Origin of the sequence: Bradyrhizobium sp. NP1 (genome assembly GCF_030378205.1) — a bacterium.
GTDB lineage: Bacteria > Pseudomonadota > Alphaproteobacteria > Rhizobiales > Xanthobacteraceae > Bradyrhizobium.
Genome location: NZ_CP127385.1, coordinates 6575268 through 6632288 on the forward strand (window position 1 = coordinate 6575268; position 57021 = coordinate 6632288).

Annotated in this window: 53 protein-coding genes (2 of these 53 running past the window's edge); 19 read left to right on the forward strand and 34 right to left on the reverse strand. The window is 64.5% G+C overall.

Annotation, left to right across the window (positions count from 1 at the left end; translation table 11 throughout):
* The 3 genes in view from QOU61_RS31815 to QOU61_RS31825 are tightly spaced (at most 29 nt apart) and all read right to left on the reverse strand, a layout consistent with a single transcriptional unit that may run on beyond the window.
* Positions 1 to 639 carry the 5' portion of an ABC transporter substrate-binding protein gene (locus QOU61_RS31815; RefSeq protein WP_289655139.1) on the reverse strand. The gene continues 453 nt to the left of window position 1, outside the view, so the window shows 639 of its 1092 coding nt (coding positions 1-639); the start codon lies at positions 637 to 639; its stop codon lies beyond the left edge, outside the window.
* A 29-nt stretch (positions 640 to 668) separates the two neighbouring features.
* On the reverse strand, positions 669 to 1532 hold the full coding sequence (locus QOU61_RS31820) for an ABC transporter permease (RefSeq protein ID WP_289655140.1): 864 nt from the start codon (positions 1530 to 1532) through the stop codon (positions 669 to 671).
* Positions 1529 to 2425, reverse strand: a complete 897-nt coding sequence (locus QOU61_RS31825) for an ABC transporter permease (RefSeq protein WP_289655141.1) — start codon at positions 2423 to 2425, stop codon at positions 1529 to 1531. Before QOU61_RS31825 ends, QOU61_RS31820 begins: the two co-directional genes overlap by 4 nt.
* A gap of 240 nt (positions 2426 to 2665) precedes the next feature.
* Here QOU61_RS31825 and QOU61_RS31830 point away from each other — a divergent pair, with 240 nt between their 5' ends.
* Together QOU61_RS31830 and QOU61_RS31835 are read left to right on the forward strand one after the other, a co-directional pair.
* Positions 2666 to 3424 carry a GntR family transcriptional regulator gene (locus tag QOU61_RS31830; protein WP_289655142.1) on the forward strand — a complete coding sequence of 253 codons (759 nt, stop codon included), beginning with the start codon at positions 2666 to 2668 and terminating at the stop codon, positions 3422 to 3424.
* A gap of 222 nt (positions 3425 to 3646) precedes the next feature.
* On the forward strand, positions 3647 to 4180 hold the full coding sequence (locus tag QOU61_RS31835; RefSeq protein WP_289655143.1) for a PPC domain-containing DNA-binding protein: 534 nt from the start codon (positions 3647 to 3649) through the stop codon (positions 4178 to 4180).
* A gap of 39 nt (positions 4181 to 4219) precedes the next feature.
* Here QOU61_RS31835 and QOU61_RS31840 read toward each other — a convergent pair whose 3' ends face one another.
* From QOU61_RS31840 to QOU61_RS31890, 11 genes are all read right to left on the reverse strand, one after another.
* A complete protein-coding gene (locus QOU61_RS31840) occupies positions 4220 to 5878 on the reverse strand; it encodes a hydantoinase B/oxoprolinase family protein (RefSeq protein ID WP_289655144.1) in 1659 nt (552 codons plus the stop codon).
* Positions 5879 to 5880: 2 nt separating this feature from the next.
* A complete protein-coding gene (locus tag QOU61_RS31845; RefSeq protein ID WP_289655145.1) occupies positions 5881 to 7896 on the reverse strand; it encodes a hydantoinase/oxoprolinase family protein in 2016 nt (671 codons plus the stop codon).
* 45 nt (positions 7897 to 7941) lie between these two features.
* Positions 7942 to 9045 carry an ABC transporter ATP-binding protein gene (locus QOU61_RS31850; protein ID WP_289655146.1) on the reverse strand — a complete coding sequence of 368 codons (1104 nt, stop codon included), beginning with the start codon at positions 9043 to 9045 and terminating at the stop codon, positions 7942 to 7944.
* A gap of 238 nt (positions 9046 to 9283) precedes the next feature.
* Positions 9284 to 10435 (reverse strand): alpha-hydroxy acid oxidase, encoded by a 1152-nt coding sequence (locus tag QOU61_RS31855; RefSeq protein WP_289655147.1) that lies wholly within the window; start codon positions 10433 to 10435, stop codon positions 9284 to 9286.
* A gap of 168 nt (positions 10436 to 10603) precedes the next feature.
* On the reverse strand, positions 10604 to 11455 hold the full coding sequence (locus QOU61_RS31860) for an ABC transporter permease (protein ID WP_502876845.1): 852 nt from the start codon (positions 11453 to 11455) through the stop codon (positions 10604 to 10606).
* Positions 11456 to 11457: 2 nt separating this feature from the next.
* Positions 11458 to 12273: an ABC transporter ATP-binding protein gene (locus QOU61_RS31865; protein ID WP_289661977.1), complete on the reverse strand. Its 816-nt coding sequence runs from the start codon at positions 12271 to 12273 to the stop codon at positions 11458 to 11460.
* A 7-nt stretch (positions 12274 to 12280) separates the two neighbouring features.
* Positions 12281 to 13282, reverse strand: coding sequence for an ABC transporter substrate-binding protein (locus tag QOU61_RS31870; RefSeq protein WP_289655148.1), 1002 nt, complete (start codon positions 13280 to 13282; stop codon positions 12281 to 12283).
* 119 nt (positions 13283 to 13401) lie between these two features.
* The gene (locus QOU61_RS31875; protein WP_289655149.1) at positions 13402 to 14613 is read right to left on the reverse strand and encodes a hydroxymethylglutaryl-CoA lyase-like TIM-barrel protein; all 1212 of its coding nucleotides are present in this window, start codon (positions 14611 to 14613) and stop codon (positions 13402 to 13404) included.
* Between the two features lie 151 nt (positions 14614 to 14764).
* A complete protein-coding gene (locus QOU61_RS31880; protein ID WP_289655150.1) occupies positions 14765 to 15403 on the reverse strand; it encodes a carboxymuconolactone decarboxylase family protein in 639 nt (212 codons plus the stop codon).
* A gap of 69 nt (positions 15404 to 15472) precedes the next feature.
* A complete protein-coding gene (locus QOU61_RS31885; protein WP_289655151.1) occupies positions 15473 to 16471 on the reverse strand; it encodes a tripartite tricarboxylate transporter substrate binding protein in 999 nt (332 codons plus the stop codon).
* Positions 16472 to 16604: 133 nt separating this feature from the next.
* On the reverse strand, positions 16605 to 17513 hold the full coding sequence (locus tag QOU61_RS31890; protein ID WP_289655152.1) for a LysR family transcriptional regulator: 909 nt from the start codon (positions 17511 to 17513) through the stop codon (positions 16605 to 16607).
* Between the two features lie 99 nt (positions 17514 to 17612).
* Between QOU61_RS31890 and QOU61_RS31895 the strand changes: the two genes are divergently transcribed.
* Positions 17613 to 18542, forward strand: a complete 930-nt coding sequence (locus QOU61_RS31895) for a LysR family transcriptional regulator (RefSeq protein ID WP_289655153.1) — start codon at positions 17613 to 17615, stop codon at positions 18540 to 18542.
* Positions 18543 to 18651: 109 nt separating this feature from the next.
* Positions 18652 to 19551 (forward strand): TauD/TfdA dioxygenase family protein, encoded by a 900-nt coding sequence (locus QOU61_RS31900; RefSeq protein ID WP_289655154.1) that lies wholly within the window; start codon positions 18652 to 18654, stop codon positions 19549 to 19551.
* A 92-nt stretch (positions 19552 to 19643) separates the two neighbouring features.
* Here the strand turns inward: QOU61_RS31900 and QOU61_RS31905 are convergent, their stop codons facing one another.
* Genes QOU61_RS31905 through QOU61_RS31930 form a run of 6 tightly spaced genes read right to left on the reverse strand, consistent with a single transcriptional unit; the run spans position 19644 to position 24791 of the window.
* A complete protein-coding gene (locus tag QOU61_RS31905; protein WP_289655155.1) occupies positions 19644 to 20081 on the reverse strand; it encodes a DUF3830 family protein in 438 nt (145 codons plus the stop codon).
* A 27-nt stretch (positions 20082 to 20108) separates the two neighbouring features.
* On the reverse strand, positions 20109 to 20858 hold the full coding sequence (locus QOU61_RS31910; protein WP_289655156.1) for an ABC transporter ATP-binding protein: 750 nt from the start codon (positions 20856 to 20858) through the stop codon (positions 20109 to 20111).
* Positions 20845 to 21573 carry an ABC transporter ATP-binding protein gene (locus tag QOU61_RS31915; RefSeq protein ID WP_289655157.1) on the reverse strand — a complete coding sequence of 243 codons (729 nt, stop codon included), beginning with the start codon at positions 21571 to 21573 and terminating at the stop codon, positions 20845 to 20847. Before QOU61_RS31915 ends, QOU61_RS31910 begins: the two co-directional genes overlap by 14 nt.
* 1 nt (position 21574) lies before the next feature.
* Positions 21575 to 22588: a branched-chain amino acid ABC transporter permease gene (locus QOU61_RS31920; RefSeq protein WP_289655158.1), complete on the reverse strand. Its 1014-nt coding sequence runs from the start codon at positions 22586 to 22588 to the stop codon at positions 21575 to 21577.
* Positions 22585 to 23451 carry a branched-chain amino acid ABC transporter permease gene (locus tag QOU61_RS31925; RefSeq protein ID WP_289655159.1) on the reverse strand — a complete coding sequence of 289 codons (867 nt, stop codon included), beginning with the start codon at positions 23449 to 23451 and terminating at the stop codon, positions 22585 to 22587. The genes QOU61_RS31920 and QOU61_RS31925 overlap by 4 nt, the downstream gene beginning before the upstream one ends.
* Positions 23452 to 23489: 38 nt before the next feature.
* The gene (locus tag QOU61_RS31930) at positions 23490 to 24791 is read right to left on the reverse strand and encodes an ABC transporter substrate-binding protein (RefSeq protein ID WP_289655160.1); all 1302 of its coding nucleotides are present in this window, start codon (positions 24789 to 24791) and stop codon (positions 23490 to 23492) included.
* 232 nt (positions 24792 to 25023) lie between these two features.
* Between QOU61_RS31930 and QOU61_RS31935 the strand changes: the two genes are divergently transcribed.
* Entirely contained in the window at positions 25024 to 25932 is a 909-nt protein-coding gene (locus tag QOU61_RS31935) for a LysR family transcriptional regulator (RefSeq protein ID WP_289655161.1), read from the forward strand.
* Between the two features lie 7 nt (positions 25933 to 25939).
* Here QOU61_RS31935 and QOU61_RS31940 read toward each other — a convergent pair whose 3' ends face one another.
* The 6 genes from QOU61_RS31940 to QOU61_RS31965 are packed head-to-tail and all read right to left on the reverse strand — an operon-like array spanning position 25940 to position 31618.
* Positions 25940 to 26686: an SDR family NAD(P)-dependent oxidoreductase gene (locus tag QOU61_RS31940; protein WP_289655162.1), complete on the reverse strand. Its 747-nt coding sequence runs from the start codon at positions 26684 to 26686 to the stop codon at positions 25940 to 25942.
* A 21-nt stretch (positions 26687 to 26707) separates the two neighbouring features.
* Entirely contained in the window at positions 26708 to 27898 is a 1191-nt protein-coding gene (locus QOU61_RS31945) for a Rid family hydrolase (RefSeq protein ID WP_289655163.1), read from the reverse strand.
* A 41-nt stretch (positions 27899 to 27939) separates the two neighbouring features.
* Positions 27940 to 28692 carry a 2-amino-5-chloromuconate deaminase CnbZ gene (cnbZ, locus tag QOU61_RS31950; protein WP_289655164.1) on the reverse strand — a complete coding sequence of 251 codons (753 nt, stop codon included), beginning with the start codon at positions 28690 to 28692 and terminating at the stop codon, positions 27940 to 27942.
* Between the two features lie 55 nt (positions 28693 to 28747).
* Entirely contained in the window at positions 28748 to 29779 is a 1032-nt protein-coding gene (locus QOU61_RS31955) for a TRAP transporter substrate-binding protein (protein WP_289655165.1), read from the reverse strand.
* A 22-nt stretch (positions 29780 to 29801) separates the two neighbouring features.
* Positions 29802 to 31082, reverse strand: coding sequence for a TRAP transporter large permease (locus QOU61_RS31960; RefSeq protein WP_289655166.1), 1281 nt, complete (start codon positions 31080 to 31082; stop codon positions 29802 to 29804).
* A complete protein-coding gene (locus QOU61_RS31965; protein ID WP_289655167.1) occupies positions 31073 to 31618 on the reverse strand; it encodes a TRAP transporter small permease in 546 nt (181 codons plus the stop codon). The genes QOU61_RS31960 and QOU61_RS31965 overlap by 10 nt, the downstream gene beginning before the upstream one ends.
* Before the next feature lie 330 nt (positions 31619 to 31948).
* Between QOU61_RS31965 and QOU61_RS31970 the strand changes: the two genes are divergently transcribed.
* From QOU61_RS31970 to QOU61_RS31990, 5 genes are read left to right on the forward strand one after another with little or no spacing between them, the layout of a single operon-like run.
* Positions 31949 to 33139 (forward strand): amino acid ABC transporter substrate-binding protein, encoded by a 1191-nt coding sequence (locus tag QOU61_RS31970; RefSeq protein ID WP_354142550.1) that lies wholly within the window; start codon positions 31949 to 31951, stop codon positions 33137 to 33139.
* Between the two features lie 16 nt (positions 33140 to 33155).
* Positions 33156 to 34022, forward strand: coding sequence for a branched-chain amino acid ABC transporter permease (locus tag QOU61_RS31975; protein WP_289655169.1), 867 nt, complete (start codon positions 33156 to 33158; stop codon positions 34020 to 34022).
* Positions 34019 to 34963, forward strand: coding sequence for a branched-chain amino acid ABC transporter permease (locus QOU61_RS31980; RefSeq protein WP_289655170.1), 945 nt, complete (start codon positions 34019 to 34021; stop codon positions 34961 to 34963). The genes QOU61_RS31975 and QOU61_RS31980 overlap by 4 nt, the downstream gene beginning before the upstream one ends.
* On the forward strand, positions 34956 to 35717 hold the full coding sequence (locus tag QOU61_RS31985; RefSeq protein WP_289655171.1) for an ABC transporter ATP-binding protein: 762 nt from the start codon (positions 34956 to 34958) through the stop codon (positions 35715 to 35717). Before QOU61_RS31980 ends, QOU61_RS31985 begins: the two co-directional genes overlap by 8 nt.
* Positions 35714 to 36442, forward strand: coding sequence for an ABC transporter ATP-binding protein (locus QOU61_RS31990; RefSeq protein ID WP_289655172.1), 729 nt, complete (start codon positions 35714 to 35716; stop codon positions 36440 to 36442). The genes QOU61_RS31985 and QOU61_RS31990 overlap by 4 nt, the downstream gene beginning before the upstream one ends.
* A 46-nt stretch (positions 36443 to 36488) precedes the next feature.
* On the opposite strand, the gene hutU is transcribed toward QOU61_RS31990, so the two are convergent.
* From hutU to hutI, 3 genes are read right to left on the reverse strand one after another with little or no spacing between them, the layout of a single operon-like run.
* Positions 36489 to 38159 (reverse strand): urocanate hydratase, encoded by a 1671-nt coding sequence (gene hutU, locus QOU61_RS31995; protein ID WP_289655173.1) that lies wholly within the window; start codon positions 38157 to 38159, stop codon positions 36489 to 36491.
* Between the two features lie 13 nt (positions 38160 to 38172).
* Positions 38173 to 39744, reverse strand: a complete 1572-nt coding sequence (hutH, locus tag QOU61_RS32000) for a histidine ammonia-lyase (RefSeq protein WP_502876846.1) — start codon at positions 39742 to 39744, stop codon at positions 38173 to 38175.
* A complete protein-coding gene (gene hutI / locus QOU61_RS32005; RefSeq protein WP_289655175.1) occupies positions 39729 to 40943 on the reverse strand; it encodes an imidazolonepropionase in 1215 nt (404 codons plus the stop codon). Before hutI ends, hutH begins: the two co-directional genes overlap by 16 nt.
* 85 nt (positions 40944 to 41028) lie before the next feature.
* Between hutI and QOU61_RS32010 the strand changes: the two genes are divergently transcribed.
* From QOU61_RS32010 to QOU61_RS32030, 5 genes are all read left to right on the forward strand, one after another.
* On the forward strand, positions 41029 to 42387 hold the full coding sequence (locus tag QOU61_RS32010; RefSeq protein ID WP_289655176.1) for a formimidoylglutamate deiminase: 1359 nt from the start codon (positions 41029 to 41031) through the stop codon (positions 42385 to 42387).
* A complete protein-coding gene (hutC, locus tag QOU61_RS32015; RefSeq protein ID WP_289655177.1) occupies positions 42384 to 43145 on the forward strand; it encodes a histidine utilization transcriptional repressor HutC in 762 nt (253 codons plus the stop codon). The genes QOU61_RS32010 and hutC overlap by 4 nt, the downstream gene beginning before the upstream one ends.
* Before the next feature lie 89 nt (positions 43146 to 43234).
* On the forward strand, positions 43235 to 44179 hold the full coding sequence (locus QOU61_RS32020) for an ABC transporter substrate-binding protein (protein ID WP_289655178.1): 945 nt from the start codon (positions 43235 to 43237) through the stop codon (positions 44177 to 44179).
* Positions 44180 to 44269: 90 nt separating this feature from the next.
* Positions 44270 to 45043 carry an ABC transporter permease gene (locus QOU61_RS32025; protein WP_289661979.1) on the forward strand — a complete coding sequence of 258 codons (774 nt, stop codon included), beginning with the start codon at positions 44270 to 44272 and terminating at the stop codon, positions 45041 to 45043.
* On the forward strand, positions 45040 to 45825 hold the full coding sequence (locus tag QOU61_RS32030) for an ABC transporter ATP-binding protein (protein ID WP_289655179.1): 786 nt from the start codon (positions 45040 to 45042) through the stop codon (positions 45823 to 45825). The genes QOU61_RS32025 and QOU61_RS32030 overlap by 4 nt, the downstream gene beginning before the upstream one ends.
* Positions 45826 to 45870: 45 nt before the next feature.
* On the opposite strand, the gene QOU61_RS32035 is transcribed toward QOU61_RS32030, so the two are convergent.
* Positions 45871 to 46545 carry a LuxR C-terminal-related transcriptional regulator gene (locus QOU61_RS32035; protein ID WP_289655180.1) on the reverse strand — a complete coding sequence of 225 codons (675 nt, stop codon included), beginning with the start codon at positions 46543 to 46545 and terminating at the stop codon, positions 45871 to 45873.
* A gap of 558 nt (positions 46546 to 47103) precedes the next feature.
* Here QOU61_RS32035 and QOU61_RS32040 point away from each other — a divergent pair.
* Positions 47104 to 48006 carry a LuxR C-terminal-related transcriptional regulator gene (locus QOU61_RS32040; protein ID WP_289655181.1) on the forward strand — a complete coding sequence of 301 codons (903 nt, stop codon included), beginning with the start codon at positions 47104 to 47106 and terminating at the stop codon, positions 48004 to 48006.
* 119 nt (positions 48007 to 48125) lie between these two features.
* Here QOU61_RS32040 and QOU61_RS32045 read toward each other — a convergent pair whose 3' ends face one another.
* Positions 48126 to 50987, reverse strand: a complete 2862-nt coding sequence (locus QOU61_RS32045) for an HAD hydrolase family protein (RefSeq protein WP_289655182.1) — start codon at positions 50985 to 50987, stop codon at positions 48126 to 48128.
* 85 nt (positions 50988 to 51072) lie between these two features.
* On the reverse strand, positions 51073 to 52281 hold the full coding sequence (locus QOU61_RS32050; RefSeq protein WP_289655183.1) for a glycosyltransferase family 4 protein: 1209 nt from the start codon (positions 52279 to 52281) through the stop codon (positions 51073 to 51075).
* A gap of 383 nt (positions 52282 to 52664) precedes the next feature.
* On the opposite strand from QOU61_RS32050, the gene QOU61_RS32055 reads away from it, so the two are divergent.
* Positions 52665 to 54026, forward strand: coding sequence for an O-antigen ligase family protein (locus QOU61_RS32055; RefSeq protein WP_289655184.1), 1362 nt, complete (start codon positions 52665 to 52667; stop codon positions 54024 to 54026).
* Positions 54027 to 54065: 39 nt separating this feature from the next.
* Here QOU61_RS32055 and QOU61_RS32060 read toward each other — a convergent pair whose 3' ends face one another.
* Entirely contained in the window at positions 54066 to 54200 is a 135-nt protein-coding gene (locus tag QOU61_RS32060; protein ID WP_289655185.1) for a hypothetical protein, read from the reverse strand.
* Between the two features lie 94 nt (positions 54201 to 54294).
* Between QOU61_RS32060 and QOU61_RS32065 the strand changes: the two genes are divergently transcribed.
* Together QOU61_RS32065 and QOU61_RS32070 are read left to right on the forward strand one after the other, a co-directional pair.
* Complete coding sequence (locus QOU61_RS32065) at positions 54295 to 55008, forward strand: class I SAM-dependent methyltransferase (RefSeq protein WP_289655186.1); 714 nt, start codon at positions 54295 to 54297, stop codon at positions 55006 to 55008.
* Between the two features lie 196 nt (positions 55009 to 55204).
* Positions 55205 to 56671, forward strand: coding sequence for a right-handed parallel beta-helix repeat-containing protein (locus QOU61_RS32070; protein ID WP_289655187.1), 1467 nt, complete (start codon positions 55205 to 55207; stop codon positions 56669 to 56671).
* Positions 56672 to 56752: 81 nt separating this feature from the next.
* Here the strand turns inward: QOU61_RS32070 and QOU61_RS32075 are convergent, their stop codons facing one another.
* Positions 56753 to 57021: the 3' end of a Wzz/FepE/Etk N-terminal domain-containing protein gene (locus tag QOU61_RS32075; RefSeq protein WP_289655188.1), read on the reverse strand. 748 nt of this gene lie beyond the right edge of the window; the window shows 269 of its 1017 coding nt (coding positions 749-1017); its start codon lies beyond the right edge, outside the window; it ends in the stop codon at positions 56753 to 56755.

A 57021-nucleotide genomic window follows, 5' to 3' on the forward strand; every position in this document is an offset into this window, starting at 1 on the left:
GTTCGTGACCTCGTCGAGATCCTTGCCCTTGATCTTCTCGGGTTCGGCGTGGCCAAGATAAAGCCCGGCGGCAAAGATCATCTGCTGAGCTGTGTCCATCCAGGCGATGCGGCCGGCATATTTGTCCTCGAAGATCGCTCCCCAGGACTGGATGTCGTCATCCTGCACTTCCTTGCGGTTGTAGATGACCGTGTCGAAGCCGAGGAAGACCGGGATCATGAAGGTCTGGCCGTCGCGGGTGACGACATCCTTCTTGAGAAAGGTTTCGAGCTGCGCCGCGTTCGGCACCTTCGACAGATCGAAAGCACGCACACGCTCCATCCCCGATTTCGGCCCGAGCGCGCCGGCCTTCGACAGGCTGGTGGTCCCGATCATGACGTCGAACAGGTTCGCCCCGCCCGGCGTCGCCAGCCGCGTGACATTGTCGGTCGTGGAGACGAACGGGCCGTCCTTGATCTCCCGGCCGACGCTCTGCTGCAGGATGTCGCGCAACGGGCCCGCGAGCAGCGCATTGACGCCCATGAAGCCGACTGGCTCGGCCGCAGACAGTTGCGGCATCATCGCCAGCATGCCGGCGGCGCCCGCGCCGGCGAGCAGCTCCCGCCGCGAAATGGCGTTCAATTTGCGATTTGCACCCATGGCCCCCAACCTCCTTCAAGCGGAAAGCATCATTCCGCAGCGACGCCCGCGTTGCTGTCGCGCCCCGCAACCCAGAACCCCGCGAGCGAAACCGCGATCGAGATCAGCGTGATGGTCATGCCGACCGCCGGCATGAATGGCGACATTTCCTGCACGACCAGAGTCCACAGATGGGTCGGCACCGTCCGCTCGGTGCCGATCAGGAACAGCGTGCGGATAAACTCGTCGAACGACAGTGTGAATGCGAACAGGAAGGTCGCGATCACGGCGGGCCGGATCAGCGGGAACACGATGCGGCGGAACGTCACGAGCGGCGTCGCGCCGAGATCCATGGCCGCCTCCTCCAGCGAACGGTCGAACATGTGGAGGCGTGGATACAGCGTCATGAATGCGAACGGCAGCGCCCAGCTGACATGCGCAACCAGCGCGGTCGTCCAGACGCCGAACGGCACCCCCAGGTAGCCGAAGAACATCAGGAGCACGACGCCGCTGACCACGCCCGGCACCACGATCGGAATCAGCACGATCTGCAGCAGCACGGACTTGAGGAAGACGCGGCGGCGGAAACCCATCGCCATCAGCAGCGCGAGAACAGTTGCGATGGCTCCGCTTGTGATCCCGAGCAGCACACTGTTAGCGAGCGCGTGGTGAAGCGCGGGATCATGGGCGATCACCGCATACCAGCGCAGCGTAAGCCCCTTGATCGGCAGCCCGACAAAGACCGAATCGTTGACCGACAGCAGCGCCAGCGTGCAAATCGGGGCATAGAGCAGCAGGAAGAAGATCGCGAGGTAGATCCGTGTTCCCACGACCCATGGCGACAGCGATCGCCGGACCCGGCGCGCAGGAGCCGACATCCCCTCGATGGGATTTCTTGTGGCCGCCGTGCTCATGCCTCACCACCTGAAAGCAGTTGCCGCAAGCCGACCTTTCGTCCGGAAAACAGCAGCACGGTCATCACCACCGAGATCAGCGCGACCGATAACGCGCTGCCCAGCGCCCAGTTGTTGGCACCAAGAAACTGGCTTGCAATGACGTTGCCGAACATCTGGCCCGACGTGCCGCCAAGCAGCTGCGGCGTGACATAGGCCCCGCAACTCAGCAGGAAGACCATCGTGCAGCCCGACAGCACGCCGGTCATGCTGAGCGGAAGAACGACACGAATGAAGGTCTTGACCGGGCCCGCGCCGAGGTCGGCAGACGCCTCGAGGATGGCGGGATCGAGCTTGCTCAAGGAGATATAGATCGGCAGGATCATGAACAACGCGTAGACATAGATCAGGCCGACATAAACCGCGCCCTCGTTGTAGAGCAAACCGTCGACGGAGATATCGGCCAATCCGATCGACTGCAGGCCGTAGCTGACCAGGCCGTTGCGGCCGAGCATCGGCACCCAGACGAAGGTACGAATGACGTAGCTCGTCCAGAACGGAAGGAAGACGGCGAGCGTCAACAGCGATTTCGCGCGGCCGGTCGCGCGCGCCATCGTCCAGGCCACCGGATAGGACAGCACGAGCGACAACAGCGTCGTGATCGCCGCGATCCGTACGGTGCGCAGCATGGTGTAGGCGTAGGTCGGATCGGCGATCACCGCGAGGTAGTTGTCGAGGTTCCAGTCCGGCTCGGTGGAGAAGATCGTCGATCGCCAAAACGACATGACCAGCATCAGCACGATCGGAAGAATGCTGAAGGCGAGCAGCCACAGTGCTGCCGGCGCGACCATCAGCGTGCCGGCGATCGCCGGCGCGCGCAGCCGCGGTCGTGTCGTGGCCCCGACCTGACGCATGTCTCCTCCGGATTGAGCCGGCTCGCCGTTGCGGCGAACGGCCGTCGTTCTGATCCTGCCGGATGCTAGACCCAATTGACCGAACAAATCAATCGGATTTTGCAGATTGCGATTTCGTATGCTGGCCGGCGCCACGCAGTGCTTGCGCAAGCCGCGAGATCGGCTACACATTTCCTGGTATTTTGGTCCGCCGACAAGCCGGCCTTCGAAACAGAACAACCACCGCTGAGAGCGCACGCAATGAAACGGGACAACGCCGACGGGACCGACGGCAAACGCCAACCGCTTTATCGGCAGATTGCGGAAGCACTCGAAAGCAGGATCACCGCCGGCAAATATCCCATCGGTTCAAAACTGCCCACCGAGCACCAGCTCGTCGCCAAGCACCGGATCAGCCGCGCCACCGCGATCGCCGCGCTCGACTATCTGGAGGCCCAGGGCTTCGTCTATCGGCGACCCCGGCTCGGGACCGAGGTTGTCTCGCGTTATCCGATCAAGCAGCAGGTGACGGAAGGCGACGTGTTTCATGATTGGGCGCGGATGGGCACCGAATACAAGCTTGAGATCGTCGATCGCGAGATCGTCAAGATCCCGCCGCAGCTGCGCGAAGGCCGCACCCAGATGGGCGGCAACTGGCTGCATCTGATCGGCGTGCGCCGCGCCGGGCGGTCCGAAAAACCGATCTGTGTCGCCGAGATCTACGTTCACCCCGATTATGCGGGAATCTCGGACGATATCGATCGCTTTCCCCCGCGCGTCTTCGCCATGATCGAGGAGAAGTTCAACCTGGCCATCCGCACCGTGCAGCAGGAGCTCCGTGCGGTCATCGTCACGCCGGAGCGCGCCGATCTGCTCCAGATCTCGAGGAAATCGCCCGCGCTCGAAATCGTCCGCTGGTACTGCGGACCGAACTCGAAGCCGATCGAGGTCACCGTGGATACCCATCCCGGCGATATCTTCACCTACAAGAGCGAAGTGCACCGCGGGCAGTTCCGCTAAGCCGCCAGCGGCCGCAGCAGGCTGCACGTCCCTCCGCAGGGCCCTCGCTTTCACGATCGGTGATGCGCATCTTCATCGCCGCTGATCCGGCACGCGCAGCCGCGAGCATGCGACCGCCTTGACGGGCCCAAGCCGCGGTGAGACATATGACCGGTCAATTGCAAGAGCGTGCCGGTCGGATCTCGCGCCAGCGGCACCAGCGAACAACGAAAGCAAAGAGCCATGGTCGACGTCATCGCCAAAGCACGGGTCACCGACATCATCTACGCGCAACTGTCCAAGGATGCCGATCTCTACAACGAGATCATGGAAATCTGCCGGCGCGAGAACATCTCCACCGGCTACGTTCTCAACGTCATCGGCGGCTTGCGCAAGGCCCGGCTCAGCATGCCGGTAAAGGCCGACTCCAACGATGCACCGCCCGGCGTGCGCGAATGGGAAGGCGGCCTGATTGAATGCCAGGCGCTCGGCATCATCGGCCGGACGGTCGCGACGTATGATTCGGAAAAGGTATCCGGAATCATCAATCGCGCCGGCGAGCCTTATCTGCACGTGCACGCGACCATCACGGTCGCCGGCGAGACCTTCATGGGCCATTTGATCGAGGGCTGCATCGTGCGCTCGCTCGACAAGCAGTCGCACTTCACCATCACGCTGGCAAAGACCGAGGGCGCCACGCTGAATTTTGACGTGACCAAGACTGTCACGGCAAAATACCCGACGGGCATTCCGATCCACGAGCTGGTGCAGAACTAGAACCGTAACGGGCTCCGGCAATGCCGGAGCCCGCTTTGCTCACGGATAATGCCGGGCCGCGAACGCTTCCGAGATATAGCCATTGGCAAGGTCGTGGCTGATCAACGCGCGGCTGCGCGAGGCCGGATCGCCATAACCGCCGCCGCCCGGCGTCTCGACCCTGATGACGTCTCCGGCCGCGAAAGGAACGTTCTCGTCCTTGGTGCCCATTTCCGGAACGTAGTCTTGCGCGTTGACGCGCATCGACACCCTGGTCGGCGCACCGTTTCTGCCACCGAGGACGCCGAACGGGCCGCGCTGGCCGCGATCGCCCAGAACCGACATGCGTCCCTCGCCACTGAGCAGCCGCAGGCTGTACTGCACGCCGAGCCCGCCCCTGAACGCGCCGGCACCACCGGAATCCTGGCGCAACGCATATTCCTCGAACAGGACCGGCGCATACTGCTCGACCACCTCCAGCGGCGGCGTCTTGGCGAGCCCCACCGAAGTGCAGGCGTTCGAGATGCCGTCGCCGGCGACGAAACCGCCATGGCCTCCGCCGGTGTAGAAATAGAGGATGTAGCGATCCTCGCCCTGCTCGTTGTGGCCGCCGAGCGCCACATTGGCCGATGTTCCGACCGGCGCGCCATGCAGACGCTCCGGCACCACCTGCGCCAAGGCGCCAAAGCAGGTGTCGACGATGCGCTGCGACACTTCCGCCGCGCATCCTGATACGGGACGGGGATACTGCGCGTTCAGGAAGGTGCTGGTCGGTGCGATTACCTCGATCGGCTCGAAACAGCCGGCATTCATCGGGATTTCGGGAAAGGCGTGCTTGAACGAGATGTAGACGGCGGAGGCCGTCGTCGCGATCACTGAATTCAGCGGGCCGCGGCAGGGCTTTGAGCTGCGGCTGAAGTCGAACACGATCCGGTCCGGCTTGATCTCCATGTCGAGGCGAATGTGCAGCGGCTCATTCTGGACGCCGTCATTGTCCATCATGTCCTCGAAACTGTACTTGCCCGGCTTGAGCTGGGCGATCTTCTCGCGCACCAGGCGCGCGGCGCGGCGTTCGAGCTGCTCAATCGCCGCATCGAGGCGGTCGGCCCCGTAGGCCGCGATCAGGCGATGCACTTCCGCTTCGCCCGCCTTCAGCGAGGCCACCTGCGCATGGAGATCGCCGAGCCGCTGCGTGGGCACGCGGACATTGTCCAGAATGAGCCGCAGCAGGTCCGGCTCGACCTCGCCGTCGCGGTAGAGCTTGATGCCCGCGACGCGCAAGCCTTCCTGCTGCACCTCGGTCGCCTTGGTCACGTAGCCGCCCGGCGCGGCGCCGCCGATGTCGGGCCAATGCCCGCTGGACCCCAGGAAGCAGAACAGCTTGCCGTCATGAAAGACCGGCATCACCAGCTTCACGTCCATCAGGTGCGTGCCGCCAAGATAGGGGCAATTGGTCATGTAGATGTCGCCCGGCCGGTGTTCCCTGCGGTTTTCGACGATGGAGGAGACCGCGAACTGCATGGCGCCGATATGGATCGGCATCCCGGTCGACCCTTGCGCGATCAGCCGGCCGCTCTCGCGGCGATAGATTCCGCATGCCCGGTCTCGGCCCTCGGAAATGATCGGCGAGAACGCGGCGCGATCGAAGATGATGTCCATCTCCTCCGCAATCTGCCGGAAGCGGTTCTGCAGGACGGTCAGCGTGATGGCGTCGATCATGACTAGTTTGCTCCCCGAACGATCGAGATGTTGCCGAGCTTGTCCAGCCGGGCGGTCCAGCCCGGCGGCACGATGGTGGTGGTATCGGCCTGGTCGATCCGCGCCGGCCCCGCAACCACGGTTGCTGCCGTCATCGCCTCGCGACGCCAGACCGGCACCTCGTAGCCTTCGCCATCGAAAACGATCCGCGACGTGCGCGGTGCGCCTTCCTTGGTGGGCAGCGCCGGATGGTCAATATCGAAGGTAAGTGGCGCCGCCGCCGACGCGCGGAGCCGCAGATTGATCAGGCGCACCGGAACATCCACCGTGACTCCATAGCGCTTGTGATGCTCGGCTTCGAACATGCGCGCCAGCGCATCGCCGTCGACGTCGTCGTTCGGCAAATGAACCGTCAGCCGGTGGGTCTGGCCGTCATATTGCAGGGCCGCCTCGTATCGCAATTCGACCTGATCAGGCGCGATGCCGTCGGCCTCGAACACGCCGAGCACACGTGCGCGCATCCGCGTAAACAGCGATGCGGTCTGGCCCGGCTCGAGCTGCGAGGTCAGGCGATGGACCGTCCAGGTGTCGTCATGCCGGACGTCGGCCATCAGGCATCCGAGCGCCGACGTCACGCCGGGCCAGGTCGGCACCAGCACCTTGGGAATGTGCAGGTGATCGGCGATGCTGCAGGCATGCAGCGGCCCGGCCCCTCCGAACGGCACCAGCGTGAATTCGCGGGTATCAAAGCCCTTCTCCAGCGAAATCCTGCGGATCGCTCCGGCCATGTTGATGTCGATGACACGCAGCGCGGCCTCGGCGGCGCCCAGCGCCGTCGTCCCGAGGTCGCGGCCGAGCGCTTCGAAGGCGGTCCAGACCTGGGCCCTCAGGTCGACAGGCTTGGCGAGGAAATTTGCAGTTTCGAGCCGGCCCAGCAGGAAATTGGCATCCGCCACAGTCGGCCGAGTACCGCCGCGGCCATAGCAGATCGGGCCAGGCTCCGACCCGGCGCTCTCCGGGCCGACGTGGAGGATGCCGCTTTCGTCGAGATAGATGATGCTGCCGCCACCCGCCCCGATGGTCTCGATGTCGATCATCGGAATCCGCGACGGGATGCCGTAGTCGAACTCCTTCTGATCGGCCAGCGCCGGCTCGCCGTTGACGATCAAGGATACGTCGAAGCTGGTGCCGCCCATATCGGCCGACACGATGTGCTTCTCGCCCGCCTCGCGCCCGATCCAGGCGGCCGCGATGGCGCCGCCGGCCGGCCCCGAAAGCACGCTACGGCAGGCCTGGCGGATCGTGTTCTCGACCGACAATGCTCCGCCGTTGGACTGCATCACGCGGAACGATTTGCGGTAGCCCGACGACTTGAGCCCGCCATCGACGCTGTTCAGATACTTGTCCAGCAGGGGCTGCAGATAGGCGTTGATCGCGGTCGTCGAGACCCGCTCGAACTCGCCGACTTCCGGCAGGATCTCGTGGCTCAGGCTGATGAAGTCGTTTGGCCACAGTTCCCTGATGATCGCGTGGGCAGCCTGCTCCTGCGCCGGATTGGCGTAGCTGTGCATGAACATCACCGCGAGCGATTCGACGCCCGCGGCTTTCAGGGCAAGCGCGGCCTCCTTCAGTCCTTCCTTGTCCAGCGCGACGACGACGTCGCCCCGCGCCGTGACGCGCTCGGCCACCTCGGCACGGGCGTAACGCGGAATCAGCGGCGCAAAGCTTCCGGTCATGCCGTATTCCATCGGCCGCGTCCGCCGGCCGAGCTCAAGGATGTCGCGAAATCCCTTCGAGGTGATCAGGCCGGCCTTGGCGCCGCGGCGCTCGAGCAGCGCATTGGTGCCGACCGTGGTGCCGTGCACGATCGACTGAATGGCTTCCAGCGGCGCTGCCTGCTTCAGGCCGGCGACAAAGGCGATGGCCTGGTTGTGCACCGATGTCGGCACTTTTCGGATGACGACCTCGCGCGTTTCGAGACTGACCAACACAATGTCGGTGAACGTGCCGCCAACGTCGACACCCGCAATCCAGGACATTCCCTTACCCTTCTGTTGAAACCTCGTGTCCGGTGCCGTCCTGCATCAATCCGCCAGCACCACGACGTTGCTCGGCTCGATCGAGACAGTGACGCGCGCACCCTGCCGGATCGCTGACGACTCGAAATCAGGCGGCAGATCCGCCTGCAACTGCTGGCCTTGCGACAAAGCGAGCTTCAGGCGCAACGCCGAACCCAGATATTTGACGTCGACCACGTCGGCATCGAACGCATTGCTGCAGTTTTTTGGCAGCGATCGCGCAACCCGAATCTTTTCGTAGCGGATCGCGACGGTTACATCCTGGCCGCGCGTGACGGTCGCCCGGCACAGGCCGGTCAGACGGATGTCGCCCACCGAGACGACACAGTGCTCGCCACCGGGCTCTTGCGCCACGACACCCTTGAGCAGGTTGGAATGTCCGATGAAATCCGCGACGAAGCGACATGACGGCGTTTCATAGATGTCGTGCGGCGTTCCGACCTGGATGATACGGCCTGCCTGCATGACCGCGATCCGGTCCGACATCGCGATCGCCTCGGCCTGGTCGTGCGTGACGAAAATGAAGGTGCTGCCGACCGCCTTCTGCAGCCGCCGCAGCTCTTCCTGCATCTGCAGGCGAAGCTTGAGGTCAAGCGCACCGAGCGGCTCGTCCAGCAGGACGACCTCCGGATCGCCCACCAGTGCCCGGGCAATCGCGACGCGCTGACGCTGGCCGCCAGAAAGCTCGTGGATCTTTCGATCCTGCATCCCCGACAGCCTCACCATCTCAAGCACGTCCATCGCCTTCTTGCGCGCAAGCGCGGCCGGCGTCCGCTTCATCTCAAGCGGAAAAAGGATGTTCTCCACGACGCTCAGATGCGGAAACAGCGCCAGATGCTGGAAAACCATGTTGGTCTTCCTGCGATAGGGCGGCAGATCCACGACGCTCTCGCCGTGGATCCGGACTTCGCCGCCGGTCGGCGCCTCGAAACCGCCGATGATCCGCAACAGCGTGGTCTTCCCGCAGCCGCTCGGCCCGAGCAGCGAAAAGAACTCGTTGCGGCGAATGTCGACCGACACGCCGTGCAGCGCGATGAAGTTCGCGAACTCCTTGCGCACGTCGACGACCTCGACGGCAGGCGCTTCATGCACGGTCAATCGGTCCATCATCCACCGCATGCCGGCTAGGCCGGCCCTCAGAACGGAGCCATCAAAGCATTTCTCAATTGACCGGTCAAATCATATTTGCGGCCAAGAGCGTCGCGCCCGGCGGGGCGCGACGAAATGCGGGCAGCTGCAATGAGCGAGCAAAAGCCTTTTCGAATATTGGATGAAGCGCGATTTACGTCGGACGCCGCATTGGCGAGCCGCACAAAGTATCGGTCGCGATCGCAGCCCGCGGGGGCGATCAAGCCTGGCGGCGAACCATGTCCGGCTGCAGCGCGGAGAGCGCGTTAGCTCCGAGCAAGGCCAAGTCGCGGTCGATCTCCTGGGCCAGCAGACGCGCGGCATGCGTAATGCCGGCTTCTCCGGCAACGGCCGCGGCATACATGAACGGCCGGCCCAGAAAGACAAAGTGCGCTCCCAGCGCGAGCGCCTTCAGCACGTCGGTGCCGCGGCGAATTCCGCCATCGATCATGATGGCGAGACCGCGCGCGACTTGCGCGATTTCCGGCAGCACGTCGAGCGGGGCCGCTGCGCCGTCGAGCTGCCGGCCGCCGTGATTGGATATGATAATGCCGTCCGCGCCGCTGTCGCGGGCAATCACCGCATCCTGCGCCGACAAGATGCCCTTCACGACGAGCAGGCCGCGCCATCGCCGCCTGATCAGTTCGAGGTGCTGCCATGCGAGCTGATCGCGCAGTCCGATCGCGCGCACCAGATCGCGCGACAGAACCGGCGGGCCACGCGTCGCATCCATGTTCTCGAAATGCGGCATGCCGTGCGCGGAAAGGGTGCGCAGCGCCGTTCCGAGGAGCCAGCGCGGATGCGTCAGCCCGTCGAGCGCCAGGCGCAGGCTCGGGCGCAACGGCACCGAAAAGCCGTTGCGCTCATTGTTCTCGCGATTGGCCGCGACCGGCACGTCCGCCGTCAGCACCAGCGTATCGAAGCCGGCGGCAGCCACGCGGTCGACGAGCGCTTCGATCCGTGCGGGTTCGCCGGGGAGATAGGCCTGATACCACGTGGTCGGGCCAACGGCGCGCACCGCCTCGAGCGGAATGAGCGAGGAGGCGCTCAAGATGAAGGGGATTTGCGCCTTCCCCGCCGCACGCGCTGCCACGACGTCATAGCGATAGGCGCTGAGCGCACCGACCCCCATCGGGGCGATGCCGAATGGCGAAGCATAGGGAACGCCGAATAGCGTGGCGGCCTGCGCGCGGCGAGAGACGTCGACCAGCACGCGCGGCACGAATGCCCAGCGGCCGAACGCGGCTTCGTTTGCGCGCAGCGCGCTCTCCGTCTCGGCGCCGCCGGCGATGAAGCTATAGAGCAGGTGCGGCAGCCTGCGCCGCGCGGCCTTGCGGTAGTCTTCGAGGGACAGGATCTTGCGCAATGTCATTATCTAGCGTTCCGAATCCGAAGTTCGCAGCATCTTGCGGCATCCTCCTTTTTGCGTGCTTCTGATTCGCAAGGACACTGGAAACGGGATGATTCCAGCACCGCTTTCGATTTGAAGTCCGCGTATCTGATTTTTGGAAGCCCGTGCGCGGACTTCAAATCGGCGGTACTAGCTGCGCATGCCCCAGCGGTCCAGTGTCGCGCGCTCGATGGTGCGGAAGACGATGCTGTCCATCAGCAGGCCGATGATGATGACCGTCAACAGGCCGGCAAAGACGCCGGGAATATCGAGCGTATTGCGGCTTTCGAAAATGAACCAGCCGAGGCCACCCTGCCCTGACGCGGCGCCGAAGACGAGCTCCGCGGCGATCAGCGTGCGCCAGGCAAAGGCCCAGCCGATCTTCAAGCCGGTCAGGATCGAGGGGAACGCCGCAGGAATCAGGATCTTGCTGACGAAAGCCAGGCCGCCGAGCCCGTAATTGCGGCCCACCATCCGCAGCGTCTGCGACACGCCGCGGAACCCGCTCAGCGTGTTCAATGCGACCACCCAGAGCACGGAATGGATCAGCACGAAGATGAGGCTGCCGTCGCCGAGGCCGAACCAGATCAGCGCCAGCGGCAGCAGCGCGATCGCCGGCAGCGGATTGAGCATCGCGGTGACGGTCTCGAGGAAATCGGTTCCAATCCGGCTCGTGATGGCGAAGATCGTCAGCGCAAACGCGATCGCGACGCCGAGCGCATAGCCGATCAGCAGCACCGAAAGCGAGGAAACGGCGCGCGCCGGAAGACGGCCGGATGCGACATTTTCGAACAGCGAGAGCACGGTGTCGGACAGCGACGGAAACAACAGGGGATTGTTGAGCTGCCCTGCATAGATCTCCCAGGCAAGCGCCAGCAGGATCAGGACGATCGACTTCCTGAAGATCGCGCTGTCCCACAATAGCGCAAGGGTGCTGCGCTCCTGCCTCGCCGCGGACGCGGCTTGCGGATCAGGGCTTCGGATGACGAATTCAACCGCCACGTTCAGCTTCCTCCGGCAAAAAGAATATCGTGAATGCGCTGCTCGACCTGCGCGGTGCTGCCGTCGGCGGCCGCACTGTCGACGTTACGAACGTCAGCCCGAACCTGGCCGGGATTGGGCGACAGCAGCAGCACGCGTGTCCCGATGCGAATGGCTTCGGGAATCGAGTGAGTGACGAACAGCACGGTGAACTTCGTATCTTCCCACAGGCGCAACAGCTCGTCCTGGCAGGTCCGGCGCGTCAGCGCGTCGAGCGCCGCGAACGGCTCGTCCATCAGCAGGATATCCGGCTCCATCGCCATGCCACGCGCGATCGCCACGCGCTGCTTCATGCCGCCCGACAGGGTATGCGGATAACTGTGCATGGCCGAAGCGAGCCCGACCTTCTCGATGTAGTGCCGGGCGCGTTTCCCGGCGTCCCCAGCGGCCATCTTGCGGGCGTTGACCAGCGGAAACATCACGTTTCCCAGCACGGTCTTCCACGGCAGCAGCTGGTCGAACTCCTGGAACACCATCATCCGGTCGGTGCCGGGCTTCGTGACCAGGCGACCGTTGAGACGGATCGTGCCCTCGGCCGGTTTGATGTAGCCGCCGACGGCCTTGAGCAGGCTGGACTTGCCGCAACCGGACGGACCGAGCAGCACCATGCGGTCCGAACGGTGGACGTCAAAATGAACCGCCCGGGTTGCAGTGACGACCTCGCGTGGAGTCGTATAGCGCAGGGTCAGATTCTCGACCTCGAGCAGGGGCGATACGGCCTGCCCATCGCGCGGCGCGGCAGGCGCCGTTCCTGCCGCGGCTACCGGCGCTTCGGTCATCGCCATGTCAGCTACCGGGGAGGTCATGGATTTCCGGAAAATAGAGGTCCTTCCAGCTTTCCGGATCGGCCTTGATCGAGCCGACCCGGTGCATGAATTTCGCGAACGAAAGGTTCGCCTGCGGCACCCGCGTCCAGGTCACATCCTTGCCCGCGATGATCTCGGCAACGAAATCCGTCTTCAGGTTCGAATTGGTGTCCTTGATCCAGGTCTCGGCCGCGAGCTTCGGGTCGGCGTTGATGGTCCTGGTCGCCTCATCGACCGCGTCCAGGAAGGCCCCATAGAGCTCCGGATTGTCTTTTCGAAAGCGCGCCGTCGTCCAGGCGACGGAGAATGTATGCGGCCCCAGCACATCGAACGACGAGAGCACCGTATGGATGTTGGGCTGCTTCACCTGCTGGAACTGGAACGGCGGGACGCTGAACACGGCGGTGATGCCTCCCGCGCCTCCCATCAGCGCAAGCGTCGAGTCGGGCGGCGTCATCGATACCGTCAGCGGATCGAGCTTGGCGAAATCCTTGTCGCCGAAGGTCTTGGCGGCCGCCATCTGCAGCATCACCGCCTGGACCGACACTTTCACCGACGGCATCGCGATGCGGTCCTTGTCGGTGAAGTCTGCGATCGTCTTGACGTTCTCCCTGCTGGTATTGAGCAGGAAGGGCTGCGAGCTCAGCGCGCAGATACCCTTCACTTCCAGCGCAGTTCCCCTGGTCTTGTCCCAGAGCGTCACAAGGCCGGGAACGCCGCCCGCCACGACGTCGGCTGAATTCGACAGCAGCGCCTCGTTCATCGTCGAAGGACCATTGAAGCGCATCCATGTGACCTTGGGGTCCTTGATGCCGCGCTTCTCCGCATACTTCTCGATCAAGCGGTCGCGCTTCATGATGATGAATTCCAGATATCCGAGCGAGAACTGCTCCGCGATGCGGATTTCCGCCGCCTGCAATCCGGACGGATGCGCAACGGCGGCCGCAATCAGCAGCGAGGCTACCCAGGATCTTCTTGTCATTTTACCACTCCGCCTTGCTTCGTCGGACGACCATCGCGATCGCTCGGGGAGCGAGACCTCGCGTCGTCGCAAGCTCCCAGGCCCGCCCTTGCGCGGGGCGGCGCCAAAACGTCGACCGCTCAGGAAGGCACTGCCGGGGTCGACAGCGCTTCGCTCGCGATGACGCTGAAGCGATCGTCGCTGACCGGCGATTTGGTACGGATCGCCTCTTCCTTGACCCGCTTCAGGAGCTCCTGCCGCTGCGCGTCCGTCGCCGAAAAGCCGAACTGCGACAGCTTCAGATCGATCGAGGCCGCCCCGCTCTTCTTGCCGAGCACGATCTCCCTGATCTGTCCGACGAGCTGCGGCGCATAGGCCTCCGCCGTGAAGGGCTGCTTGAGGACGCCGGCGACCACCGTCCCGGATTCGTGAGCGAACGAATTCCTCCCCACCACCGCCTTGTGACGCTGCAACGGAACTTTCGACATGTCCTCGACCAGCCGTGAAATCGCCGTCAGCCGCGAGGTGTCGAGGCCGACGTCGACGCCGTAAAGGACGAGGAGAGCAACCGCGACCTCCTCGAGTGAGGCATTGCCGGAGCGCTCACCGATGCCATTGATCGTCACGGACAGATATTCGGCGCCGGCTTCGGCGCCCGCGATCGTGTTGGCGACCGCCAGGCCAAAATCGTTGTGGCAGTGCACTTCGAGCGCCACCGGCGTCGCCCGTTTCACCTCACGCACGAGATCGCCGATGACCTGCGGTGTGGCGCAGCCCGATGTATCGACGAGGCGGATGCGATCGACCGTCCCGCGCCGGGTCAGCTCCTCGACGACGTGCTGCAGGAAACGCATGTCGCAACGGGTCGTGTCGTAGGGACTGAAGATGACGTGGAGCCCCAGCTCGCGCGCATAGGTCGTCACCTCGATGGCGCGCGTCAGATACGCCGCATCGTCCAGCGCGAGCTTGCTGTCGCGCTGGACGTAACCGATCGGCAGGCTCAGCCGCACGGCCCAGGCGCCACAACTCTTCACCAGATCGATGTCCTGGCGGCGGGCGAGCGCCAGCGCGCTGACCTTCGCCCGCAGCCCGGCGCCGGCGATCGCCGCCAGCGCATCGCGATCGTCCACCGATACCGCCGGCGTGCCTGCTTCGATCTCGTAGACGCCAAGCGCGTCGAGTTCGCGGGCGATCGCGAGCTTCTCCGCGGCGGTGAACACGACGCCGGCCTGCTGCTCGCCGTCGCGCAGCGTGCAATCCGCGATCCGCACCTCGCCGGCAAACTGCCGCGAACTGGCGGCCGCCTGCAGCGGGCTCGTCATCCAAAGGACCTTGCCGCTGTTGTTATCCACGTTGCCTTGCCTCATCGCTTTCGTCGCGCTCTGAACATTGGGGTGCGACGCTTTTAGGAGCCGTCGCGAAGGCATGACAGAAATTTCTGGTGATGGCCCCTATCAGCCCGCGCTCTTCGCAACTGCGAAAGGTGAAACGCAGAGCGCGGATCTAGCAACGATCTGGCGCCGCACGGCGCCCATCGCTCTCCGGCTTGATCGCAAGCGACTTCGCAAGAAGGTTGGTCGCGACATATTGGGTGGCCGTGATCGTCAGCTCGACGATCTCCCGCGGCGAGAAGAACCGGGACAGCTCGGCAAAAGTCGCGTCGTCGACATTGCCGGCGCGTCCGACAACCTGATCGACATAGGCGAGCAAGGCGCGCTCGCGCTCATCGAACAGCCCGCCTTCCTGCCACGCGTCAAGCCGATCGATCTGAGCCGGCGTAAAGCCGCAGGCGCGCGCGATCGGCGCATGCTGGGCGAATTCGTAAGCCGAGCCCGTTATCCCGGCGGTACGCAGGATCGCGAGCTCGCGGAACTTCCTCGGCGTCGTCGCGTCGAACCGCAAGGCGTAGGTCAGCTGCTGTCGCGCGTAGAAGATCTTGCCGGCGTGGCCGAGCGTCAGATGCAGGTTGATCAGCTCTCCGCCGTGCGAGCGGATCATGGCGAAGGCGGCAGCCGTATCCGGGTCGCCGGGCGGCTCGGCGAGGCGCGGCAAGCGTGAAATCCGATCATCCGCCGCCTGCGCACAACTCATGGCGACGGTCAGGCCGAGCGCGATCCGCAGCAAGAATGCCGATCTTTTCATTCCCTCTTCTCCCTCACCTCGTGCCCATGCCGGCAGCAGCCTGGACGGCACATCCGCGTGCGCGTGACGTCAGTCTGCCTTGAGGCCAAGCTGATGGATCAGCGGCTGCCAGCGGCCGGATTCGGCACGAATGAAGCCGTCGAGCGCCTGTGGCGTTGATCCCACGACATCGATGATCGACAGCCGGCTGCGCAGTTCCGGCGCCTTGAGGCTCTCGTTCACCGCCGCGTTGAGCCTGGCGATGAGCGGCGCCGGCGTGCCGGCCGGCGCGAGCAAGCCGTACCATTCGGTGGTGACGACATCGAATCCCTGTTCGGCAAAAGTCGGCACGTCGGGCATCGACGGATAGCGGGCCGCTGACGAGATGCCGAGCGCCTTGATCTGTCCGGCCTGGTATTGCGACAAGCCTTGAGCAACGGTCGCAAACTGCAGCGGCACATGGCCGGCGATGAGATCGTTCATCGCTGGCGTGCCGCCGCGATAAGGCACGTGGGTGATGTCGATGCCGGCGCGCAGCTTCAGCAATTCGGCGGTGAGATGGGTCATGCTGCCCACCCCGGCCGAGCCGAAGTTCAGTTCGCCCGGCTTCTTCCGCGCAAGCTCGACCAGCTCCTTGAGCGTGTTCGCAGGCAAGCCCGGATAGGCGAACAGGACGACCGGCGTCTGCGCGAGCAGCGTGATCGGGGCAAAGTCCGTCAGCGCGTCATAGGGAACCTTGGAATAGAGCGCCGCGTTCGTGGTGTGATTGCTGACCGCGACAAGCAGCGTGTAGCCGTCGGGGCTCGCCTTGGCGACGGCGGCGGATCCGATCATCGTCGAAGCGCCGGGCCGGTTCTCCACGATGACGGGCTGGCCCCATTTCTGGTTCAGGCCGTGCGCCACGACACGACCGACGGTATCGACCGAGCCACCCGCCGGGAACGGCACGATGATCCGGATCGGCCGGTCGGGAAATGTGTCGCTTGCCGATTGCGCACCGGCCTGCGGCGCAGCGAGCAGCCCCGTGCCGGCAAGGAACGCCGCGCCCAGAGCAGCCATCGCGACGAGCTTGCCGAAACGAGGCCGCATGCTGTCTCCCATTCGCACCAACCGATTGCGGGGCGCACAGTAGGATGACATCGGGCACAAAACAGAAATTTTCGGTGATGCTTGCCATCACGCCCCGTTATCGCTGTCGCGGAACGGGTCCGGTCTGCCGGCATCAGCCCTCGGCGCCTCCTGCAAGCTGGTCGCGCAGCGACCGGCTTACGAATTCGATGAACAGCTCGCCCGCCGCCGATGGCTCATGCTGAGGCTGGTGGGCGACCGTAAGGCTGCGGGTGATCTTCGGATCGACCAGCCGCAACACGCGCGGCGCGGCCGGAATGCCGCCGGAGGGGACCGCGGAGCGCGGCAGGATCGAGGCCCAGTTGGGCCGCTGCACCATGTTGCAGATAGCGACCAGCGAATCGACCTCGATGGCTCCGTTGAGCTCGATGCCGACCTGGGCAAAATGCGCCTCGATGATCATGCGCAGCGAATTGCGCGGCGAAGCCGCGATCATCTTGAAGCTGGCGAGATCCGTGCCGCTGATGGTCTCGCCGGACCAGGGCGTGTCATGGCCGATCACGACCACGAGTTCCTCGGTCGCGAGGTGCCGGTAGCTCAGCCGGCGCTCACCGTCCACGAAGTTCACGAACGCAAAATCGAGCTCGCCCTGGATCAGCCAGTCGAGCAGGTTGGCGCTGTAGCCTTCATGCACGCGAAGCTGCAGCCCCGGATTCTGGTCATGAAACTCAGCGAGCGTCCGGCCGAGGCTGCCGAGCGCCAGCGAGGGCGGCACGCCGACGACCAATTCGCCCGCAAGCTGATCGGAGCTCTCGCGCAGCATGGTGCGCAGCCGCTCCGCATTGAGCAACGTCTCGCGGCACAGCGGATAGAGCGCGCGCGCATGCGCATTCGGATTGACGCCATGCGGCGTCCGGTCGAACAGCTTCACGCCATAGTCTGCCTCGAGACGGCGGATCTGCATGCTAACCGCGGGCTGAACCACGTGAAGGCGGCGGGCGGCCTTGGTGATGCTCTTTTCTTCGTAGAGCGCGACAAAGTACTGTATCTGTCTCAAATCCATGGGCGACGTCCGTTTTCCGATTTGGCCCTGCGATCCGCCTGCGGCGCGACGGAATCAGGAATTCCCGATGCCGCCCTCACGACCACGGAAGGCCGACCGATGGACCGCCTGCACCTGATCCGCACCTTCATCGCCGTGGCCGACGCCCGCAGCTTCAGCGCGGCCGCCTCACGGCTCCGGGTCTCGCGCGCCAGCGTGACCAAGCAGGTGGCGGCGCTCGAGGCCACGCTCAAGGTGCGACTGTTCGACCGGACGACGCATGCGGTGAACCTCACTGACGCCGGCGCGGCCCTGCTCGCCGACGGCGCCCGCCTGCTCGACGATTTCGAGGCGCTCAAGCTCGGCATCCGCTCGACCAGATCGGCTCCCAGCGGCACGATTCGCATCGGAACGCCGCCCTCCTTCGGTACCTTCCACCTCGTTCCGGCGATCGAGGCCTTCAGATCGACCTATCCCGACATCCGGATCGCCCTCTCCAATGACGACGGTTCGCTCGATATCGTCAAGAGCGGGCTCGATTTTTCGATACGGATCGCGCACGCCCTGCGCGACGCCAGCATGATCTCGCGCCTGTTGATGCATGTTCCCCAGGTGCTCGTCGCCGCACCCTCCTATCTCGATCGCCGCGGCATGCCGAAGGCGCCGAGAGACCTCGCCCAGCACAATTGCCTCGTGCACAGCGTCAAGGCGCCGACCGGCATCTGGCAATTCCGCCGCGGCGCGGACGCTTTCCGCGTTCGCGTCTCCGGATCGCTGTCGTCCAATTTCGGCGACGCGATCCGCTCCGCGGCCCTTGTTGGCGCGGGAATCTCGATGCATCCGATGTACATGGTGGACGACGACATACGCAGCGGCGGGCTGCGCGTAGTGATGGCGGAGTATATTCCGACCAGCCTCGAGATCAGGGCGGTCTATACGCGGCGCGACCTTCCGCTACGGGTCTCGCTGTTTCTCGAGCATCTGCACGGCTGGCTCAAGGGGAAGACGAGCTGGACCGCGCCGCCACGCCGCGGCGAGCGGCGTGCCTGAGGCTTGTTTCCGAATTGGAAACACCGTGATTCCGAGCCGTCCCCTCCGGGCGCGGCGAATTTCGCCCATATTGCGCGGAGTAACCCTTCAAAAGCGCGGGAGAAGCGTCGTGGTCAAGATCAGCCCCAACAAGAACAGCCTTGGCGCGGAAATCACCGACGTCGATCTTGCACATCGCCTGAGCGATCGCGATTTCGCTGTCGTCCTCCATGCGCTGGCGCGGCATGGCGTGATCTGGTTTCCGCGGCAGAAGCTCGGCGCCGCCGAGCTCAAGGCCTTCAGCGCCCGCTTCGGTTCGCTGGAGATCAACGTCGCCAACAACTACCAGGAGCCGGGTCATCCCGAGGTGATGATCCTCTCCAACATCAAGGTCGACGGCAAGCCGATCGGCCTGGCAGACGCCGGCCAGGACTGGCACACCGACATGTCCTACAGCAGGGACATCGCGTTCGCGAACGTGCTCTATGCCATCCAGGTGCCGCGCCGGAACGGAGAGCCGCTCGGCAACACCGAGTTCGCAGACATGTACGCGGCCTATGACGGCCTGCCTGAAGACGTCCGCGCGCGACTTCAAGGTGCGACCGCACTGCACGACTTCAACAAGTTCTGGGAAGAGATGCGGCGCCGTCCCGGCAGCACGCGCCCGCCGCTGACCGAGGAGCAGCGCCGTCAGAAGCCGCCGGTTTCCCATCCGGTCTTCCTGAAGCACCCGATCAGCGGCCGCACGGCGCTTTATGCCAATCCCGGATACACGATCAGGATCAATGGCTGGAGCGAGCGCGAAAGCGAGGAGATGCTGAGGTTCCTGTTCGAGCATCAGCTCGATACGCGATTCCGCTACGTACATCGCTGGAGCGAAGGCGACGTCCTGATGTGGGACAACATCGCAACGCTCCACAATGCCAAGCCGGACTACACCGCCGACGAGCACCGGCTGATCAAGCGCTGCCAGGTCATGGCTGACCGGATTTTCGACGGGTCATTCAGCCATCTGGCCGCGGGCGCCTGAAGGATGAACCGCAGCCAGGCGGAGGATTTTCCGCCGTCGAGAAGACCGCCTTCGCCGAAGCTCGAAGCAGGCGAAGGCGCGTCCCACGGCCTTCACTCGGCAACGATGCTGATCGTGCAATCCTCACCGCCCTCGCGCCAGGTCCGCAATCCGACCTCTTCGAGGAAGGCCCACTCGCTCTGATCCACCCGCGCGAAAAGGTTGACGCGCGATTCCCCGCGCCAGTCACGCACGGTTTCGGTGCCGTAGAACCAGCCGATCGCCTCGAAGCCGGTCACATCGCGATCCGACCATTCGCAGGCATAGATGATGTCGCCGAGTGCTGCGTTGAGGATCTGGTTTTCCCGCGGCGGCTTGTTCGGAAGATCGAGCTTGGTATGGGTCTCGCGGCCGGTCCAGCGCGCATTGTACGCCTTGACGGTGACCGGCAGATGCGCGCGGATGGCTTCCCAGGTCTTGGGCGCCTTGTCCGCCATCACGTTGGCTGTGAACTGTCCGCCGCGGGCGAAGCTGAATTTGAGCTTTGGCATGGTCTTTCCTCGTGGTGATTTATCGGGCTATCGATGGTGCGCCGGGGCCGGTTCTGGGGAGGACCTGGCGCGGCCAAAGAAGATTTCCTCGAGCGCTGCGCTGCCCAGAAGCTCGGTGCTAGGTCCGGAGAGGGCCACCTGCCCGGCCTTCAGCACATAGGCGCGATGGCTGAAGGCGAGCGCCTGGCGGACATTCTGCTCGATGATGAGGATAGCGAGACCTTCGCGGTTGAGCTGCAGCAGCGCCCTGGTGACTTCATCGCGGAAGCGCGGCGACAGGCCGATGAACGGCTCGTCCACCAGAAGCAGTCTCGGATCGCCCATCAGCCCGCGTCCGATCGCGCACATCTGCTGCTCGCCGCCGGACATCGAATTGGCGACCTGCCGCTCGCGCTCCTTCAGGCGCGGGAAAAGTTCATACACCCGCTCGAAGCGTCGCTTGAGCATCTGCGGATCCGGCTTCGGGCCGGCCCCCAGCAGCAGATTCTCAAGAACGGTCATGTAGGGAAACAGGCGGTGCCGCTCGAGCACATGGCTGACGCCGAGCCGGCTGATCCTGTGCGCCGGCAACGCATGCAGCGCATGGCCGTCGAACCATATTTCGCCGGACACCAGCCTGTTCAGCCGGGAAACCGCATTCATCAAGGTGCTCTTGCCCGATCCGTTGGGTCCAAGCAGGCAGACGATCTCGCCGGGCTCGACGCGGATCGAGGCATTCCACAGCACCTGCACGTCGCCGAGCGCGACGCCGATCTCCCGCGTCTCAAGCAGCGACATCGTCGTCCCCCAGATAGGCGCGTATCAGCCGCTCGTCGCGCATCACTTCCTGCGCCGGCCCGTCGGCGATCTTGCGCCCCAGCGTCATGGCAATGAGACGGTCGGCGATGCCGGTCAGCGCCTCGAGATTGTGCTCGATCACCACCAGCGTGGTGCCCTGGTCGCGAATCTGGCGAAGCATGTCCAGCACCTCCGCGATGCTGCCCGGATCGACGCCGCCGAGCGGCTCGTCGAGCAGCAGCACCTGCGGCCGCGTCGTCAAGGCGCGCGCGATATCGAGCCGCTTGCGCTGACCCGTGCTCGCCCCCGACGACGGCCGGTCCAGGCAATGCGAAAGACCGACCCGCGCGATCGCCTGCTCGGCCTCGACGCGCGCCGCCCTCACATCATTGGTCCGGGTCAGCGCCGCGATGGTGGCGTTTTCGACGAAGCTCATGCTCGAGAATGGACGCGGCGTCTGAAAGGTGCGAACGAGCCCCAGGCGGGCGATCTCGTGCGATGACCGTGTTCCCAGCGACTTGCCGCTCAGCAGCACGTCTCCGGTGTTGCGTGGGACGTCGCCGCAGATCACGCCGAACAGCGTCGATTTTCCGGCGCCGTTCGGGCCGACGATGCCGAGGATCTCGTTCCTGCGCACCGCAAAGGACACCTCGCTCAGCGCATTGAGGCCGCCGAAGCGCACCGACACGTCGCGAACCTCGAGGACCGCTTCCATCTCAGGCCTTTCGATTGCGCGCGTAGACACGACGCACAAGGCTCATGATGCCACCGGGACAATAGGCCGCGACCAGCATGATCAGCGCGCCATAGATCAGCAGATCCAGGTTGCGACCACCGCCCGAAAAATAGATCCGCGAATATTCCGAGATGGTCACGAGCACCACGCTGCCGATGATCGGGCCGGCCACGGTGCCGATGCCGCCAAAGATCGCAATCAGCGCGATGACGACGGAGATCGACGGAGACAGGACGCTCGGCGGATCGATCAGCAGCACATATTGCGCATAAAACGTGCCGCAGAATCCGAGGATGCCGGCGCTGATCACCATCGCGATCAACTTGAAGCGCAGCGGCGAAAAGCCGAGGCTGCGCGCGGCGTCCTCGTCGTCACGGATCGCCTTCAGGACATGCCCGATCTTGGAGCGCTCCATCCAGACTACGAACAATGTCACCGACGTCAGCATCGCGAGCGCGATATAGTAGTAAGGCACCTTGTTGCGGTGGAATTCGAAATTGAGCCAGCCGGCCGGGCGGATCGGCAGCTCGAGCCCGATCGCCGCGCCGACAAAGGACCACTCGGAAAACAGCAGATGAACGGATTCGGCCACGATCAGCGTCGCGATCACGAAGTAATGGCTCCGGAGCCGGAAGCACGGCAGGCCGATCAGCCAACCGGCCGCGCCCGATACGAGAACGGCGAGCACGGCGCCCAGCCAGGGATTGAGCCCGAACGTCACCGCGGCGACGGTCGAGGTATAGGCGCCAAGCCCGAAGAACAGGCCGTGGCCGAGGGATGTCTGGCCGGCATAGCCGCCGAGGATATTCCAGGCCTGCCCCATCGTCGCGTAGAGGAAGATGATGGTCAGCAGCCGCAACTCGAACGGACGGCCACCGAGCGCAAGCGGGAGCAGCAACAAGATCGCAGCCAGGACGGCGAAGGCGACAGCGTGGCCCATCGAGGATGTGGGACGCAGGCCGGCAACGGGGATCGCTCGCGACGTCTGGTTCATAGCCGGCCCAGCAATCCTCGTGGCCGCAGCAGCACCACGGCGAGATACAGCACATAGACAGGGACGAATTTCAGGGTGGATGCGACGAACAGCCCCGATATCACCTGCAGCACGCCGATGATGACGCCGGCGACCAGCGCGCCGCTCATCGAGCCGAAGCCGCCCAGCGCCACCGTCACATAGGCAATGAGCACGAAGACTGCGCCCACGCGCGGGAACACGTAGTAGAAGTTGGCAAGCAGCGAGCCCGCGACACCGACGCAGGCCGACGCCAACCCCCAGGAGAGCGCATTGATCCGGTCGGCGTCGATGCCCATCGTGAGTGCCGCTACCCGGTCCTGCGACACCGCGCGAAGCGCGCGACCGAGCTCGGTCCTGAACACCAGCGCATAGAGACCTGCGGTACAGATCAGGGCGCCGGCGGCGGCCGCGATCTGCGGCATCGGCAGCGTGATGCCGCCGACCCGCCATGAGCCGCTCAACAGGCTGTGGTCGATCGAAAAATAGTCGGCACCGAACAGGAATTGCGCGGCAGCCTGCATGAATACCATCAGGCCGAAGGTCGCGAAGATCTCGGCATGGGTCGCGCCGCCGATCACCTTGCGCATCAGCAGGTAGTAGACGGCCACGCCAAAGCCGAACATGGCGAGCGCAACGAATGGCAGACTGACCAGCGGATCGAGGCCGCCCAGCGCGAACGCAAAATAGGTCGCGTACATGCTGAGCATGAGGAATTCGCCGTGGGCGAAGTTCACGACACCCATCACGCCGTAGATCAGGGCGAGACCGATCGCGATCAGCGCGAAGATGAATCCCATGCCGAGGCCGCTCACCAGAAGCTGGATCAGCAGTTCAACGGTCATTGGCTATCTTGATTCCTGCAAAAGGGCGTAGCGCCGCGTCACTCGGAAGCCGGCTTCGGCCACACCAGCTTCGCCTGTGCGATATTGAATGGCCATACCGTCACGGGCTTGCCCTGAAGCGTCTGGACAAAGATGCCGCGCGCCTTGGTGTTCTGCCCCTTGGCGTCGAACTTGACGCCGTCCCAGGGCATGATCAGGCTGGACGGCGGCAGATCAGTCGCCTGCAGCGCTTTCTGGATGGCCGCCGGTTCGGTCGAGCCGGCGCGGTTGATTGCATCCGCCAGCGTCATCATCGCAAGGAAGGCGCGCGCCGGCGTGCCGTCCATCGCCTTGTTGTAACGGTCCTGATACAGCTTTCCGACCTCGGCGGTCAGCGGATTCTTTCCGGCAAGGTCGAGCGCCCAGTGTTCGCGAACCAGGAAATAGTTCGCATCGTCCTTCAGCGCGTTGCGGAACGCGGTGGAGCTGAACGCCGCACCGATCGCAAGCACGCCCTGGGGCGCGAAGTTGAACTGTCGGTAGGTCTTTGCGAACAGGATGGCTTCGGCGTCATAGGAAGCATGGACGACGACGTCGGGCTTCAGCCGGATCAGCCGCTGCACTTCGCTGGTAACGTCGGTCGTGCCTTGCTGATAGCCGATATTCGCCGCCAGCGTGAATTCGGGAAACTCCTTGAAATAGCCCTCCATCGAGGTGCCGAATTCCTGTCCCCACAGCGTGTTCTCGTGAACGACGGCAATCGTCTTGATCTTCTGCTCGCGCGTCGCGTTCAGATCGCGCAGGAACAGGAAGAAATCCCTGGCTTGCTCGCGCGACGTCGGCGTCGTCCGGAACAGCCATTTGTAGCCGCGCTCGGTGAGTGGCGTGGCCTCAGCTTCGGCGATGAGGAACGGGACCTCGTTCCGCTCGGCGACCTGCGCCACCGTCGCGGCCACGGAGCTGAGAAACGTGCCGATCAGCGCAGCGACCTTCTGCTGGGTGATCATCCGTTCGGCTTCAGCGGCGCCCACTTCGGGCGATGCCTGATGGTCGGCAGCCACAAGCTCGATCCTGGCGCCGCCGAGGCCCGGCAATCCGCCGGGCTTGGCGAACGGCAGATGGCTGTCAGGATACTTGCCGTTGATCACGTCGACGGCGAGCTTGACGGCGTTAAGGGTATCCTCGCCCGATTTCGCGACCGCGCCGGACAGCGGATAGAGCGCCCCGATGCGGACCACCTGCTCGGCATGTGCCGCGGATGTCCCCAGCACGGCGCCGCCGAGCAACAGGGCGAAGCAGCCTCCCGCAAAGCCACGCAGCAACGCGCGCCTTGCGCTTCCCCTCTTCCGACGGTGATCCATCGCATTCCTCCAGGCGTTATTTGCGGGCAGCTTGCGAAGGCAGCCTCGTTCTCACAAGATCAATCTTTTGTGCGGTGTGTTGCCGGACGGGCAACGAGCTGGTCGAGGCGTCGGCGGGATTGCAGGGGCGCTTGCGATCTACCTCAGCATGCGAACGCGGGGACGGAACGCCGGAAAGTGGGTTGCCGTCGAGGGCCGCTTTCTGCAAGAATGTTGCCGTTGAGGCAACGCAATGAACATTGAATCCACGCTGATCCGCTATTTCCGCGAGGTTTATCGGCTCCGCTCCATCCGCCAGGCATCCTCGACCCTCAACGTGGCGCCGTCGGCGGTGAGCAGGCAAATTCTCCGGCTGGAGCACATGGTGGGCATGCCGCTGTTCGAACGGCTGCCGCGCGGCGTTGCGCCGACCGAAGCGGCCGAAGTCCTCGCCCGCTTCTCGCGCAACTTCCTTCTGGATGTCGAGCGCGTCCGCGGCGAGATCGATTCCCTGCGCGGCCTCAACCGCGGTCACATCCGCATCATGTCGACGGAAGGGTTGATCGCCTATTTGCTCAACCGCTCGATCGCGGCGTTCCGCCGCAAATATCCCGGCGTCACCTACGAGCTGGCGATGGCCGGAACGGGGGCGGTCGCGCGGTGCCTGTCGGAAGGAACCGCCGACATCGGCCTCGTCTTCCAAGCCGAACCGGACGAGCAGTTGAGCTTCGCGGCACAGATCCGCGATCCCCTCTGCGCCGTGATGGCACCCGGTCATCCGCTGGCGGAAGCCGAGATGCTCGAACTCCCCGAAATCCTGCGCCACGCCGTCGGCATTCCGGAAAAGAGCTTCGGCATTCGCCGCCTGATCGATGCGGCGGTCAGCGCCGAGAAACTGCGGCTGTCTCCCATGCTGGTGAGCAATTCGATCGAAGCGCTGAAGGGCTTTGCACGCTACGGCGGCGGCGTGACGTTCCTGCCGAGCCTGCCGATCCGGCGCGAACTCGACCGCCGGGTGCTGGTGAGCATCCCGATCGCGGAAAAGACGTTTCAGCGAACCTCCCATGACATCTGCGTGCTGGCCGATCGGCGCTTGCCGCTCGCGGTCGAAAAATTCGTCGAGCAGGTCAGGATCGAGGCCAACCAGCCGCCCGAGGATTGAACGCAGGTCACTGCATATAGGCGCCGCCATTGATGGCAAGCGTCTGGCCGGTGACGAAGCTGGCCTCGCGCGAAGCGAGGAATACGGCTGCGCCCGAGACCTCCTCGACATCGCCGAAGCGGCCGAGCGGCGTCATCGCATTGAGCTTGTCGCGCAGCTCCTGCGGCCAGTTGGCGGTCGCATCGGTCTCGATGTCGGCCGGCGCAAGGCAGTTGACGCGGATGCCGTGCGGCGCGAACCGGCGAGCCAGCGAGCGGGTGAGACCGATCACGGCGGCCTTGGACGAGGCATAGGCGGGGCTGCCTGCGATCCCGCCATGCTGGCCCGCGATCGAGGACATGTTGATGATGGCGCCGCCGCCATTCCGCCGCATCGAGAGCGCGGCGTCGCGCGCGGCGAAGAAGACGGCGCGAAGATTGACGTCGTGAACGCGGTCCCATTCCTCCGGTGTCAATTCCCACTCGCTCAAGCGGCTGACGATGCCGGCATTGTTCACCAGCACATCGATACGGCCGAAATGCTCGATTACGACATCGACAAGATCGGACGCCGCGCCGTCCCGCGAAAGATCGGCAAGGAAGCCGTGGTGCGGCCCGTCGGCGCCAAACGACGCGGCCGCTCGCGCGATGCTGCCGCTGCTGGTGCCTGAAAACGCCACGGTCGCCCCTTCCGTCAGGAAAGCCCGCACGATCGCCGCACCGATGCCGCGCGTGCCACCCGTGACCAGCGCGATCTTGCCCTCAAGCCGCTTCATGAAGTTTGTCTCCGGAATTTTTTAGGATGCAGCTCGCGGCGGCGCGACCTGCAGGATGCTGGCCGCATCGCCATGGCGATGTGCGACGGCCTCGACCTGTACCCGCGCGCGGGTTTCGGACAGCTGGCCGAGCACCGTGGCACGCGGCACATAGGGGGCGGCCACGTTGGCGCCATAGCCTGCATTGAAGCCGGCGTAGTCGCGCCAATCGGTCAGCACGTTGTTGGTGCGCAGGATCGAGTCCACCGGAAAGCCTGCCGCATCCACCAGCGAGTGGACGCGCTCCCAGGCCGCCCGCGTCTGCTGTGCGACGTCACCTGCCGACTCCTGATCAAGACCGTGCTGTCCTCCGATGAAGAGAAGATCGCCGGCCAGCATCGCGGGGGCCGACACGCCGGCACGCAGCGGCGCGGACCTGGTCTCGATCGGACGGCCGCCGCCTTTGACGGCGACCGTCTCGATGGTCAGGCGCCAGTCCGCAGCAGCGAGCGGCGCCCCGACGAAGGTACAGGCAGGCAGCCGATCGCCGAAGAAGCGCCGAAGCTCTTCATCGACCACCGCTCGTTCGCGGAGATCGGCAAGCGTCAGGTGCAGGCTGCAAACATCGGCGGGCTTGAGATCTGCCGCAGCGAGCATCGCGGCGAGATTGCGCAGCGTAGCGACCGCCTGTTGCCTGCCGTCGTGCGAACCGACCTGGCCATCGATGTCGATCGGGCGCGCGGTCGCATAGTGGACACCGTCGCAGAGCACCCCGCCGCCGGCTTCACCTGGAACTGATGCCTGTCCCGGCGCCTGCAACGCCCGCGCATCGCCATCAATGACGGCGACCGCGTCGAGCTCGATCGCTGCCTGCGGCAGCGGAAAATCCCACGATCCGACCACGCTATGCGCGATCTTTATGCCGGCGAAGCGCGCTGCAAACGCCCGGGCATAGATCGCGACGTCGCGCGGAAACGCAATGTAGGTTTTCACCCGCACGAGGTCCGCAAGCTCCGCCCCCATCAGGGACAGCGTGGTTGCGAGATTGTCGAACATCCGCTCCACCTGCGCGGCCATGTCGATCCGGCCGACTTGGTCGCCTGCCAGCCGCAAATCCGGAAACACGCCGGCGACCGCGCCAACATGAACCAGGCTTCCGACACGGGCGGCGTGCGAGAAGTGCGCGATCGGCCGCATCAGGCGGTCAGTGAGGATGATATTCTTGCGCGACATTGGATCGCTCCGGCTGGCGTGGCCCAAGGCTGAGATAAGGCTCAGATCACGAGTTCGCAGCCGACGCCGCGAACATCCATCTCGTAGTCCAGGTCAACGACGGGCGGCCGCGCGAAATGCCAGCTCAGGCCGCTCCGGCTGGCGCCGCGCGCGACGATCTCGGTTTCGAGGAACGGGTGAATGTCGTAGACGGTGTAGAGATGCGTGCCTGTCGTGTCGGCCCATCCCGCACCGAGCGCCGTCATGCGGCGTTCCATCTCGCCAAGCACCCAGCGCGCTTTCGCGGTCAATCCTTCCGCCGATCGATCGCCGACACGGATGGCGTGGTCGCGATAATTGCCGCGGCCCTCGGGCGCCTCGCCGCTGCCGGCCACCACGAAGCCTCCCGGGCCACTGGCCAGTTTCGGCCGCGTATAGCAGAAGGCGTAAAGGCTCACTTCGCCGGGCGGCGCCACCTTCGGGCAGACATTGGTCCGTGCCACGGGATTGACGCCGTCGCGGATCAGGCCCCAGCGGTCGAGCAAACCCACATATTGCCGGTTGAACGCGGCGAACCCGTCCTCGGCGAATGGCGCAGGCGAGCGAAGCTCGCAGGCGCAGAACGAGGCCGGCGAGCGCCGCTCCGTTGCGAGATGCGCCTCGACCACGGGGATCGCCTGCGCCAGCGGAAGGGGTTCGCGCAGCCGAACGCGCACAATTTCGAAACCATCATCCGCGCGCACGCCGGCGGAATACTGGAATACGCCGGGGATGAAGTTATAGCCGCCGGGAGCAAATGAAACGAGATCAGTCATCATATCCATCGAAGGTTGACAGGAACGCCTTGGGCCGGAGAGCGGCCCGGAAGCATCAGGAGGATTGGATGGTCTTGATCAGCTCGGCCGCGCCTGGCGTTGCCTTGCCGAATTCTTCCCAGACCGGCCGCATCGCCTCGACCCACTTGTCGCGGTCGGAAAGCTCGACGAAGGTCATGCCGTTCTTCTTGGCCTCCTCGCGGGCGCTTGCCGTGCGATCCTCGAACACCTTGCGCTCGATTACCGCGGCTTCCCGCGCCGTGTCGCTCAGCACGGCCTGGAAGTCCGCCGGCAGGCTTTCGAAGAAGGCCTTCGACATGATCACCGGGCGTGGCTCGACCACATAGCTCGACCAGGTGAAGAATTTCACGACCTCGTAGAATTTGGCGAGCGTCACGGTCAGCAGATCGTTGGCGGTGCCATCCACGGTGCCTTGCTGGAGCGCCGTGTATATCTCCGGATAAGGCAGCGGCGTCGGCACGGCGCCGAGCGCACGAAAGCCGTCGATGACCGCGCGGTTCTGGATGACGCGCATCTTGACGCCCTTGAAATCTGCAAGGCTCTGGATCGGCGCCTTGCGCGTCTGGAAATGCTGGTCGCCGGCGCTGAAATAGGCGAGAACCTTGAATCCCTTGCTCGCCGCCTGCTCTCCGATTTTTACGCCGAGCGCGCCGTCCGCGAGGCTGTACATCTGCGCCATGTCGCGGATCAGGAACGGCAGCTCGACGACGTTGTAGGCAGGCACGAAGCCGGCCCAGGCGCCGGCCCCCACGCCGATATGGATCGCGCCGGCGAGGATACCCTCGTTGATGGTGCGCTCATCGCCGAGCTGGGCGGTGTGATAGATCTGGAAATCGACGTCGCCGCCGGTGCGGCTCTCGATCGCGTTCTTCCAGGAACGGAAGCCGTCGACATAGGGAAAGTTCTCGGGCGTGATCGTCGCCGCCTTCAGCGTGATCTTTTTCGGCAGCTTGATGATGGCGGGCTGAGCCGGCGCTCCGCGCGACACCAGCAGCGATGCCGCTCCGAGGACGGACAGATTGAGAAACCGGCGGCGACGGCGGTCGAATGGCTTGCGTCTGGTCATGGGGCAATACTCCAGCCTTTCATCAACCGAACACCAGTCGCGGCACGACCAGCGTCAGCCAGGGGAAGATCATCAGGATGAGGATGCCGAGCGCGAGCACCACGGTGTATGGCAGCATGGCGCGGAAGGTCTGATCCGCGGTCAGGCCGGCGAACGAGCTCGCGATGAACAGGCCGATGCCGACCGGCGGAAGGAACAGGCCAAGACCGGTGGCGGCGACCACGACGATCGAATAGTGCAGCGGATCGATATGGAATTTGATCGCGATCGGCAGGAAGATCGGCAGGCAGATGATGATCGCGGGCAACCCCTCGAGCACCGCCGCGAGCACGGTGAACACCGCTATGCTGAGCACGTAGAAGATGAGCGGCGAGGACGAGAGCGCCAGCATCAGCGCCGCCAGCTTGGTCGGCACCTGCTCATACGCCAGAATCCAGGAAAAGCTCGAAGCCGCCCCCACCATGAAGATGACGACGCCGCTGGTGACCGCGCTGTCGATGAAAATCTTCGGGAGCTGGCTCGGCTTGATCTCCTTGTAGACGAAGACGCCGACCACGAAGGCGTAGACGACGGCAAGGACCGCGGCTTCCGTCGGATCGGCAATGCCGGTCAGGATGGCGCCGAAGATGATGACCGGCATCATCAGCGGCACCAGAGCGCGCACCAGGGCACGGCCCCGCTCCTTCCAGCTCGCCCGTATGTCGCCGCCAATGCCGTCGCGTCGCGCCTGGACGTAGATCAGGGCCATCAGCGCAATGGCCAGCACCGCCGCCGGCACGAAGCCGGCGAGAAACAGCGCGCCGACCGAAAGCCCGGCGATCTGCGCGATCACCACCATGATCAGGCAAGGCGGGATCAGGATTCCCATCGCGGAAGACGCCGACACGATGGCAACCGCACGGTCAGGCTTGAAGCCGATCCGCACCAGCGAGGGGATCATCAATGCGCCGATCGCCGAGACGTCCGCCACCGTCGATCCGGAAATGCCCGAAAACAGCATTTCCGCGACCACCACCGCCATGCCGAGGCCACCGCGAATATGACCGACCAGCGTGCGCGCCAGCTCCACCAGCCGCGCCGAGATGCCGCCCGTCTCCATTAGGGCGCCGGCGAGGATGAACAGGGGAATGGCGAGCAGGACGAAGGAGTCCGCGCCCGCAACGATCCGCTGCGGCACGATCAAGAGCGGCGCGGCATCGGCAATGATCAGGCCGATGGTCGCGGAGACGCCGATGGCGAAAGCGACCGGCGCCGTCAGCAACAGCATGACGACGAATGTCGCGATCATGACCGTCACCGCCATCGGTCGACACCTTCATCGCTTCGATCGCCACGGGAATGCACTGTGTCAGGAGCCGCGCCATGTCCCCCCGGCAGCGGCAATGGCCGCCCGCGAATCGTGTTCAGGAAATGCTCGGCGGCAAAAATGAACATCAGCGCACCGCTCACCGGCACGATCGCGTAGAGATAGCCCATGCTCCATTCCATGGTCGGCGAGGTCTGAAACCAGCTCACCTGGGCGATGGCGATGCCGTAGCGGACGAGGACCACCGACATCGCGAGGACGGTCGCGATGGAAAAAAGCTGGACCGCGATCTGCCATCGCTGCGGAATCCACTTCGCCGCGACCAGAAGCTGAAAATGTCCCCACTGCCTGACGGCCACGGTGGCAGCGACGAAAGTCATGCCGATCAGCAGAAACCGCGCCGCCTCCTCGGTCCATCCGAGGCCGACATGAAGGAAGTAGCGCGCAACCACATTGGCCAGGACGATCAGGACGATCGCCAGCAGCATCAGGGCGGCGATCCCCTGCAGGACCAGCGCGAGCCAACGGGTCAATTGAATACTCCTTCGCGGGCACTGCTCGGTGGCAGCGCCCGGCTGCGCGCCAACGTGGACGGCACTCCCTCGCCCAACAAGATCAATTTTGGCGTCGCGTCGTTGCCGCGAGAGCAACACTGCCGTACCTTACTGGTCGCCAGGGAGGCTAGGCTACCGGCTGAAAGAGACCCGCCTGTGCGACAGGGCTGACCGGCCGCAGCGAGTGTTCTAATTTTCAGGCCGACGATGTCTAAATTCAGCTCTTTACTCGTGCCGGGGCCGCGTCATCCTGAACCGGTACTTTCCTCTGGGGACCCAAGGACATTTCCAATGGCTGTTGCTTCCGCGATGTTCGGGCGCGCCGTGCGCGTTGCCCTGTTGTGTTCGCTGGTCTGGGGTACGGCCGCCGCCGCCGAAGACGTGATCAAGTTCGGCGCGCCGCTGCCGCTGACAGGCCCGCTCGCGCCGGAGGCCATCAAGCAGCAGCAGGGCTACGACCTGTGGGCCGAGCAGGCGAACAAGGCAGGCGGCATCCAGGTCGCTGGCAAGCGCTACAAGATCGAGATCGTCTACGCGGACTACCAGTCCAACACGCCGCGGGCGGTCCAGGCCACCGAACAGATGATCTCGCAGGACAATGTGAACTTCATGTTCGGCGCGTTCGGCTCAGGCGCGGCGAAAGCAGCCAGCACGGTGTCGGAAAAATACAAGGTGCCGACGATCGCGGCGACCGCCTCGTCGGCCCAGGTCTACGATCAGGGCTACAAATACCTGTTCGGCACCTTCACGCCGAACGACACGCTGACCACGCCATTGACGCAGATCGTCAAGGCCAATGCGGCGGCGGTCAAGCGGGTCGCGATCCTGGCGCGCAACGACCTGTTCCCGCTTGCCATCGCGCAGGAGATGGAGAAGTCGGCCAAGGCGAACGGAATCGAGGTGGTCTATTTCGAGAAATACGCCATCGGGACGCTCGATCACGCGGCGGCGCTGTCGCAGATCAAGGCTCTGGCGCCGCAATGGATCTTCGTCACCGGCTACATCAACGATCTGTTGCTGGTGCGTAAGCAGATGACTGATCAGCAGATCAAGGCCGACGTCGTCTCGATGATCGCGGGTCCTGCCTACCAGGAGTTCATCGATGCGGCCGGCGCGAGCGCCGAAAACGTCACTAGCGCGGCGTGGTGGCATCCGGCCGAAAACTACGCCGGCAAGGACATTTTCGGAACCACCGCCAATTATGTGAAGCTGTTCCGGGCGAAGTACAGTTCCGAGCCGGACTACGCGCAGGCTTCCGCTTCCGTATCGGGTGCGCTGTTCCAGATGGCGATCGAACGCGCCGGCTCGCTCGACCGCGACAAGGTCCGCGACGAGCTCGCCAGGCTCGACGAGGTCACCTTCTACGGACCCGTCAAGTTCGGGCCGACCGGCCAGATCACCTCGCTCGAACCACCGGTGTTCCAGATCCAGCAGGGCAAGCCGGTGGTGCTGTTCCCGCAGCAGATCCGGCAGGGCGATTTCAGGCTCGGCGTGAACTGACCGGCAAAGCCGCCCGATGCTCGCGCTCCAGGTCCTCGTCAACGCGATCGTGCTGGGCGCGCTCTACGCCTGCATCGCGATCGGCTTTTCGCTGGTCTGGGGCGTCCTCAACGTCATCAACCTGATCCACGGCTCGCTGATCGTGCTCGGCGCCTACCTTGCCTGGCTGGCGTATCAGCTCGCCGGCATCCCGCCCTGGTATGCACTGCTGATCGCGGCGCCGCTGTTTTTCGTGCTCGGCTATCTCATCCAGCGCATCATCCTCAACCGGGTGATCACGGCGCCGGTGCTGGTGACGCTGACCCTGACGTTCGGGCTCGACCTGATCCTGAACAACGCGATGATCTATTTCTTCAAGGCGGATTACCGCAAGCTGACGCTGATGCCGCCGCCGGGCTCGCTGTCGATCATGGGCGTCGTGGTCCCCGTAGACCGGCTGATTGCCACCGCCGCGGCGCTGGCGCTGACCGCGGCGCTCTACCTGATCATGCGGCGCTCGCGTATCGGCCGCGCCATCGTCGCGGTGCGGCTCGACCGCGACGCGGCCGTGCTGATGGGAGTGAATGTCCAATCCATCTATGCGATCGCCTTCGGGCTGGGCGCAGTGCTCGCCGGCTGCGCCGGCGTGCTGATGGCGATGATCTTCCCGATCTCGGCACTGACCTCGTCGGCCTATCTCGGCAAGGCCTTTGTCGTCTGCGTGCTGGGCGGGCTCGGCAGCGTTTCCGGCGCGCTGGCCGGCGGCCTCCTGCTCGCGCTGATCGAGAGCGCGGGCACGGCAGCCTTCGGTCCGGCGCACGCCACCACCCTCTCTTTCGCCCTGCTCATCCTGTTCCTGATCGTCAGACCGCAGGGCCTGGTCGGGCGAAAGGGTTTTGAATGAAGCGAAACGACCGTATCGCCACCGCGGCGATCGCCGGCCTGGTGCTCGCGCTGGCACTGCTGCCCCTGGTCGGGGGGCCCTACGCCCTGCGCCTCGGCACCATCGCTGGCCTCTACGCGGTGCTGGCCTTGTCCTGGACCATTGTCGGCGGCTTCGCCGGCTATCCTTCCTTCGCAACGGCGGCCTTTTTCGGCTTTGGCGCCTATGCTGCCGGCGTCCTGCTCGGCAAAGGCGTTCCGTTTGCCGCTGCCGTCCTTGCCGCCGTGCTCCTCGCGTTCGTCGTTGCCGCCCTGCTCGGCGCCGTGCTGCTGCGCTTGCGCGGACACTATTTCGCCATCGCAAGCCTGTCGCTGGTCGAGGTCTTTCGCGAAGCCGTGAACAACGCCACCGACCTGACCGGCGGCGGAATGGGTCTCAACATTCCGCTCGCGGCTGGCAGCGGCGTCATGCAGGAATCCATTTTCTTCTTTTACGCCATGTGGGCGCTGCTGGTGCTGACCGCGGCGGTCACCGTCGCGGTCGCCTCCTCCAAGCTGGGTTTCGGGCTCTCCTGCATCCGCCAGAACGAAACCGCCGCGAGCATGATCGGCCTGAACACCACGCTGTACAAGAGCATCGCCTTCGGGCTCTCGGCCGGCGGCGTGGCGGCGGCAGGCGGCATCTACGCCGCCTGGGTGCACTATATCGACCCGTCCGACGCCTTCGACATCCTCTATTCCGTCAAGCCGATCGTCATGGCCCTGATCGGCGGCCTCGGCTCGCCGCTTGGCGCGCTCGCCGGCGCCTTCATCTATCTCGGGCTCGAGGAGACGGTGTGGCGCAATTTCATCCAGATCCACAGCGGTCTGCTTGGCGTTCTGATCGTCGCATTGCTGTTGTTCCTGCCGCGCGGAATGGTGTCGCTCGCCGCGCATCCCCTCTGGAGGGCGCGGCGTGTCTGAGATCCTCCGCCTCGAGGGCGTATCGCGACATTTCAGCGGCCTGAAGGCGCTGAACGACGTGTCGCTGACCATCGCCAGGGGCGAAGTCCTCGGGCTGATCGGCCCCAACGGCGCCGGCAAGACCACGCTCGTCAACGTCGTCACCGGCGTGACGCCTGCCACCGCCGGCAAGGTGATCTTCATGGGGGACGACATCACGCGCGTGAAGACCTACCGCTCCGCCCGTCTCGGGCTGGCACGGACCTTTCAGGTCGTGCAGCCCTTTGCGGAATTCTCCGCGCTCGACAACGTCGCGGGCGCCGCCCTGTTCTCGCAGCCGGGCGCAAGCCTGAAAGGCGCTCGCGAGGCCGCGCGCGAACATCTCGCCTTCGTTGGATTGGAGCAGCAGGCCGGTCAGCCGGCGGCGACGCTCACCCTTGCCATGCGCAAGCGGCTCGAGCTTGCGAAGGCGCTGGCGATGCAGCCCAAGCTCCTCTTCCTCGACGAGGTCAACGCCGGCCTCAACAGCGCCGAGGTCGAGCGGGCAATGCGGCTCATTCACGAGCTCGCGGCGCGCGGCATCACGATCGTCATGATCGAGCATTTGATGAAGGTCGTGCTCAACGTGTGCAGCCGCATTGTCGTGCTGCAGAACGGCCGGCTGATCGCCGACGGGTCACCGCGCGACGTCATCGGAAATCCGGCCGTCGTCGAGGCCTATCTCGGGCACAAATTCGCCGCGCGTCATCACGCCGGAGCGGAGCAGCGACGATGACCGCGCCTTTCGACCTGGAACTGCGCGGTGTCTGCGCCGGCTATGGCGAGATCCAGGTCCTCTGGGGCGTCGACCTTGTCGTGCGCGCGGGCGAGATCACCGCCCTGATCGGATCGAACGGCGCCGGCAAGAGCACGCTGATGCGCGCCTTGTCCGGTCTCATCCCGATCCGCGATGGCACCTGCCGCTGGGGCGAGCAGGACCTGACGCGATGCGACGCTGCCGCGATCATCGCAAGCGGCATCATCCATGTCCCCGAAGGCCGACGCCTGTTCGGCGCGATGTCGGTCGAGGACAACCTGCTGATGGGAGCCTATGCGCGGCGACCGAACCGCGCCAAACTGACGGCCAGCCTCGACCACGTCTATGCCACCTTCCCAAAACTGGCCGAGCGGCGCAGGCAGGCCGCCGCGACACTGTCGGGCGGCGAGCAGCAGATGTGCGCGATCGGCCGGGGCATGATGGGCGCGCCGCGGCTTCTGATGATCGACGAATTGTCGCTCGGGCTCTCGCCGCTCCTGGTCGAGCAGCTGGTCGAGGCACTGCGCCGCCTGAACGCGGAAGGCATGTCGATCCTGCTGGTGGAGCAGGACGTGATCACCGCGCTCGAACTCTGCCACGCCGCCTACATCATGGACATGGGCCGCATCACCCGGTCCGGCCGACCTGACGAACTGCTCGCAGACCCGACTATCCGCGACGCCTATCTCGGCGTGATCGACTGACCCGCACGAAGCCAAGGAAGCGGCACGGGAGATTGGCGGTCGGCCGCTACAGGGCGAGGCTGGGCAGATCGAGCCCATGGGCCCGCGCGCACTCGATCGCACTTTCATAGCCCGCATCGGCGTGACGCATGACGCCGCTCGCCGGATCATTCCACAGTACCCGCTCGAGGCGGCGTGCGGCCTCGGCCGTTCCGTCGGCGACGATCACCATGCCGGCATGCTGCGAATAGCCGATCCCGACGCCACCGCCGTGATGCAGCGAGACCCAGGTGGCGCCGCTCGCGCAGTTGAGCAGCGCATTGAGCAGCGGCCAGTCGGATACCGCATCCGAGCCGTCGCGCATCGCTTCGGTCTCGCGGTTCGGGCTTGCGACCGAGCCGCTGTCGAGATGATCGCGGCCGATCACGATCGGCGCCTTCAGCTCGCCGCGCGCTACCATCTCGTTGAAGGCCAGCCCCAGCCGGTGGCGATCACCAAGACCGACCCAGCAGATCCGCGCCGGCAGGCCCTGGAACTTGATTCGCTTCCTGGCCATGTCGAGCCAGTTATGCAGGTGCTTGTCGTCGGGCATCAGCTCCTTCACCTTGGCGTCGGTGCGAAAGATATCCTCTGGGTCTCCCGACAGGGCCGCCCAGCGGAATGGCCCGACGCCGCGGCAGAACAGCGGACGAATGTAAGCCGGGACGAAGCCCGGGAAATCGAAGGCGTTCTTCAATCCCATGTCCTTCGCCATCTGGCGGATGTTGTTGCCGTAGTCGAGCGTGGGAATGCCTTGGGCATGAAAATCCAGCATGGCCTGGACGTGTCTGACCATCGAGCCCTTGGCCGCAGCCTCGACCGCCTTGGGATCGGCCTCGCGCTTCGTCTCCCATTCGGCAAGCGTCCATCCGCTCGGCAGGTAGCCGTTGATCGGGTCGTGCGCGCTGGTCTGATCGGTGACGACGTCAGGCCGCACGCCACGGCGCACCAGTTCCGGAAAGATATCGGCGGCATTGCCGAGCAGGCCGATCGAAACCGGCTTGTTGGTCTCGGCCGCCTGCGCAAGGACCGCGAGCGCTTCGTCGAGCGTAGAGGCCTGCCGGTCGAGATAGCCCGTGCGCAGCCGCATCTCGATGCGGCTCGGCTGGCATTCGACCGCGAGCATCGATGCGCCGGCCATCGTCGCGGCGAGCGGCTGCGCGCCGCCCATGCCGCCAAGTCCCGCGGTCAATATCCACTTGCCCGCGAGATTGCCGCCGTAGTGGCGCCGCCCCACCTCGACAAAGGTTTCATACGTGCCCTGCACGATGCCCTGGCTGCCGATATAGATCCACGATCCGGCCGTCATCTGCCCGAACATCATCAGCCCAAGCTTGTCGAGCGCATTGAAGTGATCGAGCGTCGCCCAGTGCGGCACGATGTTCGAGTTCGCGATCAAGACGCGCGGCGCGTCGGCATGGGTGCGAAAGACCCCGACCGGCTTGCCAGACTGGACGAGCAGCGTCTGATCGCCATCGAGCTTGCGCAGCGCGGCGACGATCCGGTCGAAACTTTCCCAGTCGCGGGTTGCGCGGCCGATGCCGCCATAGACCACGAGTTCGCTCGGCCGCTCGGCAACATCGGGATCCAGATTGTTCATGAGCATCCGCAGCGGCGCTTCCGTCAGCCAGCTCCTGGCGCTGATTTCCGGTCCACGGGGGGCGCGGATCACACGGTCGTTGTCCAGTCGGCGGTTCATGAGCGATGACCTTTCAGGCAAGCGTCGGAAACGGGTTTTCTCCAAGCGCGGCAATCGCGGCGGCCGGCAATGCGCCGGCTTCGACCAGCGCCCTGGCCTTTGCGAGATCGTCGGCCATGTAGCGATCGGCGCCGAGCGGCGGGACCTGCGCGCGCAACGATGCAATCACGGCCGCAAGCGCAGGGCTGGTCAAATGCGGCAGGCGCAGCCCGATCCCTTGTGCCGCAACCAGGAGCTCGATGCCGAGAATGGTCGCAAGGTTGTCGGCCATGTCCGACAGCCTGCGCGCGGCGTGCGCGGCCATCGACACATGATCTTCCTGGTTGGCACTGGTCGGCGTCGAGTCGATCGAGCAGGGAGCGGCGCGCTGCTTGTTCTCGGCATAGAGCGCGGCCGCCGTCACCTCGGCAATCATGAAGCCGGAATTGAGGCCGGGCTCGGCGGTCAGGAACGGCGACAGCCCGAAGTTGAGCGCGGGATCGACGAGCGTGGCGATCCGCCGCTCGCTGATCGCGCCGATCTCCGAGAGCGCCAGCGCGATCTGGTCGGCGGCAAACGCGACCGGCTCGGCGTGAAAATTTCCGCCCGAGACGATCTCTCCGCTCTCGACCAGCACCAGCGGATTGTCGGTCACGGCGTTGGCTTCGATGGTCAGCGTGCGGGCGGCCTGCATCAGCAAATCCAGCGCGGCGCCAACCACCTGCGGCTGGCAGCGCAGGCAGTAAGGGTCCTGCACGCGCTCGTCGCCTTCGAGATGCGATTGCCTGATGTCGCTGCCCGCCAGTAACGCCGTCAGCGCTCTGCCTGCCGCGACCTGCCCGGGATGGCTGCGAAGCGTGAGGATCTCGGAGCGGAACGGCGCGGTCGACGCCATCGCCGCGTCGACCGACAAGGCGCCTGTCACCAGCGCCGTAGTGGCGAGCCTGTGGGCGCGCAGCAGGCCGGCAACGGCATAGGCCGTTGAAAACTGCGTGCCGTTGATCAGAGCCAGGCCTTCCTTCGGACCGAGCGTCAACGGCACGAGAGAGGCGGCCGACAGCGCATCGCGGGCGGGCACGATTTTTCCGCCGACGACCGCCTGACCTTCGCCGATCATCACGGCGGTCATATGCGCAAGAGGCGCCAGATCGCCGGATGCGCCCACCGAGCCCTGTTGCGGCACCAGCGGATAGATGCCGCGTTCGAGCATGCTCTGGAGCTGCTCGATGACCTCGCGGCGAACGCCCGAAGCGCCTCGGCCCAGCGAGATGATTTTCAGCGCCATCATCAGCCGGACGATCGGCTCCGGCGTGGCCGGCCCTACCCCGCAGCAATGCGACACGATGAGGTTGTATTGCAGCAGCGCCGTCTGCTCCGGGGCGATCCGCTTCGACGCCAGCTTTCCAAATCCGGTATTGATGCCGTAAACCGGGATATCCGCACGCGCGGCTGCCGCGACAATGGCGCACGCCGCATCGACGCCCGGCCAGAACGAGGGATCGAGGACGATGCTGGCGCCGGCAAGCACCTGCGCGAGATCATCCAGGCTGACCGTGCCAGGTGCAACGACGAGCGGAGCGCCCCGGCCGTTCACTGGCCTCTCCATACCCGGCGATGCAATGGATTGAAGCCGATCCGGTAGACCAGCTCGGCCGGCCGTTCGATGTCCCAGATCGCAAGGTCGCACCATTTGCCGGCCTCGAGCGTGCCGGTCTCGCCGAGAAGCCCGAGCGCACGGGCGCCTTCCCGCGTCACACCCGCCACGCATTCGGCAACGGTCATCTTGAACAGCGTCGCGCCCATGTTCATGGCCAGTAGCAGCGAGGTCAGCGGCGAGCTGCCGGGATTGCAGTCGGTCGCCAGCGCCATGGCCACGCCATGCTTGCGAAACAGCTCGACCGGCGGCTTCACCGTCTCCCGAATGAAATAGAAGGCGCCCGGCAGCAGCACCGCCACCGTCCCTGCCCGCGCCATGGCGACAACACCGTCCTCGTCCGTATGCTCGAGATGATCTGCCGATAGTGCGGAGAATTCGGCGGCAAGCGCGGCACCGCCGAGATTCGAGAGCTGATCCGCATGCAGCTTGACCGGCAATCCAAGTGCCTTTGCCGCCCGGAACACCCGCGCCGTCTGATCGGCTGAGAAAGCGATGCCTTCCATAAAGGCGTCAACCGCGTCGGCCAGTCCGGCCCGCGTCACCGCCGGCAGCATCTCCTGGCAGACAAGATCGATGTACCGATCCTTGTCGCCACCGGCTTCCGCAGGCAGCGCGTGCGCGCCAAGAAACGTCGCCCGGATGGTAACCGGCCGGCTGCGGCCGAGCGTGCGCGCGGCAGCAAGCTGCCGCATCTCGGTTTCCGTGTTGAGGCCATAGCCGGACTTAATCTCCAGCGTCGTCACGCCCTCGGCCATCAGCACATCGAGCCTTCCCGAGGCGCCTGCGACCAGTTCAGCCTCGCTGGCCGCCCGCGTCGCTGCGACAGTCGAGACGATGCCGCCGCCCGCGCGCGCGATCTCTTCGTAGCTTGCGCCCTTAAGCCGCAGCTCGAACTCGTGCGCGCGGTTGCCGCCAAACACCAGATGGGTGTGACAGTCGATCAGTCCCGGCGTGATCCACCGGCCCGCGCAGTCGATCCGCTCCACCGCATCGGCATCCCCTGGAAGGTCGGAATGGCTGCCTGCAAAAACGATACGGCCATCGCGCGACGCGATGACGCCGCGCTCGATCACGCCGAGATCCGGCAGATCGCTCCGAACCGTGGCGAGCCGGGCATTATGCCAGATCCGATCAAAGCGCTCGGCCATGCGGCATCTCCTTCACGGTGGGATGCTTGACGCGTTGATATGTCTATACATATGATCGCGTTTCTGTCCAGCCGGTCTGAAAAACATGTCGACGCTGCATTTCGGGTCCGCATTGCTTCCCTCGGGATGGGCGGATGACGTGCAGATCGTGGTGACGGACGGGATCATCACGCGCGTTGCGGCCGGCACGGCGCCCGGACCGCACGACGAACGCCACGCGCTCGCGATCCCCGGAATGGCGAGCCTGCACAGCCACGCCTTCCAGCGCGGCATGGCCGGGCTTACGGAGACGCGTGGCACCGTCGCGGACACGTTCTGGACCTGGCGCGAGACGATGTATCGCTTCGCGCTGAACATGACTCCCGAGGACATCGAGGCCGTTGCAACGCTGCTCTATGTCGAGATGCTCGAGCAGGGTTTTACGCGCGTCGGCGAATTCCATTATCTCCATCACGATCGCGATGGCAGCCCCTATGCCAACCCGGCGGAAATGACGACGCGCATTGCGCGCGCCGCCGAGATCAGCGGCATCGCGCTAACCCTGCTGCCGAGCTTCTATGCGCACGGCTCGTTTGGCGGCACGGCGCCCCATGACGGCCAGCGCCGCTTCATTTGCTCGGTCGACCAGTTTGCCGAGCTGATGGTTGCGGCACGCGCGGCCGTCCGCGCCTTGCCCGGCGCCAATGTCGGCGTCGCCCCCCACAGCCTGCGAGCCGTGACGCCGGACGAGCTGGCGGCAATCGTGCCGCTCGCCGACGGCGGTCCGGTGCACATCCATGCCGCCGAGCAGACCAGGGAAGTCGACGAATGCATCGCGTGGTGCGGCCATCGGCCGGTCGAATGGCTGCTCGACCATGCGCCGATCGATCGGCACTGGTGCCTGATCCATGCGACCCACATGACGGCTGCGGAAACCACGGCGCTCGCGAAGAGCGACGCGGTCGCGGGCCTCTGCCCGGTGACCGAGGCCAGCCTTGGCGACGGCATTTTTCCGGCCCGCGAATTCGCGGCCGCCGGCGGGCGGTTCGGTATCGGCACGGATTCCAATGTGCTGATCGGGGTCGCCGACGAGCTGCGCCAGCTCGAATATGGTCAGCGGCTGAAGCACCGGGAGCGCAATGTGTTGTCCGGCGGTCCCGGCGTCTCGACCGGCCGCGCGCTGTTCGACGCCGCGCTTGCCGGCGGCGCTCAGGCGCTGGCGCAGACAGTCGCCGGATTTCAGAGCGGCGCCCGCGCCGACATCGTGACGCTGGACACCGCGCATCCCTCACTTGCCGGACGCAGCAGGGATGCCGTGCTCGACGGCTGGATGTTTGCGGCAGGCGCCGGCGCCATCGCCGGTGTCTGGGCAGGCGGAAACAAGGTTGTCGAGGGTGGACGCCACCGGCTTCGCCAGCGGGCGCGCGATGCCTTCGGCGCCGCCGTGCGGAGGCTCGTGGCATGAGCCTCTCGCTCGATCGCGGCAAGCCTCTCGCGGCCGAGAAGCCGACATACAAGCAGATTCGGCTCGACATCGAGCACAAGATCCTGACCGGCGAATGGCCGCCGGGCCACCGCATCCCGTTCGAGCACCAGCTCATGGCGCGCTACGGCTGCTCGCGCATGACGGTCAGCAAGGCGCTGTCGGAATTGGCGCAGGCCGATCTTATCGAGCGGCGGCGACGGGCCGGCACGTTTGTTCGCCGCCCCAAATTCCTCTCGGCGGTCCTCGAAATTCCCGACATCCGGGCGGAGATCGGCGCGCTCGGCCGCAGCTACGGCTACGAGTTGATCCATTGCGCGCGCCGCTTCGCCAACGCCGCCGACCGCGCCCGTCTTGGCGTCCGCAAAACCGGCAAGGTGATCGCGATCGCGTGCCGCCACAGCGCCGACGACGTGCCTTTCGCGATCGAGGACAGATTGATCGATCTCGACGTGGTGCCGGAAGCCGCGAAAGCGGATTTTGCGGTCGAACCACCCGGCTCGTGGCTGCTCAACCATGTGCCCTGGACGGAGGCCGAGCATTCGATCAGCGCGATCATGGCCGATGACGCGTCCGCGGCGGCGCTGGAGATTGCGATCGGCGCCCCCTGCCTCGTGATCGACCGGCGCACCTGGCGCAGCGCCCGAACGGTGACGGCCGTTCGCCTGCTCTATCCCGGCGAGTCCCACAAACTGGTTGCCCGTTTCAAGGGCGGCCGCGATGGTGTCAAGCCCAAATGACCGCCCAGCACGACAGCGGGCGATGCAGCAGCGTCGCCTTGGACAAATCAACGAGACGCGAGTTATCAGCCAACAGGAGGGATACAGTCATGCGTAGTCTTGGAATATTTGCAGCGTTCGCCGCAATCCTGGTGTCCGCACCCGCCGTTGCCGACGACGTGAAGGTCGGCATCGGGATCTCGGGATGGACCGGTTTTGCGCCGCTGACGCTTGCCAAGGAGGCGGGCATTTTCAAGAAGAACGGCCTCGATGTGACGCTGAGGAAGATCCCGCAGAAGGATCGCCACCTGGCGGTCGCGTCAGGTGACATCCAGTGTGCGGCGACCACGGTCGAAACCTGGATATCGTGGAATGCCAACGGCGTCGCCACCAAGCAGATCTTCCAGCTCGACAAGAGCTACGGCGCCGACGGCATGGCGACGCGAAGCAACATCGCCTCGATCAAGGACTTGAAGGGCAAGACGGTCGCGGCATCCGCCCCCGGCACCTCGCCCTATTTCGCGCTGGCGTGGATGCTCAAGAAGAACGGCCTTTCGGTCAAGGATGTCACCGTGGTGAACCTGGAGCCGGCCGCCGCAGCGCAGGCCTTCGTCTCCGGCCAGAACGATGCGGCCATGACCTACGAGCCTTACCTTTCGACGGTGCGCGCAGCGCCGGACAAAGGCAAGATCATCGCCACCACGCTCGACTACCCGATGGTCATGGATACGTTCGGCTGCACGCCGAAGTTCCTGGCCGACAATCCGAAGGCCGCGAAGGCGCTGGCCGACAGCTACTTCGAAGCGCTCGCCATGATCGAGAAGGATCAGGCCAAATCCTACGAGATCATGGGCACGGACGTGAAACAGTCCGGCGAGCAGTTCGGCAACTCGGCGAAATACCTGCGCTGGCAGGACAAGGCCGCGAACCAGAAATTCTTCGCCGGCGAATTCCAGGCCTTCACCAAGGAAGCGGCCGACCTGCTGCTCGAGATCGGCATCATCAAATCGACCCCGAAGCTCGACGATCTTTTTGACGCGAGCTTCATCAAGTAGAGTTCGACCGCAACGGCCAGATCCCGCTTCCCTCCGTGGGAGGCGGGATCTGCCGCGATCTGCGCATCGCCTTGAGGAAGAGGCCCTGTGATACGTCCCCTGGATCCCGTGACATCGAAGCAGCGCGTGGCCTTTGGCCTTGCGTTCTTCGTCCTGTTCGTCGCCGTGTGGGCATGGGCCACCTTCGGCGGCCACATCTCGAAGACGTTTCTCGCCAACCCGCTGACGATGCTGCAAGAGGGCTTCGATCTCCTGACCAAGCAAGGCTTCCTGTTCGACATCGGCATGACGATCTGGCGGGTTGTCGGCGGCTTCGTGCTGGCCGCCATCATCGCCGTGCCGCTCGGCATTCTGATGGGCGCCTACAAGCCGATCGAAGCACTGCTGGAGCCGTTCGTCTCCTTTGCCCGCTACCTGCCCGCCTCCGCCTTCATCCCGCTGCTGATATTGTGGGCGGGCATCGGCGAGATGCAGAAGCTGCTGGTCATATTCATCGGCGCGGTGTTCCAGATCATCTTGATGGTCACCGTCACCGTCGGAAATACCCGGCGCGACCTAGTCGAGGCCGCCTACACGCTGGGAGCCAGCGATCGCGGCATCATCGTCCGCGTGCTGCTGCCCTCCTCGGCCCCCGAGATCGCGGAGATCCTTCGGCTCGTCCTGGGCTGGGCGTGGACCTACGTCATCGTTGCCGAGCTTATCGGCTCTTCATCCGGCATCGGTCACATGATCACCGACAGCCAGGCCCTGCTCAACACAGGCCAGATCATCTTCGGGATCATCGTCATCGGGTTGATCGGCCTCGTATCGGATTTCCTGTTCAAGGCCTTCAACGCCTGGCTGTTCCCATGGAGACAGGCATGACCGAGCTTTTGCTCGATCAGGTCTCCCGCACCTTCCCCGCGCGTCAGGGCCACGCGCCCACGCGCGCGCTGGAGCCGACCGATCTCAAGGTCGGAAACAACGACTTCGTCACCATCCTCGGTCCGTCGGGCTGCGGAAAATCCACGCTGCTGCGCATCATCGCAGGGCTCGACCGGCCGACCAGCGGCCACGTCGCGCTGGACGGGCGCGAGATCACGGGCCCCGGCGCGGATCGCGGCATGGTGTTTCAGTCCTACACGCTGTTCCCATGGCTGACCGTGCGCGACAACATCGCGTTCGGCCTGCGCGAGCGTGGGATTTCGGAAGCGGAGCGCGGCACGATCGCCGACGGTTTCATCCAGCGGGTCGGCCTGTCCGGCTTCGAAAACCACTGGCCGAAGCAGCTTTCCGGCGGCATGCAGCAGCGCACCGCGATCGCCCGCGCGCTTGCCAACGATCCCAAGATCCTGCTGCTCGACGAGCCGTTCGGCGCGCTCGACAATCAGACCCGCATGCTGATGCAGGAAATGCTGCTCGGCATCTGGGAGCGCGACCAGAAAACCGTGCTGTTCGTCACCCACGACATCGAGGAGGCGATCTTCCTCGGCAGCCGCATCATCGTCATGAGCGCCCGTCCCGGGCGTATCAAGGCGGAGATCACGGTCGATCTTCCCCACCCCAGGTCATACAGGATCAAGACCACGCCCGAATTCGTCGGGCTGAAGGAGCGACTGGTGGAGGAAATCCGCGTCGAGGCATTGAAGGTCGCGGTCGACGGCTGACAACCGCTCGCGTGTCGACGACGCTGACCGCCTGCCTTGCGGCCGTCATCGCTTGCCGGTTACCGGAATCCGGCTCTCGCCCGGTGGTTCGATGAGTTCCTGCTGCGAAAGCGCGAGCGCCGCGAGAACCGTCCGGTTGCTGATGTCGAGCTTCTGGAAGATATGATGCAGGTGGACCTTGATGGTGCCGTCGGCAACATTCAGCCGACGCCCGATCTCCTTGTTTGACAAGCCCTCCGAAACCAGCCGCATGATCTGGCGCTCGCGCTCGGTCAACACCGCCGGGTCCCTCTCGGCATTCGCGGTTTGCGACGGCGCGAGAGGTCCTTCAGACAGGGCCAGCGATCGCTGGCCCTCCGCGACGCGACGCAAGGTCTGCACCAGGATCTCAGGCTCTTCGCCCTTCAGGATGACGCCGTAGGCGCCGGCTGCAGCCAGCATGGCCAGGTTGCGCTCCTCGACGGCGGCGGTGAAGAAGACCAGCCGCGTCGCGAGATTTTCGGTGTTGGCGATTGCAAGGATTTCCGGTCCGGAAATGTCGGGCATCGCGATGTCCAGCAGCGCGATGTCGGGCGCGAAAATTCGGATCGCTTCGAGGCAACTCACGCCATCGCTGCAGCGGGCAACTATTGTGAAGTCACGCTCCGCTCCGAGCATGCTGCTCAAGCCCTGCAGAACCACGGGATGCGGATCTGCGATAACAACACGAACACAACGCATACGCGCCTCAGCCTCCCCCTCAGGTGCCTGGGCGCCCCCCTTTAAAATCAACTCATTCCAAAATAGGTTTTACCTTATTGATTTACTGCAACAATTGCCACTATAGCCCAACCCGGGAACCGTGCCTATGGCAATCTTGCTGCCCCTCCTCGCTGCCAAGGACCATTCCGGCCCGGCAACGTGTGATCGCAGCGAGAAATCCGCTCGCCCAGAGAATGCAGGGCGATCGGGGCGCCGGTCCATCAGGCACGGACGCCGGTCCGCGATCTCGCAAGCGCTTGCGATGATGAACGACATTCCTCACCGTCCGCTAAATTACGTATATCCGAAGGTATATAGGGATATCGGGAATTTGAATCTAAAGTTCACAAAATCTTCACGGAGAGAGAAAGTGCCGTGAGGCGAGCAAGTTCCGAATCTTTCGATCTACCACCAAGAGCGGAGAGAGGACGAAGGGAGGTCGGCATTAAAGGCGATCTCCAAGGCGCCGGGAAATATTAGAGCCGGAGTTCAACCGTCCAGTCGATTATTCAGCAGTTAGCGGGCTGGGAGGGTCCTATGAGGCGGCGATATTCGTTCGCAACGGTTGTTATTGGAAAAAATAGCTTACGCAGAGAAGGCCTCGCAGGAATATTACGATCAGCACATTTTCGCATCCTGGCTTCCGTCTCCTGCGCGGATGATTTGCTCACCAGCAAGGTTCAGCCCGAGCAAACACTGTTTCTCATCATCCACAACGGCGACGACTTTGACGCCGCCATCGAGCAGATCGAGCTCTTCAAGGAGCGCCATTCAGGCAGCCGGATTGCCCTTGTCGCCGATCACTATCGGCTGACCGAGCTGGTCTCCGCGTTTCGCGCGGGCGCCACGGGTTACTTCGTCGACCTGATGAGCTGCGACGCATTCATCAAATCGCTCGAGCTGGTGATGATGGGGGAAACGGTCTTCCCGCCGGCATTTCTGGCACGCGTGCTCGACTCCGAGAGCGAGGCTGCAGCCGAATCCGGTCCGCGCGGCGACAACAGCGAGGTCATCCTCGGCGCCGAGGAGGAGACCATCGCGCCGCAGCTTTCGCCCCGCGAAAAGTCGATCCTGCATTGCCTGATCGAGGGCGATTCCAACAAATGCATCGCGCGGAAGATCGATATCGCCGAGGCGACCGTGAAGGTTCACGTCAAGGCGATCCTTCGCAAGATCCGGGTCCAGAACCGGACTCAGGCGGCGATTTGGGGAATGAACAACCGGTTCCTGGCACGCCTTTCAAGCAGCAAATTTCCGAATGGGAGCGCCGACGCGGCCCAGCATTCCGGCAACGGCATGGCCGAAGTGCATGAGATCAAGCGGGTCGAGGCCAAACCGGCCCTGGGTGCGGTCAATTACCACAGCAATCACATCCACCACGCCGACCGTCTCATCCGCAAGGACAGCGAATCTTCGGCGATGATCAGACTGCGCAAGTAGGCTGCGCGTGGCGCGGTCGAGGTAGTCCCGAAGAAGTATGCCGAAAGTGGTGGCTTTCGGCATGCCGCAGTGATCTGTCCGGCGGCACCAGGCCGATCAGCCGGCGCGACCCACTCCCGTCACCGCACGAAAATCCTGAACGTGGTGCGATCAAAGAGGGCGCGGACAAGCACCCGGGCATCGACGTGGTCCGCGTCGTGCAACAGATCGAGAAACAACGCCTCGCCATCGGACTCGCTCGTCCTTTCGATCGGATCCTCAGCGGCTCCCGCGCCGACAAGCCTTCTTGCGATATCGAGCAGGCCCCGCTGATAGCCATGCCGGGACACCGTGCATCCCAACAGCCTCGCCTGCCGCCGGCAGGAAATCTGGGCCGGCGCAAAGCTGCGCGTGGCGCGCCGGAACATCGGCAGGTCGGCTTCCGTGTCGCCGACGGCGATCGTCTCGGCGTCCGGCCCCAGGACCCGATCGCGCAATGCCGCAAGCCCGGTGCCCTTGTCGACGTCCTTGGCGACGACGGCGGTGTCGATCGTGGTCTGGTGGAAGGAAAGCCGGTCGAGCCGCTTCTCCGCGATCAGGTGAGCCACCACCAGCGTCGGGAGCGGAATCGTCGCCCCCTGGCCGACATTGAACGCGCGGATCGAATGCACCAGCCGCAAGAGCAGGCTGCGGGGCTTCTTCTCGATCATGTAGGCCCGGATGGAATAGCGGTGCCGCTCGTCGAGAAACACGCCCGGCATCCGACGCAGCTCCTTCCTGAGCTCGTCGAGCTGGATCATCGTCTCCTGATCGATCAGAGGCCGGCCGCGCTTGGCGATCGCGTCCCAGAGATAGGCGCCGTTTTCGGCCACGCCGCCTGCCAGGCCGTAGGCCTCGCAATAGTCCTTCACCTCGTAGACCGACCGCGCCGTGTTCAGGGCAACCGAACAGCCATGCGCCGCCAGCAGCGATAGCGCCCCGATGCCGGCGGCCGTGGTGCACGGATAGCCGAAGATGCGCCGGTCGATCACCCCGTCCACATCGAGCATGACAAGCGGCGACCGCCAGGACGCTGGCTGCGACGATCGATAACGCGCGCCGCAGAACCGCGCGGTCTGGACCGTCAGGAAGTCCCACGCGCCGAGGAAACGGCGATGCTGCTCCTGTTGCTGTTCGCCTGACTGGGTGACGCCGAACAGCTGTTCCTGGGCCGATTCCATCGTCCAGAGTCCGGCCAGCAACTTGTTGACGAAGAGCCGCTGCCCGACCTCGACGTCTCCGGAGTGCTCGACATAGCGCCGGATCAGCCGGTCTTCCTCCTCGGAAGAAAGCGAGAAACTGAGGATGGTCTCGGCAAGATCGTAGGCCGGATCGATCGTGTTCAACTGGGTCTTGCCCAGGCCATGTCCGTAGTAGCCGGTCTTCAACGGCACCGAATTAGAATTGATCCATTCGGCATGGCCCATGTTGCCGTCAATCAGGGTGGGGAACGGGCAGTGCAGCCGGTAGAGGCGGGCCTGGATCCACGACCGCATCGGGATATTGAGGGCAAGGCTTCCATATGCGCGGCCAAGCGCTTCCGCCAGCAGTGCCCAGCCGTTCTCGTGGACCGCCTTGCCGTTCGCGCGATGCTTCGGCAGTCGCAACAGACGGGTTCGCGCCGCGACATAGGCGGCCGTCGTGTCTATCCACATGTCGCGATGCAGCCGGATGTCTGCCGTATCTTGCTGTGGCAGCCATTCGGTGTAGAGAATACCGTCGCGCAGCCCGAGAACCGGCGGGATGAAGCCGGCAAGCCGGTGTGCGGCCAGGAAGGCGGGGTAGCCGAGATATCCCAGACCGACGCCCTTGGCCAGGACATGGCGGGTCTCGCTCTCGCCTTGGGGCGTGCGCAGCTGCACTTCAAATATCCGCCTCAGCGTTGCGCCGCGCTTGCTGCTACCGCTCTGCAGCCGCGCATTAAGTGCGACCGCCTGGCCGCTCCCGACCACCCGGACGCCGGAGAATCCCTGTTGCGCAAAGTATTCGGCCAGCCGGTTCTCCACACGCCTGGGATCGAGCAGTTGCTGCTTTCGCCAGCGTTCCGGCTCAAGCGTGATGACCGCCCCCTGAGGCAGCGCGTCAGCCCAATTATGTGCGGTCGGATGGGTCGGGACGAGCACCCTTATCCGGGGCAGGTCGAACCCCGCCTGACGCGCGATATCGATCGCATGGACGATGGCGCCGCCGGTGTGGGGCGGGTCGTCAACGATGGCGACCGTGAAGCCCTGTTTTGCGCAGCTCGTCAACACGTTTCGTTCGCGGCGGCCTGGGCCCTTGATCGGCTGCACGGTCAGCGAGACGACGCGGCGATATCCCTCCGCCTTCAGGGATGAGCGCAGCAGCGCGGAAAAATAGGTGCCCGCGGTGCGCAACCCCAGCAGAAGCACCGGATGCGATTTATCCGGGTATTGGCGCATGAACCGGCGTCCGAGCGCCAGCACGTCGAAATGGGTGAGATCCAGGCGGCTGAACGCGGACGGCACGCCGAGGCGCAAGCCCATGAGGTCGGGCGGAAGCGGCAATCGCAGCATTTCCGACAATCGCTGCGCGGCATCGGCAAACAGCGCCGGCTCAGACTCGTTTCGGGCCAGAACGGCAAAAAAGCCGTCCATGCCGTCCTGCCATTGCTCCTTCCAACGGCGGACCCTCGTCCTGCCCTGTTTCGGCAGAGTTTCGGCAACCCGCTCCGCTGCCCACATGGCGGCACGCCCAGGCCGGACCCGCCTGAGCTGAACAGGCAGCCGCAATGTGTGCCCGCGCAGATATTCGTCGATCCCGTTCAGGAGCGAACAGGAAAGGAGATAGACGTTCACGGTGATTTCGCCGGCCTGCCAACCGACCTGCGCCGTCTGCAGCCGGTCGATCTCGCCGGCAAGGCGCTCGACGGCTTCGCCAACCGTCAGGTGCGGGTCGAGGCACCAGTCGTAAGCGGAATAGAAATCGGTTTCCGAGGGTAACAAGCAGCCTTCCGCCGACGCCCGGTCAGTTAGTGCAGGCCTGGTCAATGTGAGCATCGTGCTGGTCCCTGCGGTTCTCCCCATCGTTCTAGGCTACCGATACGGCTTTCGTTTCCGGCAAGCCATGCCCGGCATATCGCGCGATCGCGCGTGCATAGATCGCCAAGAGCGCGCGGTGATTGGCGGCGGCGGTGAAATTCCGGTCGAAGGTCTCGCGCGCGCCTCGTCGCATTTGCCTCAGCGTCGCCGTGTCCGATCCGAGGCAGCGGACCTTCGCGGCGAGGTCCTCCGGATTGCCGGGTGCAAAGCAAACCCCGTTGCTGCCGTCGACGATTTCGGTCATGGCTCCGTGGGCGGAGACGACGACCGGCGTGCCCTTCGCAAACGCCTCGATCACGACGCGGGGAAGTGCGCCTTCGTAACATTGCGACGGCAGGACCAGAAAGGCTGCCGCCCCGATCAGTTCATAGACGCGTTCGTGCGGAATGCCTTGCAGCCACTCGATCGCAGCATTCTGCGCCACGGCCTCGCGAACTGAGGGAGCCAGGGGACCGTCGCCCGCAATCTTCAACGGCACCGTCACGCCGAGGCTCTGCCACGCCTTCAGAAGAGTCTGAACTCCCTTTTCCGTCGACAGCCGGCCGACATAGACGGCATACCCGCCGTCTCCGCTGCCCGGGCCGGGCTCCGGATAGGTGAAGTTGAACTTGACGGCGATCTTGTCAGCGGGAAGGCCGCCCGCGATGAACTTGCGCCGGCTGAATTCGCTCAACGCGACATACGCGTCGACCGCATCGCGCCATGTTCCCAACAGCCGATGGGCCGCCAGCATCGCCGCAACGGCCGCGCTGGCGCCGCGGTTGTCGCGATAGCAGCTATGCGCGACGCCGTGCCAGGGGATGGTCTTGTCAAGGCACTGCTCGCAGGGCTTGCCATCGCGGAACAGCAACGCGTTGACGCAGACGAGTCGGAAATTGTGCAGCGTCTGGACCGTCGGGACGCTCTCCGCATGCGCCGCGTAATAGGCGGCGGGAGAGATCAGTGGGAACGTGTTGTGAAAATGCACGACCTGCGGGCGGTGGGTGGCGATCAGGCTGCGCATGGTTGCAAACGCCTGACGGCTCCAGATCGTGCGGCCGGCAAGCCGCAGGCGGCCCATGCCGTCGACCGCGTCGTTGGACAGGCAGTATTGCGTCACCTGATGCCCATGCGCCCGCAACAGTGCGACCTCGGCCGCGACGCATTGGTCCTCGCCGCCCGCATGTTTATAGAAATTATGCGCTATCAGGACGTTCATGAGCAGCAATCGTGGAAGGACGGAACGCCGCATTCCCGATCGAACAAGCGCGCGCTGGCGAGAGAGCCGGAAAGACCTGTACCGCCCGCAACGGGCGCCCCTTCTTCCATGGAAATTCCCCCTCCTCTTCGCGCAGCCGACGAGATCGCCCCGTGAACAACATCAGTGTCACTATGCTGCCGCGCATCGGCGCGGCAATCGCGCATAAGGGAACGCGCGTCGCGATTGCGGGGCATTGGGGCTACCCCCAATGAGCCGGCCGCCGGGTTCGCAGCTTCTTGCAACGAACCGATCGAAGCGTTCATCCTTAGCTGTTAGGCGCTCCGCCCCAGCAGGGCGGCATCGACAATGCGACTCCAGGCTGGGAAAGCGGGCCAGGACGAATGGCCGACAGTTCACAACCGCTGAGAACGGCGATCGCCAGATCCGACACGTTAGGCGATCGGTGGCTGCTTTTTCTCGCCTTCGTGCTGAGCGGATACGCGTTCATCGGCAAAGGTTTCGCCTATGTGGGCTTTCCTCCCCTTTTCGTTGGGGAGATGGCCTATCTGTCCGGCGTGGTCGTGCTCCTGCGAAGCCGCTGCATCGTCAGCTCGCTCGCAACCCTGCCGAGCTTCTTTCTCGCCGCCAGCATGGCCTGGGTGCTCCTGCGAACGGTCACTTCCGTCCAGACCTACGGCATAGACGCGCTGCGCGACAGCGTCGTCGTCATGTATGGCGGCTTCGCCTTCATCATCGTGGCGATCCTGTTGGAGGATCCCAGACGTATCGACACGATCCTGCGCTACTATGGCAGGTTCGCCGGGGCCTTCATCCCAGCCATTCCGTTCCTGTTCGCGATCTCACACTTTCTGGCCGACTACATCCCGGAAATGCCAAACGCCGGCGCCCCGATTCTCGAGGTGAGATCGGGCGAAGTCGCCACTCATCTCGCGGGGGCGTCGGTCTTCGCGCTGATCGGGTTTTACAGGCCCAGCTGGCGCTGGATTCTTGCCGCCGTCGCCACAACCGTCATGGTGGCGTCCCACGGTCGCGGCGCAATGCTCGCCTTTGTCGTCCCGGTCGTGCTTGCGGCGATCGTCGTCGGCAAGGCGCGAGCCGTTGCTCGAACCGCCGTCGTCATCCTGGCTGTGGTGTTTGCTGCAATCACGGTCCAATCGACCCTCGGCGAACGTCGCTCGGCGCCTTCCACCGCCGAACGGTCCATCGATCCCCAACAGCTCGTTGACAACGTCGTCAGCACGTTTGGTCAGTCCGGCAACGCGCAGGCCGAATCGACCAAGGAGTGGCGTCTGCAATGGTGGAATATCATCCTCGCGGACACACTGTTTGGCCCCAAGTTCTGGACGGGTCGGGGATTCGGGTTGAATCTCGCGGACGTGGATGGTTTCCAGGACGTCGAAGGTCGCGACCGTCCGAAGCTGCGAAGCCCACATAACGTTCACATGACGATTCTGGCGCGCGCAGGCGTTCCGGGCCTGGTGCTGTGGTCCGCGTTGCTACTGTCCTGGTTCGGCCTGATGCTCCGGGCCCTGTACACAGCCCGACGGCGCGGCCAAGTCGAGTGGAGTCGCCTCTTCCTGTTCGTTGCGTGTTACGTCTTGTCCATCATCATCGACGCCACGTTCGATGTCGCGATCGAGGGACCGATGATCGGCATCTGGTTCTGGTGCCTGATCGGATTCGGTATCGGGACAGTCATGGTTTTTCGCGCTGACAGCGCCACTCGCGCTCGGTCCGGATGACGTCGCTCAGCCCGATCCGACAGCCTCCGGCTGACGAATTCAAAGGGAAAGTAACGCCGTGAAGAAGACCATCACGAAACCGAAGCCGGATGCGGCCGCGATGGTCGAAGCGGCCCGGCAAACAGTCAGATACGGGCTTGCGAGCACGACCTGTGCCACACCGAGCACGAACATTCGTGCTACCTCTTTCGGACATTCGAACATTCCAAAGAGCCGTTGCCCGTGGACCCTGGTTACCGTGTGATAAGGACAACTCTCGCGAGCGGTCATGGACATTCACGCTTTCTATCGGCCCATACTGGCCCACTTCCGCGCGAAGCGGATGACGGAGTTCTGCCGACTTTTCGTAGTCGACGAGAAGATACGGATCGTGGACGTCGGGGGCTACGAGTTCAACTGGATGCTTATCAAGGAAGCACCAGACGTCCTGATGATCAATCTCGAGGATGAGGAGTGGCAGCGCGGGCGGTTCCGAAAGCAGCGCGGCGATGGGCGTGCGCTCGAGTTCGAGGACGACAGCTTCGACATCGCCTTTTCCAATTCGGTGATCGAGCACGTGGGCGAGTGGGCAGACCAAGTTGCTTTTGCCGGGGAAATCCGACGAGTGGCGCCGAGCTACTACGTGCAGACGCCGAACCGCTACTTCTTCTTCGAGCCGCATCTCCTTGCGCCGTTCGTGCACCTCCTTCCACGGCGCGTGCTGCGCCGCATCGTCCGCTATGGCACCGGCTGGGGGCTGATGACTAAGCCGACGCAGGAGCAGGTAGATAGCTTCCTTCGAAGCATTCGGCTGCTGACCAAGGCAGAGATGAAGCGGCTCTTTCCCGATGCCGATATCATCGAAGAGAAAGTTCTGGGGCTAACGAAATCGCTGATCGCTGTACGCGCACCGACCAGAATGAGATCTGATCCAATGAGATCTGATCCGCGGACGCAGCAATCCGAGCCCTCGTTCCGGAACGAAGAGGCGCCGACCTTGTGAACGCGATCGACCGGGCTGCGCCGTCGGGGACGGTCGAGAACCCCGCGCCGACCGGGCTTCACGACGGCGCGGGTCAGCACTGCTTCGCCGGGCCGATGCGCGCTGTCCCTTGCCGACGCAGACGGTTTGCGGGACCGGACTAATCCCGACCGACGGCGAATTTCGGTTCATCCCTTTGCAAGATGGATGCATTCGAATGTCATGGACAGCTCTTGCGCCCACTGGGGTGATCGGGCTCTGCCTGATGGCCGGCGTCGCACCGATGCATGCAGAGCCCGCCGTCGGTGGCGTCGTCAGTGTTCGGTGCCCTGCGGGTGCCATCGACGTGGCAGCCGGCGCCTCCATTGCGGACGCCGTCGAGCGCGCCGGAGAAGGCGCGGTCTTTTGCCTGAAAAACGGGGTGCACCGGCTGCAGATCGTTCGGCCGAAACGCAACCAGCATTTCTACGGCGAGGGAAACAGCGTCCTGAATGGAAGCCGTGTGCTCACCTCCTTTACCCAGGAGGATCGCTACTGGGTGGCGAGCGGAATGCGACCGTCGAGAGAGAAGGACCGCGACTGCGTCAGCACGTCTCCCGCCTGCAACGTCCGCGAAAGCGTATTCATCGACGATCGCGCGCTTGCTCCCGTACAGAGCAAGGCCGAGCTGGAGCCTGGTCGCTTCTATGTCGATGATCTGAATGACCGGCTTTACCTCGCCGATGACCCGGCAGGGCATGTGGTCGAGGCGACGGTCGTCGCGGCTGCGTTCGACAGTTTCGCGTCCGGCGTCTCGATCAGCAATCTGATCATCGAGAAATACGCAAGCATGTCCCAAAGGGGGGCGGTTCAGGCGCGCTACGGCGTCGGCTGGACCATCGAGAACTGCGAAATCAGATGGAACAGCGGCGGCGGCATCGGGGCTGGCGACGGCACGCAGATCCGCTTCAACAACATCCATCACAACGGCCAGATCGGGGTCACGGGGGTCGGCAAGGACGTCGTGATCGAGAACAACCGCATCTGGGCGAACAACACCCGCGGGTTCGACTTCACATGGGAGGCCGGCGGCGTGAAGCTCGCGGTCAGCGAAAACCCCGTCTTTCGCGCCAACTCGGTCTACGACAATGTCGGTCCGGGATTGTGGTGCGATATCAGCTGTCGGAATGCCCTCTACGAGGGAAATCGCGTGGAAGGAAATCACGACGCCGGTATCTTCTTCGAAATCTCCTTTGGGGCAATCATCAGGAACAATATCGTCCGGCACAATGGAATTTCATCGAGGAAATGGTTTTGGGGGGCGGAGGTCCTGGTTGCGGGATCTCAAACCGTCACGGTCGAGAACAACGACCTGACCGTCAGCCCTGGCGGCTGCGCCATCGTCCTTGTCGATCAGAGCCGCCGGATCAGGGGCGGCGGAAAGTACAAGACGCGCGACGATATCGTTCGCGACAATGTCATCACGTTCGAAGGCGCCGCGTGTGCGGGCGGCGTCTCCGACGCGCCGCCCGGCGACGAGAATTTCGATATCATCGCGAGCGGCGGCAACCACTTCGACCACAATACCTACATCATTCCGCAACAGAGCGGACCCGCGCGCTTCGGGTGGGACCACTCGGTGTTCGGCTGGGATGAGTTTCGCGGCCAGGGCCAGGAGCCGAACGGGACGCTTCTGTGGCGGTGAGGTCGCCGCGGAGCCGAAAGATCGGCCCGCGACGATTGCCCGATCGTGAGCCGCCTTCCGGGCGGATGCACACCGCCACGGCTACGGCCTCGGTGGCTCCCTCCGCGGTGCTCTGATCGTCACGAACGGGCGAATCCGGTTCATCGCCCAACCCGCGGCTTGCGCGCGTTCATAGACCCGGATCTTGCGAAGGATCGCCTCGACATGGCTCTTCACGGTCGCCTCGTGGAGCGCCGTCCAGATTCCACAGGCGAGGCCGATCGCGAGAGCCACCCCCAAAATCACGCCGATGACGGCGCTGGAGGGGCCGACGACGACATCGCCCGCCATGAAGGAATCGCCCGCTACTA

Bases quoted from the DNA above. Each gene is read 5' to 3' on its own strand.
- QOU61_RS31820 (WP_289655140.1), bottom strand. From the start codon at position 1,532: ATGAGCACGGCGGCCACAAGAAATCCCATCGAGGGGATGTCGGCTCCT.
- QOU61_RS31825 (WP_289655141.1), bottom strand. From the start codon at position 2,425: ATGCGTCAGGTCGGGGCCACGACACGACCGCGGCTGCGCGCGCCGGCG.
- QOU61_RS31830 (WP_289655142.1), top strand. From the start codon at position 2,666: ATGAAACGGGACAACGCCGACGGGACCGACGGCAAACGCCAACCGCTT.
- QOU61_RS31835 (WP_289655143.1), top strand. From the start codon at position 3,647: ATGGTCGACGTCATCGCCAAAGCACGGGTCACCGACATCATCTACGCG.
- QOU61_RS31840 (WP_289655144.1), bottom strand. From the start codon at position 5,878: ATGATCGACGCCATCACGCTGACCGTCCTGCAGAACCGCTTCCGGCAG.
- QOU61_RS31845 (WP_289655145.1), bottom strand. From the start codon at position 7,896: ATGTCCTGGATTGCGGGTGTCGACGTTGGCGGCACGTTCACCGACATT.
- QOU61_RS31850 (WP_289655146.1), bottom strand. From the start codon at position 9,045: ATGATGGACCGATTGACCGTGCATGAAGCGCCTGCCGTCGAGGTCGTC.
- QOU61_RS31855 (WP_289655147.1), bottom strand. From the start codon at position 10,435: ATGACATTGCGCAAGATCCTGTCCCTCGAAGACTACCGCAAGGCCGCG.
- QOU61_RS31865 (WP_289661977.1), bottom strand. From the start codon at position 12,273: ATGACCGAAGCGCCGGTAGCCGCGGCAGGAACGGCGCCTGCCGCGCCG.
- QOU61_RS31870 (WP_289655148.1), bottom strand. From the start codon at position 13,282: ATGACAAGAAGATCCTGGGTAGCCTCGCTGCTGATTGCGGCCGCCGTT.
- QOU61_RS31880 (WP_289655150.1), bottom strand. From the start codon at position 15,403: ATGAAAAGATCGGCATTCTTGCTGCGGATCGCGCTCGGCCTGACCGTC.
- QOU61_RS31885 (WP_289655151.1), bottom strand. From the start codon at position 16,471: ATGCGGCCTCGTTTCGGCAAGCTCGTCGCGATGGCTGCTCTGGGCGCG.
- QOU61_RS31890 (WP_289655152.1), bottom strand. From the start codon at position 17,513: ATGGATTTGAGACAGATACAGTACTTTGTCGCGCTCTACGAAGAAAAG.
- QOU61_RS31895 (WP_289655153.1), top strand. From the start codon at position 17,613: ATGGACCGCCTGCACCTGATCCGCACCTTCATCGCCGTGGCCGACGCC.
- QOU61_RS31905 (WP_289655155.1), bottom strand. From the start codon at position 20,081: ATGCCAAAGCTCAAATTCAGCTTCGCCCGCGGCGGACAGTTCACAGCC.
- QOU61_RS31910 (WP_289655156.1), bottom strand. From the start codon at position 20,858: ATGTCGCTGCTTGAGACGCGGGAGATCGGCGTCGCGCTCGGCGACGTG.
- QOU61_RS31915 (WP_289655157.1), bottom strand. From the start codon at position 21,573: ATGGAAGCGGTCCTCGAGGTTCGCGACGTGTCGGTGCGCTTCGGCGGC.
- QOU61_RS31920 (WP_289655158.1), bottom strand. From the start codon at position 22,588: ATGAACCAGACGTCGCGAGCGATCCCCGTTGCCGGCCTGCGTCCCACA.
- QOU61_RS31925 (WP_289655159.1), bottom strand. From the start codon at position 23,451: ATGACCGTTGAACTGCTGATCCAGCTTCTGGTGAGCGGCCTCGGCATG.
- QOU61_RS31930 (WP_289655160.1), bottom strand. From the start codon at position 24,791: ATGGATCACCGTCGGAAGAGGGGAAGCGCAAGGCGCGCGTTGCTGCGT.
- QOU61_RS31935 (WP_289655161.1), top strand. From the start codon at position 25,024: ATGAACATTGAATCCACGCTGATCCGCTATTTCCGCGAGGTTTATCGG.
- QOU61_RS31940 (WP_289655162.1), bottom strand. From the start codon at position 26,686: ATGAAGCGGCTTGAGGGCAAGATCGCGCTGGTCACGGGTGGCACGCGC.
- QOU61_RS31945 (WP_289655163.1), bottom strand. From the start codon at position 27,898: ATGTCGCGCAAGAATATCATCCTCACTGACCGCCTGATGCGGCCGATC.
- cnbZ (WP_289655164.1), bottom strand. From the start codon at position 28,692: ATGACTGATCTCGTTTCATTTGCTCCCGGCGGCTATAACTTCATCCCC.
- QOU61_RS31955 (WP_289655165.1), bottom strand. From the start codon at position 29,779: ATGACCAGACGCAAGCCATTCGACCGCCGTCGCCGCCGGTTTCTCAAT.
- QOU61_RS31960 (WP_289655166.1), bottom strand. From the start codon at position 31,082: ATGGCGGTGACGGTCATGATCGCGACATTCGTCGTCATGCTGTTGCTG.
- QOU61_RS31970 (WP_354142550.1), top strand. From the start codon at position 31,949: ATGTTCGGGCGCGCCGTGCGCGTTGCCCTGTTGTGTTCGCTGGTCTGG.
- QOU61_RS31975 (WP_289655169.1), top strand. From the start codon at position 33,156: ATGCTCGCGCTCCAGGTCCTCGTCAACGCGATCGTGCTGGGCGCGCTC.
- QOU61_RS31980 (WP_289655170.1), top strand. From the start codon at position 34,019: ATGAAGCGAAACGACCGTATCGCCACCGCGGCGATCGCCGGCCTGGTG.
- QOU61_RS31990 (WP_289655172.1), top strand. From the start codon at position 35,714: ATGACCGCGCCTTTCGACCTGGAACTGCGCGGTGTCTGCGCCGGCTAT.
- hutU (WP_289655173.1), bottom strand. From the start codon at position 38,159: ATGAACCGCCGACTGGACAACGACCGTGTGATCCGCGCCCCCCGTGGA.
- hutH (WP_502876846.1), bottom strand. From the start codon at position 39,744: ATGGAGAGGCCAGTGAACGGCCGGGGCGCTCCGCTCGTCGTTGCACCT.
- hutI (WP_289655175.1), bottom strand. From the start codon at position 40,943: ATGGCCGAGCGCTTTGATCGGATCTGGCATAATGCCCGGCTCGCCACG.
- QOU61_RS32010 (WP_289655176.1), top strand. From the start codon at position 41,029: ATGTCGACGCTGCATTTCGGGTCCGCATTGCTTCCCTCGGGATGGGCG.
- hutC (WP_289655177.1), top strand. From the start codon at position 42,384: ATGAGCCTCTCGCTCGATCGCGGCAAGCCTCTCGCGGCCGAGAAGCCG.
- QOU61_RS32020 (WP_289655178.1), top strand. From the start codon at position 43,235: ATGCGTAGTCTTGGAATATTTGCAGCGTTCGCCGCAATCCTGGTGTCC.
- QOU61_RS32030 (WP_289655179.1), top strand. From the start codon at position 45,040: ATGACCGAGCTTTTGCTCGATCAGGTCTCCCGCACCTTCCCCGCGCGT.
- QOU61_RS32035 (WP_289655180.1), bottom strand. From the start codon at position 46,545: ATGCGTTGTGTTCGTGTTGTTATCGCAGATCCGCATCCCGTGGTTCTG.
- QOU61_RS32040 (WP_289655181.1), top strand. From the start codon at position 47,104: ATGAGGCGGCGATATTCGTTCGCAACGGTTGTTATTGGAAAAAATAGC.
- QOU61_RS32050 (WP_289655183.1), bottom strand. From the start codon at position 52,281: ATGAACGTCCTGATAGCGCATAATTTCTATAAACATGCGGGCGGCGAG.
- QOU61_RS32055 (WP_289655184.1), top strand. From the start codon at position 52,665: ATGGCCGACAGTTCACAACCGCTGAGAACGGCGATCGCCAGATCCGAC.
- QOU61_RS32060 (WP_289655185.1), bottom strand. From the start codon at position 54,200: ATGTTCGTGCTCGGTGTGGCACAGGTCGTGCTCGCAAGCCCGTATCTG.
- QOU61_RS32065 (WP_289655186.1), top strand. From the start codon at position 54,295: ATGGACATTCACGCTTTCTATCGGCCCATACTGGCCCACTTCCGCGCG.
- QOU61_RS32070 (WP_289655187.1), top strand. From the start codon at position 55,205: ATGTCATGGACAGCTCTTGCGCCCACTGGGGTGATCGGGCTCTGCCTG.